Source organism: Streptomyces sp. NPDC002125, from assembly GCF_053593715.1.
Genome location: NZ_JBSFDD010000037.1, coordinates 1 through 55145, shown reverse-complemented (window position 1 = coordinate 55145; position 55145 = coordinate 1). Strand labels below are relative to the sequence as shown.

Genomic DNA, 55145 nt, shown 5'->3' with positions numbered 1-55145 from the left:
GTGCAGTCACCGGTGCGGGCGGGCGAGCGGCCACCGGCCCTTCTTCACTCGAGCACCGGGTCTTCCCGCGACGCCCTGGCCGACTCCTACGCTGAAGGCGGCGGCCAGGGCCGTTCTCACGGGCTGTCCGGACCAGCGCCAGTCACGGCGGATGCCGCACAGCACGTGAGCCTCCGCGGATCAGACGGGGCAAGGACGGTATTCGAGGCTCAGCTCGCGGTCGACGGCGTAGCTGGTGCGCATCGATGCGTCGGTGACCTTCTCCCAGGAGCCGTACTTGACGTAGAGCTGGTCGGCGGTGGGTCCGAGGGGGTTGCCGTACTTTTCGCGGTTGCGCCGCTCCAGGACCGCGACCTCTTCCGGGGTCATACCCGCGCGGGTGATCTCTTTGGCCTGGTTACGCATGTCGACGAGCTCTCCGGCGATCTCCTCTTCGGAGGCCCCGGCTTCGCGCATGGCGGCTTCGGTGCGGTGCATGTCCTCCAGAAGGGTGTGGTAACGCATCCGGGTTCGCTGGGCCTCGACCTTCTGGTCCATCGGCAGGACGCGGATACGGCAGACGACCGGGTCGGCGCTGGGGCACGGATCGTTGTCGGCCACCCGTGGGGCCAGCGGCGCGGTGATGACCGAACCGCAGGGCTCGGCTGTGGCGGCCACTGACACGGCCGCGGTCGACAACAGTGTGACGGCACTCAGGACGGGGAGCAGCGCGCGAAGCGGCCGTGAGGGAGAGAGACGCATGGCGCGCATCCTGGCGGGGTCGCCTCGAAGGCTCCTCCCGAACACACCGGTGATCACTCGATCAACTCGGGAAATGCCGTGGTGTTTCCCTCAGTGAGCGGAGCGGAGCGGAGGTGGGGCGGAGGTGGGGCGGGCGCAGGGCCGAAGGGCCGCACCGTGCGGAACCGTGCGAAGCGGCAGTCCTTCCACGGTGTTTCGACGCCGAGGTCGAAGTACTGACTCATCGCGGCACCTTTCAGCTGGTCATGACAGGCCGGCGTATCCAGCCAAATCGGTGCCGTCGTCAGAGTCGGGCCGGAGTCAGGTGGCAGATGAGAGACGCGGCTATGCCGACGAACTCCCGGGCCCTCGGTAGGGCACGCACCGAACCGAGGTGGGCCACCGCACCTCATCGGGCCGACCGCGAGCGGGCGTGCAAGGTCGGGCCGGTGTCAGCAGTCGAACACCGACCAGCAGATGTCGTTGCGCAGCCGCTGGTCGTCCCGCACGAGCTCGCGGATGGCCTCCGGGAGCTGATCGCGCTGCCACTGGCACTCGAGGCGCCCCGCCGTCTCACTCTCGTCCTGCGGCGCCGCCGCACGTGCGGCCTTGATCGCGTAGGCGGCCGCACCGAGTTCATGAGCGGCGACATGGGCGACCGCCCCCGCCTGGCCGGCTGCGTACGCCGCGTGCCGTGCCGCCCCGCGCAGGTCTCTGGCAGCACCCATCGCGTGGCCGCCCGCGGCGCGAGCCTCCATCATCCTGACCTCGCCACGCACCCATGCCCGGGCGTGTTCGATCGCCTGGCGTGGCCGCCGGTCGTCGGGTCGGACGGCCTCGAAGAGATGCAGGACGTGCTCCGCACACGAGGCGGCCCACAGGGCGAGGAGGTGGTGATCCGCGTCGGTGAGCGTCCCGCCCCGGCGGATCGTCACGAAGCGGGGGTCCCGGACCTTCGGGAGGATCATGACGTGCGGTCCTTCCTGGGCGCATGGGCGCCACTCGCTGCGATGGGATGGCCGAGCGGACTCATCGTAGGGGTGGGGAAACGCGCTCCATGGGGGCCCGCCGACCCGTGTGGAGCCGGTGAACGGCCTCGGCGGGCGTCATCTCCGGTGTCGTCGTGACTACTTCAGGCGTCTCCCATGACCAGACCCTCGATGGTGTGCTTCTGCGTCATGGGCGTCAGTTCGTCCACGACGGGGCAGTCGAGGTGCCGGCGCACCCGCGCGGGCAGCCCGTCCCAGTAGGCGCGGGTGACAGCGGTGTCGTGGCGGTCGCCGTTGTTCGCCTCCGGTCCGTCCACCCCCAGGACCAGGACGGGGCGGGTTGCGGTGGAGTGGTTCGTCGTCCCGCGATGGATCGTCAAGGCGGTCCGGGCCGAGATGTCGCCGCGCCGGGGATACTTGCGGACCGCTCGCTCCTGGTAGCGGGCGTAGTGCGACTTGGGCGGGAACATGCCGTGCTCGAACTCGGGACCGTCGTCCCACTGAGTGCCCAGCGCGATCTCGAACGGCCCCATGTCCTCGGCCGTGTCGACGGTGGTCACGTTGAAGGCGAGCGAGGTGAGGCGCCGTTCGAGACGGGTTTCGTCGGGGACGGGGAAGTCGCGGTGCCACGGCTGATTGACGGCGCCCTCCAGCGGGACGTCGAATCCGAGCTCGACGATGCGGTAGTCCGGCCCCAGTGTCGCGGCGCACAGGGAGCGTACCCAGGGGTGTTCCACCAGCTCCGTGAACCCCCTGATCTGCTCGGGGTGGATCTCGACGTAGAACCGGTTGGGGCCGCGTCCGACAGCGCCGCCGGGGCGACCCATGGCTTCCTCGAACGCCGTGTTCACGTCCTCGCCCAGCCGATCCGCCCACGCCTCGCTGAAGGCGCCCTTGCGCGCGGTGATGCCGTCCCTGTACAGGGCCTCCACGTCCGGGGACACGTCGACGTCCAGTTCGCGCACGTCGATGCCCGGGAAAGTCTGCACGTTCATGTCGCTTCTCCTCGCGCTGTGATGACTGCGACCATGCTGCAACGTGGAATGCGACGTTGCAATAGTCTCCTCCGAGATTCTGGTGCCGTTGATCGTCGCGTGGGAGGATGGGCCCGTGAGTAGCCGTCTGAAGGACGTCGCCGCCCTCGCCGGGGTATCGACACGCACTGTTTCCAACGTCGTCAGTGGCACGGGAGCCGTGGCCGAGGAGACGCGTGCGCGGGTCCAGTCGGCCCTGGACGAGCTGGGGTACCGTCCGAACGTCGCCGCCCGGAACCTGCGCGCCGGCCGTACCGGGCTGATCGGCCTGGCCATTCCTGAACTCCACTCGCCTTACTTCGGCGAGCTCGCCGGAATGATCGTCGAAGCCGCCCAGCAGCGCTCGTGGACCGTCGTCATCGATCAGACCTTCGGAGACCGGGAGGCGGAGAGAAGGCTGCTGGAGGGAACCGGCGGCCGTCTGGTCGACGGCCTCATCATCAGCCCGTGGGCCCTCGGCCCGGAGGAACTGACGGGCCGTGCCCGGGATGTGCCGGTCGTGCTGCTCGGCGAGCAGCAGGCCCATGGGGTCGCGGACCGCGTCGCCGTCGACAACGTCCTCGCCGCCGATGAAGCCACGACGCACCTGCTGTCGACCGGACGCCGGCGCGTCGCCGCGATCGGCGTGCAGCCCCACCTGCGCAACGAGACCGCGCGGCAACGGCTGTCCGGCTACCGACAAGCATTGCGGCGCGCGGGGCTGCCGCCCGAGCCCGCTCTGGAACGGTCCGTGACGACCCTGCACCGCAAGGACGGAGCGGAGGCGATGTCCGCCCTCCTGGAGAGTGACGAGCGGCCCGACGCCGTCTTCGCGTTCAGCGACGAACTCGCTCTGGGCGCGCTTCATGTCGCCGTCGAGCGAGGTGTGCGGGTCCCGGAGGACCTCGCCGTGGTGGGGTTCGACGGGATCGAGGACGGGCGGTACGCCAATCCGTCCCTGACCACCGTGGTCCCGGACAAGCAGCAGATCGCCGAGCGCGCCCTGCAATGCCTCGCGGACCGTATCTACAGCCCCGCCTCAACGGTGCCGCCCCTCGACATCGTCATCCCCCACCACCTCGACATCCGCGCCAGCAGCGGCCGGACGGGCTGACGAGGGCGGACCGGCCGCGCGCCTCCCGTCCGCGTCAGGTTGCCCTTGATCTCCGTACGGTGGTCGGGCAGGCGGCTGGGCCCGGCGGTCAGCGGCCCCGGGCCGCGATCCGGGCCGCCACCATGGAAAGCGGCACGGCGGCGGCCCAGCTGTACATCGCACCGGCGGGTGAGACTCGCGCGATCCCCACGGAGAGCAGGAACACGACGCCCTGCGCGGGCAACGGCACGCGGCGCCAGGACGTGCCGAGGGCGCGGCCGGCGCGCAGCTCCATCCCGTACAGCACGAGCGCGGTCGTGCCGATGACCGCGCCGTACAGGCCCGGGCCGAGGAAGCGGTCGCCGTAGTCCACGAGCACCTTGGTGGGAAAGGGAATCGACGACAGGAGCAGCAGGAACGTGACGTTGAGCCAGAAGAGGTACGAGTCGATCGGCCCGACGACCCGCAGCGCCGCGTGGTGGGCCCGCCAGAACAGCGCGATCACCACCGCGCTGAGCGCGAAGGCGCCCACCTGGGACTGCACGTCGTCCAGGGCCTGATGCAGTTGGGCCCCGTCCAGCCCTTCGGGCAGCTGGATGTCCAGTACGAGCAACGTCATGGCGATGGCCACCACTCCGTCGGTCAGAGCGAGCACCCTGTCCTTCGAAACCAGCTCGGCCGCAGGTGGGACGATTCGCTGCCCCGCGCTCTCGTTCATGGGAACACTTCGTAGCACCCGCCCTCCACCGGCGGAGCCAACCGGACACGTGTCGTCCCCCGGCTGCCCGTCGGCCCTCGTACGCCGTCGGAGAGCCGACGCCGGCGAGGTCGAGGGCCAGGGGCGAGGACGACGAGGCGTGGTGCCGGTCCACGCGGGCACGCCCGGGCAGGCGTGAGTTGACGTGGACCGGCACCACGCGGACGTGATGACGACGCTGACGTGTGCGGGTGAGCCCGCCGGATGACGACCCTGGCCTCCGGTGCGAGGTCGCAGCGGTGCGGCCAGTCGGAGAAGGGACGGAGGTCAGGCGGCGAGCGCCTCCTCGGCCGCGACGGGCCGGGACTCGGGGTCGTGCCGGCGCAGGGCGACCAGGACGAGTGCGCAGAGGGCGACGACCACGGCCGCGCCGATGTAGAGCTGCGTCGCGGAGGCGCCGGCGTCCTTGAGCAAGCCCGCGACGGTCGGGGACAGGATGGCGCCGATGCGGCCCATCCCGAGAGCCCAGCCCATGCCGACGCTGCGCACGTTGGCCGGGTAGAGCGGCGGACCGACGGTGTAGGCGCCGGCGATGCAGCCGTTGATCAGCGCGCCGACGACGACACCGACGGCGAACCCGAGCCACAGGGCCGAGGTGCTCACGATGAAGACGATCATCATCGCCGCCGAGAGCAGGGAGAACCCGATCAGTACCACCCGCGGTGTGCGCACCCGGGCGACGACGCCGTAGAGCACGGAGCCGACCGTACCGCCGATCGAGATCGCCATTCCGGCGGTCACCGCGGCGCTCTCGGACAGGCCCTCCTCGACCAGCAGTGTCGGTGTCCAGCTGTTGACGAAGTAGAAGCCGAACATGATCGTGATGAAGGTGAGCCAGAGCAGGATCGTCGGGGTCAGCAGCTGCTTGAGCCAGCCCGAGCCGGCCCGCTCGGCGGCGGACCCGGTGGCGGTGGCCCGGTCGAGGTCGGCGGCGGTGACGGGTTCCATGCGCATGCGGGCCAGGGTGCGGTTGATCCGCTCCAGCGCGTCGCCCGGACGGCGCTGCTCCAGGAAGGCCACCGACTCGGGCAGGACGGCGGCGATCACGACCAGGGCGAGCAGCGTCCCGATGCCACCGGCGTAGAAGACGATCCGCCAGTCGCCGCCCACCACGGTCTTCGCGACGAGGCTCGCCGCCGTGGCACCGATCCCGTAACCCGCCGTGTAGATACCGATGGCGAGACCGCGGTTCCTGGCGTTGGAGAACTCGCTGGCTATCACGTTGGTGCTGGCCAGGATGCCGCCCACACCGATGCCGGTGACGAGGCGGAAGAGGCCCATCACCGTCACCGACGGCGCCATCGCCGCGCCGAACATGCCGATCGTGCCGAGGACGAGGCTGATCAGGATCAGCGGCCGTCGGCCGATGAGGTCGGCGAAGGGCGCCAGCAGCATCGAGCCGATCGCCATTCCGATCAGGCCGACGGAGACCAGCAGCCCGAACTCCGATCCGCTGAGGCCGAACTCCTCTGTGACCGAAGGCCCGGTGAAGGCGACCGCCATGACGTCGAAGCCGTCGAGGCAGTTCATGAAGGTGCAGAGCGCGACGATCAGCCATTGGTAGCCGCTCATCGGTGCCTGCGAAATGCGTGCGGTGATGTTCATGGGTGTCCAGGTGGTGAGAGATCCGGGCGTTCGCGGGTGCCGCCGGGTCAGGTCAGGCGGAGAGAGAGAACAGCGGGGGTGTCCGAGCCGCTGTCGGCCGCAGCCGCTCGGGAGACGCAGAGGCACAGCTTGTCCGAGCGTTCCTTCTGGGCCTCGCTCAGGAAGACATCCCGGTGGTCGACGGTGCCGGTGTAGTTCAGTACCTTCGCCAGGCACAGCCCGCACTCGCCCTTGCGGCAGTCCGACAGGGTCTCGACGCCTGCCGCATCGAGGGCGTCGAGAATCGAGGTGCCGGAGGCGACGGTGACCTCGCGGCCGAGGTCGGGCAGACGCACGAGGAACTCCTCCGCCGGGTACCTGCCGCTGGAACCGAAGGTCTCGAAGCGCAGGTTGGTCGTGGGCAGGGCGTGCTCGGCCCAGCTCCGGGACACGGCGCTCATGAGCCCGATCGGGCCGCACATGTAGAGCTCGGTTCCGGCGGCGGAGGGTGCCCGGGCTATCCCGGCGACCAGGTCGTCGACCACCAGCGGGGTGCCCTCGTCGTCGACATGGAGGCGGACCCGGTCCCCGTGCTCACCGACGAGCTCGTCGACGTACGCCATCACGGCGCGGCTGCGCCCGACGAGCCGCAGCTCGTAGTCGGCCCCGCGCCGGCGGAGCGCGGATGCCATCGCGACCAGCGCGGTGACGCCGATGCCGCCTGCGACGAGCACGTACCGGGAGGCGCCGACCGCGAGCGGGAAGTTCTGCAGCGGGCCCGTGACGGTGAGTTCGTCGCCGGCCCGCAGCCGGTGCATCGTCGCCGAACCCCCGGACGAGGTGGGGGAGAGCCGCACGCTGAGCGTCAGCCGCCGGCCGCCGTCCTCCGAGCGCACCACGGAGTACGACCGCACGCGGCTCACCCCGTCTCCGGTGCCGTCCCCGGAACCGATCCGGACGTCGACGTGGGTGCCGGGAGCGGCGTGCTCGGGGTGGTCCGGAGCCAGGACGATGCGGCGTACGCCGTCGGCGACGTCGGAGACCTCGACGACCCGGGCCCGCTGCCAGCGGGTCTGTGTCTGCACCGCCATGTCACGCCACCTGACCGGCAGCCGGCGCGGAGGAGCGCCGTCCCTCGGCCGCGAGCATGCGGTCCAGGATCTGGCGCACCCACATACCGCCTGCGTCGATGTTGAGGCTGTAGAACTCGTGCCCGGGATTGGCGTCGATGGCGCGCTGCTGGGCGCGCAGCATCTCCTCGTCCTCGCCGAAGACGCCGTGCACGGCCTGGCGGAGCTGGGTGGTGATCGTCTGGCTGTCCAGGCGGTAGTTGCGCATGAACGCCCAGAAGTAGTGGGCGGTGCGGTCGGTCTCGGGGGTGATGGTGTTCATCACGTACCCGTTCACCCCCTGGCTGCGGTCGCCTTCGGGTGCCCCGGTGCCCGCCTTCGCCACGCCGACGTCGATGCAGATGGTGCCAGGTGCCTCGAACGTGATGATCTGCCAGCGGTCGACCTTGCCGGAGAAGCCGGGGAACTTGTCCCGCATGTTCTTCAGCCAGAACGGCGGGGCGTCGATGTCGCGCATCCACCGGGCCACGGTGACCGTGTCGCCCTTGTGGGTCACGTCGAACTCGGCCTCGGACAGTTCCTCCTGGCCGATGCTCGACGAGTGGACGAACTCCTCATGGGTGAGGTCCATGAGGTTGTCGAGGATGAGCTGGTAGTTGCAGTCGGCGTGGATCGTCTCTCCGTCGCCGGCCCAGTCCGGGTGGTCCATCCGGTGCATGTCGGGCACGGTGGCCGGGTCGGCGAGGTCGGGATCGCCGACCCAGACCCAGACGTAGCGGTACCGCTCGACGACGGGGAAGGACGGGACCACCGCGCTGGGGTTGATCGTCTCCTGCGCGGGCATCCCGGTGCAGCGGCCGGCCGCGTTGTAGCGCAGGCCGTGGTACGGGCACTGCAGCTCGTCACCCAGGATCCTGCCCATCGACAGGGGTGCCAGCCGGTGCCAGCAGGCGTCGGCGAGAGCGACCGGGCGGCCCTCGGTGGTGCGCCACAGCGCCAGCGGGACGCCGGCGATCGTACGGGCCAGCGGCTGCTTGCCGGAGACCTCGTGATCCCAGGCGGCCGCGTACCAGGCGTTGCGGGGGTAGTTGAAGATCTTCGCCGCCGCGGTGGAGGGCGGAGTGGTGACAGGCATGAAGACTCCCTATGAAGAGAGGTATGTGTTGCGCGGGCCACAAACTAACTATCGATATAGTGAGATGGCAAGGGTGTGTAGCTTGGTGATTTCGGAGGGGGAGGTGCCTTGTCGCTGCGTTACGCGCTCATCGCGCTGCTCACCGGTCGTCCCATGACCGGATACGACATCTCGAAGAGCTTCAGCCGCTCGGTGGCCCACGTCTGGCACGCCCCGGACTCGCAGATCTATCCCGAGCTCAACCGCTTGGAGCGCGACGGGCTTCTCAAGTCGGTCGAGGTGCGATGGGGGCAGAAGGGGACGAAGAAGGAGTACCACGTCACCGACGCGGGGCTCGCCGACTTCCGGGCCTGGATGGAGTCCCCGCTGACGCCGCAGCGGCAGCGCGACCCCGCGTATCTGAAGGCCGCCTACTTCGACTTTGCCGACCCCGCGTCGGTGCGTGAGCAGCTTCGGCAGCAAGAGGCGTACTGGCAGGAGCAGTTGAGCATGCTTGAAGTCACCCGGACGGCACTCGTCGAGCGCACCCACCCGACCTTGGCGGCCCGCCTGTCCAAGCTGACCGAGCGGGAGGCCGAGCTCGCGTTGCGGTACAAGGTGTACGCCTACGACGGGCTCATCGCCCGGGCCCGCACCGAGCTGGCATGGATCGCGGACGGCTTCGCACTCGCCGACGAGCTGCACGGCCCCTGACCCCCTGACCCTCCCTGCCCCGGGGCGCCGGGAGTCGGCAGGGGCGGGATGAGGGGGAGCGCCGAGGCGGTCGATGCCGCACTCCGGGCGCCGCCATGGACAGGGTCCGGTGACCGTCGGTGCCCCGGCCGTCAGGAATCACGGCGTGTTCAGGTCCATCGCTTATCGTCGGCGCGGACCGCAGACCACCTGTTCGCGGTACGGCCGTCGAGGAGTGCCGCACGTGAACAGCACGCCCATGTCCACGCCCGGAACGCCGGACGAACTGAAGCGCCGGCTCGGAGTTCCCGACGCGGTACTGATCGGCCTCGGGTCGATGATCGGTGCCGGGATCTTCGCCGCCCTGGCCCCGGCCGCCCGCGCCGCCGGATCCGGACTGCTCGTCGCTCTCGCGCTGGCCGCCGTCGTCGCGTACTGCAACGCCACCTCCTCCGCCCGGCTCGCGGCCCTCTACCCGGCCTCCGGTGGCACGTACGTCTACGGCCGCGAGCGGCTCGGAGCGTTCTGGGGCCACCTGGCCGGCTGGGCCTTCGTCGTCGGCAAGACCGCATCCTGCGCGGCCATGGCCCTGACCGTCGGCACCTATCTCTGGCCCGGGCAGGCCCATTGGGTCGCCGTCGCCGCCGTGGTCGCGCTGACCGCCGTCAACTACACCGGCGTGCAGAAGTCCGCTCTGCTGACCCGCGTCATCGTGTCCGTCGTCCTGGCTCTCCTCGCCGCCCTCGCGGCCGTGTCCCTCACCTCAGGCACCGTGGACGCGACCCGCCTGAGTGCGGGATCCGACCTCACGTTCGGCGGCGTCCTTCAGGCGGCGGCGCTCCTGTTCTTCGCGTTCGCCGGATACGCACGCATCGCCACCCTCGGCGAGGAGGTCCGCGACCCGGCCCGTACGATCCCCCGCGCCATCCCGATCGCCCTGGGCATCACGCTCGCCGTCTATGCCGCCGTCTCCGTCTCCGTCCTGCTGGTGCTCGGTCCCGACGGCCTCGCGGAGGCGGGCGCGCCGTTGACGGAGGCCGCCCGGGCGGCGGGCGCCGACCGGCTCGTCCCCCTCGTGCGCGTGGGTGCGGCCCTCGCCGCTCTCGGCTCGCTCCTCGCCCTGATCCTCGGTGTCTCCCGGACAACCCTGGCCATGGCACGCGACGGCCATCTGCCCCGCGCACTGGCCGCCGTCCACCCGAAGTTCAAGGTTCCCCACCGGGCCGAACTCCTCGTCGGCGCCGTCGTCGCCACGGTGGCCGCGACCGCTGACCTGCGCGCGGCGATCGGCTTCTCCTCCTTCGGCGTCCTCGCCTACTACGCCGTCGCCAACGCCTCCGCGTGGACCCTGACCCCCGCCGAGGGCCGTCCGGCCCGGATCATTCCCCTCATCGGCCTGGCCGGCTGCCTCGCGTTGGCCTTCGCCCTCCCCGCAGCCGCCGTCATCACCGGCACCGCTGTACTCCTGGCGGGCGCCACCCTCTACGGGCTGCGCCGGCGCACCACATGACCCTGTCCAGCTCGACCTGACGGCAAGCCCGATCAGCCCCGTGGCGGGCGGCGACCACGTGTCCCAGCCGCTCATCACCACCCGCACCGGAGCGGGGCCGGAGGAGCTGACCGGCCGCGGGCGCGAGGCCGTCGCCCTGGTGGCGCAGGGCCTGTCCGACGACGATCGCGGGCCGCATGGTGATCAGCCCGATGACGGCGAAGACCCACACCAACCGGGCCATGGTCAAGCCGTTCCTGGCATCTCCGAGAACTACCGGGTCGTGCTCTTCGACTACGTGGGCTCGGGCCGTTCCGCCCTCGGTGCCTGGGACGAGGAGCGCTACAGCTCCTTGGCGGGCTATGCGGCGGACGTGCTGGAAGTCTGTGAGGAGCTGGACCTGCGCGACGTGGTCTTCGTGGGGCACTCGGTCAGCGCCATGGTCGGCGTCCTCGCCGCTGCGCAGGCGCCTGCTGAACGCGGCACGGCCCCCGCACCCGGTCGCGGTCGCGGGAGGGCGGCGTGGCCTCCGGTGGTATGGTCCCGGGGCCTCCGGGTCCCACCCCGGTCACCGGTCGCACAGCGTCGAGCGATCCCGTGCCGGTCACCGTGGAAGGACTGTTCGTCGTGCGTCGCGGAGCGGCGATGCGGCGTGCCGCATGCACACCAGTCGATCCCGCTCGTCCCACGGCCGGGTGACGGCGAAGCCGAATCGTTCGTACAGGGCGATGGCCCCGGTCCGCCATTCCCATACGGAGAGCCGGACCGCGCCCATGCCGTTCTCCGCAGCATGAGCGAGCGCGGCATCGAGCAGCGCGGACGCGATGCCCCGGCCGCGGAACCCAGGATCGGTCCAGAGCCTCTTGATCTCCGACTGCCCCTGGGCCGGCACGGAGGTCACCACCAGACATCCCACGGCGACGTCTCCCAGGAGAGCCACCAGCACGACAGCGTCGGCGAACGCGGTCCGGGGTTCGGCGATCTCCGCCCGGTAGCGGGCCGGCAGTCCGGCCACATCGGAGACCGGTACGCCCTTCTCGGCCTCGGTACGCAGGTGGTAGTCCGCCAGCAAGGCGGCCAGACCGTCGTCGCTCGGAGGAGTTCGGCCTGGCCAGCGCACTACGGCCATCTCGCGGTGATCAGTCATGACGGCAGCATCGCATGACGGCGATCGCATGACGCATGAGCCCGGGAGGGGTACCGCCCACATCCGGGCGCAGCCTGTGAGTGCGGGTGGCGGCCGGGGGTGTGCCGTCCCTCCGGAGAGCGGACGGCACACCCCCGGCAGCGGACTGGCGCCGGCTCCTTGCCGGTCAGGGCCGTTTCAGGAGGGGGTGAGTTCCGTCGCCGGGGCGGTTGCGGGTGCGGAAAGTGCGGCGGTAGGTGTCCGGGGGGACGCCGAGCGTGCGGTTGAAGTGCCGGCGCAGAGTGGTGGCGGTGCCCATGCCGGTGGCGGAGGCGATGGCGTCGATGCCGTCGTCGGTCCTCTCCAGAAGTTCCTGGGCGTGGCGGATCCGTTGGGCGAGCAGCCATTGCAGAGGAGTGGTGCCGGTCGCGGCGCGGAAGTGACGGCCGAGGTGACGGGAGCTCATCCCGGCTTCGCGGGCGAGGTCTTCGACCGTCAGCGGCTGGTCGAGGCGTTCGACGGCCCACGGCAGCAGGGCGGCGAGGGGGTGATCGCCCTGCTCGGGCACGGGCGCCGTGACGAACTGCGCCTGGCCGCCGGAGCGGTGCGGAGGGACCACCAGACGGCGGGCCGCGGTGTTGGCGACGGAGGCGCCGTGGTCCAGGCGGACGAGGTGCAGGCACAGGTCGAGTGCTGCGGCTTTGCCGGCGGACGTGAGGACGCGCCCGTTGTCGACGTAGAGGACGTCCGGGTCCACCTCGACCGCGGGATGACGGGCCGCCAGGGCGTCGGTGTGCGCCCAGTGCGTGGTGGCGCGCCGCCCGTCGAGGATGCCCGCGGCGGCCAGGACGAACGCGCCGGTGCACAGGGAGACCATGCGGGCGCCCGCGCGATAAGCGGCCCGTAAGGCGTCGATGAGGTCCCCGGACGGTTCCACGTCCGTGTCGGCCCAGCCCGGGACGATCACGGTGTCGGCGTTCCGGAGATGCCCGAGACCGCGTGCGGGCTCCAGGCGAAAGGGCCCGAAGGGCACGGGTGCGGGCCCGCAGACCGTGAGCTCGTACCAGGGCACGGTCACCGCGGCCGGTGCTGAGCCGAAAACCTCGTAGGCGATGGACAGTTCGAAGTGCAGCATCCCGTCCGTGACGGCCAGTGCGACGGATCTCATGTCCGGAAGTGTATGGACAGTGTCGTTCAGGACGCTCACGGTTGACGGTTCAGCCAGGACAGGATCGTTCCAGCCGAGCAGTTCGCTCGGGCCGAGCACGGGAGAAGTCATGACAGTGGGCCAGTTGGTCACGGTGTACGGCGCGTACGGGCACACCGGAAAGTTCGTGGTGGCGCACCTTCGGGAACGTGGATTCGTCCCCGTCCTGTCCGGGCGTGACGCCCGAAAACTCAAGGTACTGGGGGAGGAGTACCCGGATCTCGAGGTCCGTCCGGCATCCGTCGCCGACCCTGCGTCGCTCGATGACGCGCTGGCCGGCGTCGCGGCCGTCGTCAACTGCGCCGGACCTTTCGCCACGACGGCCGCCCCGGTGATCGAAGCGGCGCTGCGGGCAGGCATCCCGTACGTCGATGTGGCGGCCGAGATCGAGGCCAACGCCGACACGTTCGCGCAGTTCGCGGATCGGTCCCGTGCCGCAGGCGTGGCCGTCGTGCCCGCGATGGCCTTCTACGGCGGACTCGGCGACCTGCTCGTCACCGCCGCGATGGGCGACTGGAGCGCGGCCGACGAGGCGCACATCGCTTACGGACTCGACCGCTGGGAGCCCACCGAGGGGACGCGGGTGGCGGGCAGGGTCTCCGCCGGACGGCGTGCGGGCCGGCGTGTCCGGTTCCGGAACGGAGGGCTCGAGTACCACACCGACGAACTGCCCACCGTGCAGTGGCCCTTCCCGGGACCGATGGGGCCGCGGGCCGTCGTCGGCGAGTTCACCATGGCCGACGTCGTCACCGTTCCCAGCCATCTGTCCATCCCCGAGGTCCGCACCTACATGACGACGGAGGCGGCCGCCGGCGTCACCGCTCCGGCCCCGTCGCCCCCCACCGCGGTCGACGAGCGCGGCCGCTCCGCACAGACATTCCTCGTGGACGTCGTCGTACGCTCCGGAGACAGCGAACGGCGCGCCGTGGCGGGTGGCCAGGACATCTACGCCGTCACCGCACCCCTCGTGGTCGAAGCGGTCCACCGCATCCTGACCGGCCGGACCCGCACGTACGGCGTCGCCTCCGCAGGCGAGATCTTCGAGGCCACCGACTTCCTCGGTGCGCTCAGCCCGCACATCACGTTCGAGGTGCGCTCCTGACAGGGCTGCCGCTGAGGCGTGTCCCGCCTCACGGCACAGTCGTGGAGTCGCTCGTGCCCCTCGTCGGCGTCGGGTCCGGTCCGGTGGACAGGGCGGGGCTCGGACCGCTCTCGGACCTTCGCCGAACGGCGCCGATGGGACCCGCGCCTGACACCGAAGCGGCGTCGGACGCGGGCATCGATTTCTTCGGCTCAGGTCCTCCACGGCGGGCGTGGGCGGACCCTGGCTCAGTAGATGTGTCCCATATGGGCCAGTGCCTGCTTCAGAAGCACTCCATGGCCGCCCGGCATCTCGCTCTGCACGGCGGGCGAGGCCGCCTCCTGCGGGCTGAACCAGACCAGGTCCAGTGCGTCCTGCCGGGGGCGGCAGTCCCCGGCGACGGGCACGACGTACGCGAGGGAGACCGCGTGCTGCCGCGAGTCGTGGAACGGTGTGACACCCATGGTGGGGAAGTATTCGGCCACGGTGAAGGGCTGCAGCGAAGCCGGGACACGTGGCAGGGCCACCGAACCGAGATCCTTCTCCAGATGGCGCAGCAGGGCGTCACGGACTCGCTCGTGGTGCAGGACGCGACCGGAGACGAGGGCGCGGCTGATGGTCCCGTCGGTTCCGATCCGGAGGAGCAGCCCGATGCTCGTGACCTCGCCGCTCTCATCGACCCGTACGGGGACCGCCTCGACGTACAGGACGGGCATCCGGGCCCTGGCCATGTCCAGTTCGTCTTCGCTGAGCCAGCCGGGCGTGGTTTCCGTCATGTCAGACATCGCTTGATCATACTTACCCGGCCGGATTCTGGTGCAGGTCAGGCGGATATTGCCTCGATGTTCAAGCGGGCGTCGTGAACGAGGGCCTTGACGCGGGCCGTTGTCCGCCCGGCCCCGGTGACGCCGGAGGCGGCCTCCGCCGTCGGCCTACGGGCGCCACTCGGGCTGATAGTCCGGATGGCGGGCGTAGGCCTGCGCGAGGTGCCGCACGGCCATCTCGACAGCCATGCGCTGCGTGCTCGCCACGTAGCGACCGAGTGCGTCCGTACGCCTTTCACCCGTCTCGGGCGCCGTGTACCGCTCCAGCAGGCCCCGTGTCGCCTCAACCTCACGCAACACCTGCGCCGGGTCGTGCAGCGCGATGTGTGCGGCGCGGGCGGCGTCCTCGTCGGACCCGCCGACCTCGGGGCCGATGGTGACCAGGGGCGGGACGTCGTCGTCATCCGCAGACGCCGCGGAATAGATGCCCGTCCCCCAAGCCAGCCAGCTCTCACTCGTACCGCCGGCAGCCGCAGCGGCTGCCTCCCGCTCGTCGAGGCGGGCTCGGAGGAAGGCGATCAGGGCGGCACTCATGCAGGGCTCCCGGGCTGGTCGGCGGACGTCTCGTCGTGCGGGTAGTCCCGGTGCTCGACGTAGGGCGCGGCGAGCAGCCGAAGCTGAAACTCGGCGTTCCGCCCGCCCGGCCCTGCGGTTCCCAGATACGGCACCACGGTGTCGTCCAGCAAGGCGAGGCGCGCTTCGGCGGTGGCGACGGAGAAGCGGGCGTGCTTGGCTGCGTCCTCGGGTTCGACGCCGAAGCGCGCGGGCTGTGTGAGTACCACGTCGGCGGCGAAACGGGCCTTCTCCAGCTCTTCGTCGAAACGGGCTCGGACGAAGGTCACCAGTACGTCGGTCATGCGGAACTCCTTGAAGCGCTGATCCTGGCCCGTGGCCGGCTGACCCGCTCCATGCCGACGATGACCTCGATGGTGCGTTCGGTGTAAGCGATTCCGTCCTTCAGGAGCGGGATGCTGATGTCATCCCAGGGGGTCGGCCGGACGGGCAGAGCTGTCGCTCCCGGTCGGACTGCATGCCGCCTGTTGACGCTGACACCGATGCCGAAGTCTAGCGTCGGCCGCGTGACCACTGAGCATGCGCTTCCCGCCGCTGGCCTTGGCACGATCCCCGGGTGGACCGGCACTGGCGGCTGGCGTGGAGCGTCAACGGCCGGCGTCGAGGCCGTACCGACGGAGCCGCGAGCGAACCGGCCAGGTCCCGCACAGCTGCTTCACCTGTGCCGAGGGCAACCCTGTGGGCCGCCTCCCGCGCTCTCCTGCGTTCGGTGACGGCGAGATGGCACCCGTGCCGCGTCGGGTGGCGCATCGCGCTGCACCGGACACGTCGAGGCGGCTGCGCTGAACACGTTGTGAGGGCTTGCTGTCAATCGCCCGTCAAGGGTTCGACAGCAGGGATCAAGGGTTCGCTAACGGACATGTCCGGCTCCACAAGGGCGGGCATAGCGTCACTCGTACGCCCGGCCGAGCCAGTAGTCCGGGTGCCGATCCGCCTCCACCTAGGAGTGCCATGAACGACAACCCGTGCACCGAGGAACCCGACCCCCTTGATCCGCACCGGGCCGGGACATTGCTTGTCCCGGTCCGGCAGGGGCCCGGGGGCTGCTGTGCCCGCCTCTTCCGTACGCCTCTCGGCGTGCGCACCGCGGTCGCCTTTACCGAAGAAGGGCAACTGACCCGCACGCTCGGGCAGCAGCAGCCCTGGATTCGGCTCAGTGAGCCGGCGGTACGCGCGCTCGTCGCGCCCTTGGGAGTCGTCGACCTCACTGTCGACCCGTTCCTCGCGGCCCCTGGGCCTGGCGAAGCATCCGTCGCCAGGCGCGGAGGCCGCACGGCCTGTGAGCCACGCCGCACGCATCGGCCGGCCCGGGGTTCGCGAGCGGTCGAGCCGCTCGGCGCGGGCGCCACGCCGCCGTTGTCTTCCGCAACAACCTCTTGACCTGCTGGGGGAACACCATGCGCACAACACTGCCTACGTCGACGTCCGCGCCGATCGCTCCGCACGCAGAAGCTTCCGTGCCGCCGGGCAACGCCGCGGGTCTGTCCGTCTGGCCCGCTTCCGCACGGGCCACATCCCAGGGCGATGTCGCGGTTGGAGGCGTGTCTCTCGTCGAGGCGGCCGAGCGGTTCGGAACCCCGGTGTACCTCCTGGACGAGGGCGAAGTACGGGACCGCTGTCGCTCCTACGTCCGAGCTTTCCCGGACACCGACGTCGTCTACGCGGCGAAGGCGTTCCTGTGCCGCGCCCTCCTGCACTGGGTGCAGGAGGAGGGCCTCGGCCTGGACGTCTGCTCAGCCGGTGAACTGGAGCTCGCCGTCACCAACGGGTTTCCTGCCGAGCGCATCGTGCTGCACGGCAACGCCAAGAGCCCGGACGATCTGAGCGCCGCGCTGCGTCTGGGTGTCGGACGGATCGTCATCGACAGCGCGTGGGAGATCGCCCGGCTGTCCGCGCTGGTCCCGGAGGGCACCCGTCAGAAGGTGCTGGTACGCGTGGTGCCGGGCGTCAGTGCGGGCGGGCACACCGCGATCCGCACCGGCACGGAGGACCAGAAGTTCGGGCTCTCCCTCACCGACGGGAGCGCTCAGCACGCCATCGCCAGGATTCTGGGACAGCCGCACCTGGAACTCGTCGGGCTGCACTGCCACATCGGCTCGCAGATCACCTCGGTCAAGCCCTACCTGACCGCGCTCCGGCGCATGGTCGGGCTGCTGGCCCAGGTCCGCGAGCAGCACGGAGTCGTGCTCCCCGAACTGGACATGGGAGGCGGGCACGCGGTCGCCTACCGGCCGGGGGAGACCCCGCTCGACATCCCGGCTCTCGGCGAACGCATCCGCCGTGAACTGGCCACGAGCTGCACCGCGGCCGGCATCCCCACGCCCCGGCTCGCCATCGAACCCGGCCGCGCCCTGGTGGGCCCCGCAGGCGTGGCGCTCTACCGGGTGCTCGCGGTGAAGACGACGGGCGAGCGTCGCTTCGTCGCCGTGGACGGTGGAATGAGCGACAACCCACGTCCCGCCCTGTACGGAGCCCGCTACGCACCCCGGCTCATCGGCCGCCGCTCGACGGCCGAGTCCTGCACGGCGACCGTCGTGGGCCGGCACTGCGAAGCGGGCGACGTTCTCGCTACCGACGCGGTACTGCCGGCCGATATCCATCCGGGCGACCTGGTGGCCATCCCGGTCGCGGGCGCCTACCACCTCTCCATGGCATCCAGTTACAACGCGGTCGGCCGACCGCCCGTGGCCGCCGTCCACGAAGGCCGCGCCAGGCTTCTGATACGCCGCGAATCCCTCGCCGACATCAACGGCCGCGACATCGGGATGTGAACCGACCAGGTCCGCTCCGCCCGTGCCTCCCTCCCCTTCGACTGGCTGGAGCCCGAACCGGGAGATCAGTACGGACAGGCCGATCAGCATCACACCGAGCAGCGCGTCGAGGGCGATCTCGGTTGCTGACGTGACGCACGTGCAACCCCGACGCCCGAGACAGGAACACCTCGCGGCTTGCCGCCCGCGCCGTGCGCGGGGCGCCCCGCTCGCCGGATGCGACGCCTGCCTTCAACGCCGTTGGAGGCAGGCTGACCAGGACCTGCGAGTGGCCGAGTGACGGGGCGATCCACAACCTCGGAACCGGCACCGCTCCTGCCGATGTCCCGTTGGGTAGGTCTCCGTACCGGCCCTCGAACACCGGGCGCCGGGACGGGACATACCGGTGGGACGAGCTACGGAGGAAGCGGCGTGGAGGACCTGCGGGCGGAGGACCCTCGGCGGATAGGTGCGTACCAGCTGCTGAAGCGGCTCGGCGGCGGCGGTATGGGGCAGGTGTTCCTCGGCCGCTCCCGTGGTGGCCGCCTGTTGGCGGTGAAACTGGTACGGCCCGAACTGGCCGACGCCCCGGACTTCCGGCGGCGATTCAGACGCGAGGTGGAGGCGGCCCGTCAGGTGGGCGGCTTCTACACGGCCCACGTTCTGGACGCGGACCCTGAGGGGGACCCGCCCTGGCTGGCCACGGCCTACATCCCCGGGCTCTCTCTCCAGGAAGCCGTGACCCGCCACGGCGCACTTCCGGAGCCCTCGCTGCGGCTGCTGGCCGCAGGCCTCGCCGAGGGACTCGCCGCTGTGCACGGCTGCGGGGTGGTGCACCGGGACCTCAAGCCGGGAAACGTGCTCCTTGCCACGGACGGTCCCCGGCTGATCGACTTCGGCATCGCCCGGGCGGCGGAGGATACCCAGCTGACCGGTTCCGGTGCGGTGATCGGCACGCCCGGATTCATGGCGCCGGAACACATCGTGGGCAACCGGGCAGAGCCGGCGTCCGACGTGTTCGCCCTGGGCGCGGTGCTGGCCTACGCTGCGACGGGCCGTCCGCCCTTCGGCAGTGGGGCGGCCCACGCCGTCAACTACCGGGCGGTGCACGAGCCTCCGGAGCTGTCGGGTGTCCCCAGCGCCTACACCGCACTCATCGAGGAGTGCCTCGCGAAGGACGCCGCGAAGCGGCCGACGACCGAGCAGATCATCGACCGGCTGCCCACCGGGGGAGAACCCTGGTGCCACCTGGCTGCCGCCGCGGGTCACGACGCTGATCGACGAAGCCCTGGCGACGGACTTCCGGGCCACGGACTCGGCGGGCGCGGGCTACTCCTTCTTCACATCGGACGTGGAGATCCCGACCCCGGAGGGGTGGGCGGAGGCGGGGCGCACAGAAGAGCAACAGGAAGAGAGCAGGGAGCGGGAGATTCGTCGGAGGCGTATCAAACGCTGCCATCGTCTGATCTCCGGTGCGACGACAGTGAGCGGCAGCATCGATGCCCCGCAGCTGCGCTCCCGAGCCCTGGCTGTGGTCGCCGCGGCAGCCATGCCCGTGGAGGCGGAGCGTGGGAGGTCCCTGGCCAAGAAGGCCGTGCGCCTCGCAGCCGAGGCACCGCAGGGCCTCGAACGGGTGACCGCCCTGTCGAACGTGGCCCAGGCGCTGGCGGGAGCCGATGACAAGCAGGCACGCATAGCCGCCGAGCAGAGCGTCGCCCTGGCTGAGGGTATCCGGGGCCTCTTCAGCGGAAGTGCCCGGCGGGACGCGCTCGCCGTCGCGGCCGTGGGCCTGGCAGCCGTGGCTCCAAAGCGTGCGGAGAAGATCGCCACCACGTTGGGCTGGTCCTGGACGCTGGCCGAGGTCGCCGAGGCCATGGCGGCGAAGGACCCCGCACGTGCCGAGCGCATCGCACGTGCCATCAGTACACCGGAGGCGGCCGGCCGTGCGCTGGCCGATGCCGCCGTGGCGATGGCCGGCACCGACCCAGGGCGGGCCGAGCGGATCACCCGTGAACTCGACCCGAACCAGACCGACCGCGTGCTGCGCGCCGTCGCCCGCGCCCAGACCTCCAAGGACCCCGAACGCGCCGCACGCATCGCACGCCGACTCGAAGGCAGCATCGGCACACTCCAGGCGGAAATGCTGACGGAAGCCGCCGCGGAAGCGCTGGCGCGTACCGACCCTGAGCGCGCCGTGCGCATGGCTCGCTCCGACAGCTACGGTGCACTGGAAATCGCCCAGAAGGCGGTCGCGGAAGCTGCGGCCACCGATCTCGCACGGGCTGAACATCTTGTGCGGACGTTCCCGGAATCCGTGCGCGGTTCCGCCCGGGTCCGGCTGCTCGAAAAGATGGCAGAGGTGGACGCGGACCGTGCCGAACGAATCGCCCGCGGCGTCAGCGACGACGAGGAACGCACGGAGGCGTTGGCAGCCGTCTTTTCCGGCCTCCTCCACAGCGACTTCCCGCGGGCGCAGCGTGTGGCTCGCACCATTCCCGCCGACCAGGCGGATTCCCGGCTCTACGTTCTGACGTGCATGGCGGAGAACCTGGCCCGCTACGACACCGCCAGTGCGGACGGATTGCTGAGCGAAGCCGAGGCGATCGCCGCCGGGCTGCGAGGTGGTGACTACTACGATTACGCAGCTAGGCACCTCGCCCGGTGCATGGTTCACCGCGACCCCGGCAGGGCCGCAGACCTGGCCCACACGATCGGTGACCCACAGCATCGCGCCGTCACCCTCTCCAACATGGCTGAGGAGATCGCGTCCGACCGACCCGAGAGAGCCAGGGCGCTGTTCGAACAGGCCGCGCACGCCGCTCGGGACATCAGCCAGGCGAAACTGCCCATCTACACGATGGCGAACATCATCACGTCTGCCGCCCCCCACGCGAAGCAGTGGGCGACGGCCCTCGCGGTCGAGACCGTCCGGACCGACCGCGAGGCCGCTGAGAAGATGGCGGAGGCCCTGCTCGATTTCGCCCCCGAGGAAGCAGCCCGCATCGCCGCCGACATGGTCAGCACCGCGCGCGAGGAAGACGATGACGGGGACACGTACAACTCCTACGGTCAGGACGGGCTGATCCTGCTGGCCGAGGCAGACCCGCGGCAGGCGGCGCGGCTCGCTGTGAGCCATGGTCCGGCCGACGGCCCTGACACGGCGCTGTACGAACTGGTCGAGGCGCTGGCCCTGCGGGTGCGGTGGGAGGTGGACCGGAGCCGCCCCTGACCGCTGTCCGGTGCGCAGTCTCCGGCTCGGGTGCCACCGCCTCGGCCACTCAGGCCGCGGTGCGTGCGACCATCACGCCGAATCCCGCGATGTACTCCTTGATGGGCCGGTAGAAGGAGTACGTTACGTCGTACGGGCCCGCCGCGCCGAGGGCAGCGAAGGCGGCGACCCATGTGCGCACCTCGTGCGCGGAGTTGCCCGCGTCCTTCGCCATCTGCTCCGGTGTCATGGCGTCGATGGGGGAGAGGTCGCCGGAGGAGAGCGTCGCCATCAGGGCGGTGTCCCAGTCGGGGTTGAGGTCCTGGATCGGCGCCGTGCCTGCCGCGAACGCCTTCGCGGTGTCGATGACTCGCTGCTGGCGGGCGTCGCGGGCCGCGGCCGTGGGGTGGCGGCCGTTGAGCAGTAGTGCGCGGGCGGCGTCGTCGGCGGTGGCCCACTGGGGGACCGGCGGGTCGTGGGAGAGACCGCCGGAGCCGATGATCAGGATGCGCTCGTCCTCCAGCGAGGCGAGGTATCCGCCGATGGCCTCGCCGAGCTGCCGCACCCGGCGCATCCTCACGAAGGGCTTGGCCACGCCGTTGACGAAGATCGGGATGGTCGGAACCGTATCGATGCCGCCGAGGAGGATCTCCAGCGGCTGGATCGCCCCGTGGTCGACCTCCATGCGGCGGGAGACGGCCACGTCGATGTCGTGCTCGGCCACCCACTGGGCGAGTTCCTCGGCGCGCCGGGCCGGTACGTTCAGCGGGCCCTCGGTCGTGCCGTAATCGCCGACGCCCAGAGCGTCGTAACCGATGCAGAACGGCGGCATCAGGTCGTAGAAGAAGCCGTTGTAGTGGTCGGGCGCGAAGGAGACGACCAGCGTGGGGTCGTACTCCCTGACGAACGTCCGGGCGGCGGAGAAGGCGCCCTGCACCGCGTCCTTCACCTCCGCGGGCGGGTCGGCGTACTCGAGCAGCGGGCTGTGCGACATGGTGACGAGGGCGACGGTCATGCCGAGGCTCCTTCCAGGGGCGGCGGGACCTGTACGGCGGTGGGTTCTGTGGTGAGCGATGCCGCTTCGCGTAGCGCGGCGAGGACGCGCGGCGCCTGATGGGCGAGAGAGGCGGCGGCCACGAAGTGGTCGGGGCGCAGCACGACCAGGCCGCAGGCGCGGACGTCGAACCAGTTCTTGAGGGCGCCGGTCGCGTCCCCGGCCACGGTGACGGGTGCCGGCGAGTTCGCGAACCGCTGCTCTGCCCAGAGGCGTTGGGTCTCCGGCATGAAGGACACGAGCTTCATCCGGTGACGGCGGACGAGGGCGAGGTCGGCTTCGGTGAGATAGGCGGTGGGGTCGGTGCCCCAGGTGGCGAGCGTCCACCAGTCGCCGGTGACGTCGTCCAGCAGCACGTCCGTGGCATCGGCCGTGTTGACCCGCGGCTGGATGAACTGAAGCCCCACCGGCGAGAGGGCGCCGGCCGAGTCGATGAACGGGGCCGGCGCGCCGCGCCGTTTGAAGGTTGCCCGCGCCCGGCCCGGCGTGAGCGTCGCCTGGTCGACCACGACGCCGGCGGCGTAGCGCGGCATGGGCTTGAACCGCAGCTCGGTGAAGTACGACTTCCACTTCGGTACGAGGTTGAGCGCGGACGCGGCGGCGTCACGTACGGTACCGCCGAAGCGGCCCATCTTCATGACCGTGCCTGCCGCCATGTTCACATCGATCATGTCGGAGGCGTGCGTGCGGCGTTCCTCGGTGTACGTGTCGAGCAGCGCGTCGGTGGCGTCGTCGGCGAGGACGGCGCTGAGTTTCCACGCCAGGTTCGTCGCGTCCCGGATGCCGGAGTTCCAGCCCTGACCGAGCCAGACCGGCATCAGGTGTGCGGCGTCGCCGGCGACGAAGACGCGGCCCTTGCGGAAGTCGGAGGCCACGCGGCCGTGGTGGGTGAAGGTGCGCTGGTTGATGATCTGGAGCGCCGCCGGGTCGGGCACGTGCCGGCTGAGCAGGCGGCGCATGAACGCCGGGTCGTCGCAGCGTTCGGTCGGCTCGTCGTCGTGGAGCATGAACTCCCAGCGGCGGATGCCTTGCGGCAGACCGATGGACACGTACGGGCGGCGCGGGTCGGCGCCGAGGTAGACCGAGGGGGTGCCGATCGGATCGTTCGCCACGTCGACGACCACCCAGCGGGTCGACGGCGAGTCCCCCTCGAAGCGCACGCCCATCCACTTGCGGGTGAAGGAGCTGCCTCCTTCGCAGCCGACGGCGTACCGGGCGGTGAGGGTGACCGTGCCGGTCTCCTGGCCGTCGGCGTCGAGCCGCCCGGCCGTGACGCGGACGCCGTCACCGTGGTCCTCGAGACCGACGACCTTGTGCCCGAAGCGCAGTTCGGTGCCCGGGAACCGGGCGAGTCCCTGGGCGAGTTCCTTGTCGACCAGCGGCTGCACGAAGCCGTGCTTGCGCGGATAGCCGAACTCCTGGGTGCGCGGGTTGTTGGTGGCGAGGACCCGGCCGGTGCCGTTGACCAGGCGCACCACGTGGTGCGGGACGGTGAACGGCTGGATCCGCTCCCACAGGTCCGCGGTGTGCAGGGTGCGGATCGACTCGTCGTCGAGACCGACGCCGCGGGGGTAGTCGATCAGTTCGTTGCGGGCTTCCAGGACGGTGGCCCGGTGGCCCCGTATGCCGAGGAGGTTGGCGAGGGTGAGGCCGACGGGCCCGGCTCCGATGACGACGACGTCGGTGTCGAAGGTGGTCATGGGGTGTTCCGATCGATTCGGTAACCGGTCGATGCCGGTTCAGTTGTGCGACAGGAAGTCGATGACGAGGCGGTTGAACTCGGCGGCGTGCTCGATCATCGCCCAGTGGCCGCACCGGTTGAGCAGCACGAGACGGGAGTCGGGGATGTCGGCCAGGAGCCGCAGGCTGGTCTCGTAGTGCAGTACGCGGTCGTCCTTGCCGTGGATCAGCAGGGTCGGCGTCCGGATGCCGGGGATCTTGTCCCGGTCCACCTTGACCGGGATGGGGGCGCCGTGCGCGAGGCCCTCGACGTAGTTCTTGAGGTGGTCGGGGCGGGAGAGGGCGGCTTCCGAGCGGGCCCGGGTCAGCTCCGGCGTCGCGAAGCGCGCCTTGTCGTAGGTCATGATCTCGACGAGCGCCTTCATGTTCTGCGGGCTCGCGTCCTTGTACGCCTTGACCAGGACTTTCAGGCCCTCGCTGGGGCCGTCGCCCGGGCCGAAGAGGGAGGCGGGGCCGCGGCCGAGCGAGGCGCCCATCGTCACCAGGTGGGTGATGCGCTCGGGGTGCAGGGTGGCGAAGCGGACCGCCGTGTGCGCGCCCATGGAGTTGCCGACGAGGGCGGCCTCGGCGAGGCCGAGCGCGTCGAGGAACTCCACGAGGGTGACGTCGTGGTCCATGTCCTTGGTGGCCTGGGCGTCGGAGTCGCCCCAGCCCGGCATGTCGGGGGCGATGACATGGAATCCGGCCTCGGCGATGGTGCCGATGTTGCCCGAGAAGTTCGACCATCCTGTCGCGCCGGGGCCCGAGCCGTGCAGTAGTACGACCGGCGTGGCGCCTGCCGTTCCGGCCTCGTAGTACCGCATGCGCAGACCCGACGGAAGGGTGATGTCGCGGGACGCGGCTTCCTTGGTGAGGGACATGTGACCCGACTCCTCGTTCTTTATATACACACGTGAGATCGTTATTTACACGCCGGTCATCATGATGGAACGCCCGCCCGACAGGAATGTCAAGGGGTGTTCGATCACGTCGCCCGGTACCGGACGGGGCCGGTGGCCAGAGCGGGGCCGACCTGCGGGCATGCCGAACGGGGCCGGGAGCTGATGCCCTCCCGGCCCTGTCCCGTGCGGGGTGTCAGCTTGCCTGGGCGAGCCCCAGTGCCACGTCGACGATCATGTCCTCCTGGCCGCCGACGAGGCCTCGCCTGCCGACCTCGACGAGGATGGTGCGGACGTCGATGCCGTAGCGCTCGGCCGCGGCCTCCGCGTGCCGCAGGAAGGATCCGTAGACCCCGGCGTAGCCGAGCGTGAGGGTCTCGCGGTCCACGCGCACCGGGCGGTCCTGCAGAGGCCGGACCAGGTCCTCGGCCGCGTCCTGCAGCGCGAACAGATCGCAGCCGTGCTTCCAGCCGTTGAGGTCCGCGACGGCGACGAACGGTTCGATGGGGCAGTTGCCCGCGCCCGCACCCTGGCCGGCGAGCGAGGCGTCGACGCGGGTGACACCCTCCTCGACGGCGACCATGGAGTTCGCGACGGCGAGGGAGAGGTTCTCGTGGGCGTGGATGCCGATCTCGGTGGCGGGGTCCAGTACGTCGCGGTAGGCGCGCATCCGCTCACGGACGCCGTCCATCATGAGGCGGCCGCCGGAGTCGGTGACGTAGACGCAGTGCGCGCCGTAGGACTCCATGAGCGCCGCCTGCCGGGCGAGCGTCCTGGCGTCGGCCATGTGGCTCATCATCAGGAAGCCGGAGACGTCCATTCCCAGCTCGCGTGCGGTGGCGATGTGCTGGGCGGACACGTCGGCCTCGGTGCAGTGCGTGGCCACCCGCACCGAGCGCACCCCCAGCGCGTACGCCTGCTTGAGCTCCGCGATGGTGCCGATGCCGGGCAGCAGCAGGGTGGTCAGGCGGGCGCTCTTGACGTGCGCCGCCGCCGTCTCGATCCACTCCCAGTCGGTGTGGCTGCCGGGGCCGTAGTTGAGGGAGCCGCCCGCGAGCCCGTCGCCGTGGGACACCTCGATGCCGTCGACTCCGGCCGCGTCGAGGGCGGCCACGATCCTTCCGACCTGCTGCGGCTCGATGCGGTGCCGGATGGCGTGCATCCCGTCGCGCAGGGTGACGTCCTGGATGAACAGCTTCTCGGCGGTCATGCGTCGGCTCCCTGGAGTGCGGTGGCGCGGGCGGCCATGGCCTCGGCCATCCGCAGGGCCGCGCTGGTCATGATGTCGAGGTTGCCCGCGTAGGCGGGCAGGTAGTGGGCGGCCCCCTCGACCTCGAGGAAGACGGACACCTGGTGGGTGACCGGGGCCTCGGTGAGGGTGTGCACCGGCTGGTCGGCGGGGACCGGTGTGATCTGCACCCGCTGCTTGAGGCGGTAGCCCGGCACGTACGCCGAGACCTCCTCGACGCGCTCGGCGATGGCCGCGCGGATGGCACCGTGGGCGGCCTCGTCAGGTGCGTTCACCAGCGCGAGCACCGTGTCCCGCATGATCAGCGGGGGCTCTGCGGGGTTCAGGACGATGACGGCCTTGCCACGCTCGGCGCCGCCGACCGACTCGATGGCGTGACTGGTCGTCTCGGTGAACTCGTCGATGTTCGCGCGGGTGCCGGGACCCGCGCTCTTCGACGCGATCGATGCGACGATCTCGGCGTACGGGACGGGCGACACCGAGGCGATGGCCGCGATGACCGGGATGGTGGCCTGGCCGCCGCACGTCACCATGTTGACGTTGTCCGCGCCGACGTGGGCGTCGAGGTTGACCGCCGGGACCACCATCGGGCCGATGGCGGCGGGTGTGAGGTCGACGAGCTGCTTGCCGTAGGGGGCGAGGGCGGCGGCGTTGGCGACATGGGCCTTCGCGGACGTCGCGTCGAAGACGATCCTGATGTCCTCGAAGCCGTCCATCGCGATCAGGCCCTGGACACCCTCGGCGGTCACCGGCACCCCGAGCCGCTGGGCGCGGGCGAGCCCGTCGGACGCGGGGTCGATCCCGACCATCGCGCCCATCTCCAGGGTGTCCGAGAGCCGAAGCACCTTGATCATCAGGTCGGTGCCGATGTTGCCCGAGCCGATGACGGCGACCTTGGTCTTCATGCGGAGACTCCTTCAGGGCTGGAGGCGTGGAATCGGACGGAGACGGAGCCCAGTCCGCTGATGTCGGCGACGAACGCGTCGCCGGCCGCGGCGGGCACCATCGGGCCGAGCGCACCGGACAGCACGACCTGCCCGGCGCGCAGCGGGTCACCGAACTCGCGGGCGGTCCGGGCCAGCCAGGCGAGCGCGGTCAGCGGGTCGCCGAGGCAGGCAGCGCCGTTGCCGCCGGAGACGGTCTCGTCGTGCCGCTTCAAGGTCATTTCGGCCTCGACCGGTTCGAACCCGGCGAGCGGCTCGGCCGGGGCGCCGAGCACGTAGAGGGCGGAGGAGCCGTTGTCGGCGACCGTGTCACCGAAGGTGATGTCCCATCCGGCGATCCGGCTGTCCACGATCTCCAGAGCCGGCACCGCGTAGGCCACGGCGGCCCGGATCTGCGCGTCGTCCAGGGGGCCCTCGGCCAGGTCCGCGCCGAGGACGAACGCGATCTCCGCTTCGACCTTCGGCTGGAGCAGGCCGTCGACCGGCACCGAGCCGCCGTCGTCGACGCTCATGTCGGCGAAAAGCACCCCGAAGTCCGGCTGGTCCACGCCCAGTTGCTGCTGCACGGCGGGCGAGGTGAGGCCGATCTTGCGGCCGGTGACCCGGCCGCCCGCTTCGAGGCGGCGTGCGGTGAGCAGCTCCTGGACGGCGTACGCCGCCTTGACGTCGTCGCTGCCGATCAGGTCGCGCACCGGGGGGCAGGGCACGTGATCGGCGGCGGCGTCGAGCAGCCGCTGTGCCGCCTGTGCCACGGCGGCGTCGCCGGGGGGAGTCTCGTTCATGCCCTCAGCTTGGACACGCGAAGCGCTCCGGGCCCAGCCGCGAGTTCCGTCCGGCGGAACTTTCCGCCGAATCAGTGCTTGCGCAGCTCCGCGCGGCGGCCCAGGGTCGCCGAGATGCCCGCCGCCGCCGCACGCACGCTGGTGGCGTGCCGGGCGGGCTGGAACCGGTGCACCGGGCCGGTGACACTGACCGCCGCCACGATCTCGTCCGACGGGCCGAAGATCCCGGCCGCGACGCAGACGATGCCGACCGCCGACTCCTCGTACTCGAAGGCCACACCCTTGGTGACCACGTCGGACAGCTGCCGCGTCAGGACATCGACGTTGGTGATGGTCCGCGGGGCCTTGCGCACGAGGGGCCCGCCCAGCGCGGCCTCGCGCACCTCGGGCGGGGCGTGGGCCAGCAGCACCTTGCCGATCGCCGTCGCGTGCAGCGGCATGCGCCCGCCCAGCCGCGAGGGCGAGTCGGCCTGCTGGTGGCCGCCCATCTTGGCGACGTAGACCACCTCCGTGCCCTCGCGGGTGCCGAGGTGGACCAGCTCGTGGGTGCGTACGAACAGGTCCTCCAGGAACGGGGTGGCCACTTCGAGCAGACCGCGTTCGACCGACGCCCGCATGCCCAGCTCGAAGACGAGTCCGGACAGCCGGTAGCGCCCCTCGACGCGGTCGAGGAGCCGGGCGGCCACCAGATCGCCGAGGACGCGGTGCAAGGTGCTCTTGGCGAAGTCCGTGCGCCGCTGCAGCTCGGCGAAACCGAGCGTGGTGTCCTCGACGGTGAAGGCCTGCAGCACGGTGAGGGCCTTGGCCAGGACGCCGCTCGGCGCGTCGTCGCTCAAGGGAGTCTTCCTTCCCGGGTGTCAGGGGCGTTTCCGCTGCTCTCGGGCCGTTGCCCGGCGCGCGACGCGGTCGACTGTACGGGAATGTCCCGGTGCACCAGGGGGTGACGCTGTGTCACCACCGTGCACGTAGACTGGGCGGATGAACGACGAGCAGGCGGGGGCGGACACACGCGGTGCGCCGGTTGACGGGGCCACGATCGAGGGCCAGGGGTCCGGCAGGGCGCGCGAGGTGAAGGGGCCCGCCGTCGGCTCGCAGACACTCGCGCGAGGGCTGCACGCCCTCGAACTGGTCGCCCGGCAGCCGCAGGGACTCGCTGTGCAGGATGTCGCGCAGCGCCTCGGCGTCCACCGCACCATCGCCTACCGCATCCTGGTCACCCTCGCCGAGCACCACCTGGTCGTGAAGGCCGCCGACGGCCGCTACCGGGCGGGCTCCGGCACGGTCACCCTGGCGCGCGGATACGCGGCCGGTGTCCGCGAGGCCGCCCTGCCGGTGCTGCGCCGCACGGCCGACGAGCTCGGAGCCACGCTCGCGCTCATCGCGGCGGAGGGCGAGGAGGCCGTCGCCGTCGCCGTGGTCGAACCGCTGTCCGTGGACTACCACCTCAGCTACCGGGTCGGCAGCCGCAACCCCGTCGGGACCGGCGCCGCGGGCCTGGCCCTCGCGGCACTGCGCCCACCCGCGCGGGGCGAGTCACCCGAGGTCGTGCAGGCCCGTGAGCAGGGGTACGCGCGGACCTTCGGGCAGGTCGAGCCCGGTGCGTACGGCGTCGCCGTGCCCCTGCGGCTCGCCGACGCGGCGCTCCAGATGTGCGTCAACCTCATCACCTCGCGACAGGACGTGGCCGAGGCATCCGTGCCGGCCATGCGGGCGATCGCCGAGGAGATCTCGGCGCTCGGCTGAGCCGCGCCGCGGCGCCGTCCGCGCAGACCATCGGGCCCCCACGCCGGAGTGGGGGCCCGTTCTGTGTGCGCCGAGGCGCTTTGATCGATCATTCCGCCGGCTCTTGACACCTCTTCCCGGGCCCCCGCATGGTGTTCGCTATCTACATGCGCTTGTGCGGAAAATGCACACGAGGTGAGTGGTGGCCGCGCCGATCCCGGTCGCCGCCCGGGTGCCCCGGCCTCCGCAGCGCACCGAACCCCCGGAGTGGCAGATGCCCATCAGCGACGCTGCGCGCCGCGCCGAATCACGGCGAATCGCCCTGTCCAGCTTTGTCGGGAGCGCCATCGAGTTCTACGACTTCCTGCTCTACGGCGCCGCCGCCTCGCTCGTCTTCAACGAGCTGTTCTTCACCGACCTGGACCCACTCGCCGGCACCGTCGCCGCCTTCGCCACCCTTGCCGTCGGCTACGTCGCGCGCCCTCTGGGCGGCATCGTCTTCGGCCACTTCGGCGACCGCGTCGGCCGCAAGTCCATGCTGGTCCTGACCATGACGCTGATGGCGATCGCCAGCTTCGCCATCGGCCTGCTGCCCACCTACGAGAGTGTCGGCATCTGGGCGCCGCTGCTGCTCGTCACCTGCCGCCTGGTCCAGGGCATCGCGGTCGGCGGCGAATGGGGTGGCGCCGCCCTCATGGCCATGGAGCACGCGAGTACCGAACGGCGGGGTCTGATGGCCTCGTTCGCGAACATGGGCGGCCCGGCGGGCGCCGTGCTCGCCACCGCTGTCTTCGCCGCCTTCTCGGCGTTGCCCGAAGACGAGTTCATGGCCTGGGGCTGGCGGGTGCCCTTCCTGCTCAGCCTGCTGCTCATGGCGGTCGGCCTGTTCATCCGGATGAAGGTCACCGAGAGCCCGGTCTTCGCCGAGGCGCAGCGCAGGGCAGAGGAGGAAACGGCCCGGAGCGATGCGGCCAAGCAGGAGGCACCCCTGCTCACCGTGTTGCGCCGGTACCGCAAGAACATCCTCCTCTCCTGCCTCGGAGGCTGCGCGGCACTCGTTCTCCAGTCGCTGCTCGCCACCTTCATGCTCACCTATGCCACCGGTGTCGGTTTCGAACGTTCGACCGTGCTACTTGCCCAGACCGTCTCGTCGGCGCTGCACATCTTCACGATCCCGGCGTTCGCGATCCTCTCGGACCGGGTGGGCCGCCGCCCCGTCATGATCGCCGGCGCACTCGTCACGGCTGCGGCCGCGTTCCCGCTGTTCGCACTGGTCAACAGCGGTTCCGTGACGCTCCTGTTCGTGGCGTACATCATCGGCAACCCGATCCTGCAGGCTTCGATGTACGGACCGATGGCGGCGTTCGTCAGCGAGATGTTCGGCACCCGCGCCCGCTACACCGGCGCCTCGCTCGGCTACCAGCTCGCCTCCACGCTGGGCGCGGGCACAGCGCCCCTGATCGCGAGCAGCCTGCTCGCCGGAGCGGGCGGCGGCACCCACTCGGGCCCGGTCAGCCTCTACCTGATCGCCGTCTGCCTGATCAGCGCCGCGGCGATCGCGCTGACCCGGGAGTCGCACCGCGTCGACATCACCGGCTCGGGCGAGGGGCAAGCGCCGGAAAGGCAGGAAGCGGTCCTGGGACGGTAGGTGCTGGAAGGCGGGGTCCCTGGCTGCTCGGACGCGCGCAACGAACCGAGGCCGGGCCGAGGCGAGCGCCGACCGGTGCCGTGTTGACCGCCCCGGCGGGCAGTGCTGGAGTCGGCACGTGGACAGCATCCCCGCCAACCGGCGGCTCTGGAACCGGATCAGCAGCACCTACCAGCACGAGCACGACCCGCGGATCGGCGCCGCACCCCGGCTGTGGGGCATGTACTCCATCCCCGACGAGCACCTGCGCGCCCTCGGCGACGTCACCGGCAAGCGCGTCCTCGAACTCGGCTGCGGCGCCGGCCAGTGGTCCAGGACGCTCGCCGCCGAGGGCGCCGACGTGGTCGGGCTCGACCTGTCCGAAGCCCAACTTGCCGCGGCAGCCGGTGCGATGGGGCCAGCCCTCTATCCGCTGGTGCAAGGCGCCGCCGAACAACTGCCCTTCGCCGACGGCAGCTTCGACCTGGTGTTCTGCGACTTCGGTGGGCTCAGCTGGGCGCCCCCGCACCTGGTGGTCCCGCAGGCCGCACGGGTCTTGGGCCGAGGTGGGCGCCTGGTGTTCAACGTCGCCAGCCCGTGGTTCGAAGTCTGCTACGACGAAGGCGCCGGTCGCGTGACCACGACGTTGCAGAAGGACTACTTCGGGCTGGACACCATCGCCGAAGGCGACGGCGCGACCAGTTACCAGCTCTCCTACGGTGACTGGGTGAGGGTCCTGCGCGGCGCGGGTCTCATCATCGACGACCTCATCGAGCTGAGGCCCGGACGCGGAACACCCAACGGTTACAACGAAACAGACCCACCCGACTGGGCACACCGCTGGCCGGCGGAACTGCTCTGGACAACCCACAAACCGTAAGGTCGCCCGTCACGAGGAAGCCTTCACGGAGGCACGCCGCGCCGACAGGCAGTGCCGCGCAGGTGCCGTGGAACCTGTCGTCGCCCAGGGCCTGCGCTTCCGAGCAGCAGCCCCGGTCGGCGGGAGAAGACCCCGGGCCGCAAGCGGCACATCGTGACCGACACGCTCGGCCGCTTGCCGGCCGTCGCGGTGACCGCCGCCAAGGTGGGCGACCGTGACGCGGTCGTGCCCCTGCTGCGACAACTGCGCTCACTGCAAAGGGAGATCGTCCGGTCGGGAGCAGGCTTCTCGCCCTACTCCTCGGGTACCGGCTTCGGCGCTGCGAAGTCGATCTGCGCGGAAGGCAGGACCCGAACACTGCGATCAGGAAAGTCGATGTGTCGGTAGATTTCGTTGTGATGGGCGATTGACCGGTCGGGAAGGACGAAGTCCGTCGGCTCAGGGCGGACCGACGTAGTGTGCCCGTCCGCCACCAGCACCACGTCGTAGCCGTGGCTCAGGGCCTGGCGGGCGGTGCTCTCCACGCAGTTCTCGGTGGCGAAGCCGGTGACCAGGACCTCGGTCACGCCGAGCCGGACAAGTATCTCGTCGAGGTCGGTGCCGAGGAAGGCGTCGGCGCACGTCTTCATCACGACCGGCTCTCCGTTCTCCGGGACCAGTGCGGGCAGGACATCGCCGCACCCTCGCTGCTGGACCGAGATGACGGGGACGTTCGCAGCACGCGCCCGGGAGCTGAGCCCCGCGATGGTGTCGACGGTGCGCTCGGGGCGATGCATGATCGGCTTCATGCTGTCCTGCATGTCGATGACGAGGAGCGCGGCACGGTGCGGTTTCGGTGGCATCGGCCCACCGTAGTCGTCCCCCTGTCGTGGCGACGGGCGGTACCGAGGCATCGTCCTGGCCGGAGGAGCGGGCGGTCCGGGCCGGCTGCCCGTCGCGTGGACGTTGCTCCTGTTCAGGGGCTGGAGTCGGCCGGGCCGGGTGGCGTAGGCAGGGTCTACCGATCGGCGGGGCGGGCGGTGAAGAACCCGGCCATCTGCTCCAGGCCGTTCTCGCCGAACATGGTGTCCAGGCTGGCGGCGGACTCGGCTGCGGAGGCTTCGCTGCGCGGGAAGAGGGCCACTTCGTAGGCGGCCAGAGCGGTCTCGGGGTCGCCTGGGTGAGCGGCGAGGGCGAGGGCGAGCTCCGCGCCGTCGTACATCGCCAGGTTGGCGCCCTCGCCCGCGAACGGGGACATCACGTGGGCGGCGTCGCCGAGCAGCGTGACGCCGGGGACGCGGTTCCAGCGGTGTCCGACGGGCAGGGCGTGGATGCGGCGTGGGGTGATGGTCTCCGCATCGGCGACCAAGTCGCGCAGGTCCTCGTTCCAGCCCTCGAAAAGAGAAAGCACCGCGGCCTTCGCGGCGATGTGGTCGCTGAAGTCGATGGTGTCGATCCAGCCCTCGTCGGCCTTGAGCGCGGTGTAGACGTGGAGGCTGCCGTCGGTCTCGCGGTGGGCGAGGAAGCCGCTCCCGTGTCCCAGGGCGATGAAGAATCCGCCGCCGACGACCGCGGCGCTGCGCGGGTGGCGGGTGTCGGCCTCGTGCAGGTCGGTCTCCACGAAGGAGATGCCGGTGTAGGCGGGCTTGGCGTCGGAGAGCAGCGGCCGGATGCGGGACCAGGCGCCGTCGGCGCCGATGAGGAGGTCGCTCGTGATGACGCTCCCGTCGGCGAAGGAGACCTCGTGGCGGCCGTCGCCCAGCGGACGGGCGCCGGTGACCTTACTGCCCCAGTGGACGGTGCCTTCGGGCAGCGAGCTCAGCAGCAGGTCGCGCAGGTCGCCGCGGTCGACCTCGGGGCGGTCGCCGTCCCCCTCGTCCTCGGTGGATACATGGACGGTGCCGTCGGGGCCGAGCAGGCGCATGGCCTGGCCGCCTTCGTGGACGATCTTGAGGAAGTCGTCGTGCAGACCTGCGGCGCGCAACGCCTTCTGCCCGTTCTCCTCGTGGATGTCGAGCATGCCGCCCTGCGTGCGCGCCTCCGGGCCCGACTCCAGGTCGAAGATGACGGACTCGATGCCGTTGACGTGCAGGACGCGGGCGGCGGTCAGACCGCCGAGGCCGCCGCCGACGATCGCGACGGGGAAGTGCGTGGTGCTCATGGTGGACCTCTTCGCGGGAGTGGGGAAGCTGGTGCGCACCGGGGAGGCGGCTGCCGCCCTCGGTGCCGGCGCCGGGGTGGGACGGTCTCGCGCGGCGGTGCCGCAGCAGTCCTTCCGGCCGCCTCCAGCGTAACGAACATGTTCGTAGCGAACAAGTTCGTCGAAGCTTGCCCAGGGTCGCGCCCTCTCCGGACCGGCGTGCGCCGCACGCCGGTCCGGGCGGGACTCAGTCGGCCTGGAGCGGCACCGCAGTGCCGGTGATGCCGTTGACGAGGACGTCGAAACTCCAGCGGAGGCGGTCCCTGGCAGTGCCCCCGATCAGCTCCGGCATGTGCGCGGTGATCGCCGGGTGTGTGGCCTCGTCCACAGCGTGCAGCGCGCGCACGGTGGCGTTCCAGTCATCCTCGGAGGTCGGGTCGTGCTCGTGTGTGGACTGTTCCGCGGCGGTGGCCGTGGCGTCCTGCAGCAGCTTGTCCACCCCCCACGCGACCTGGGCGCGCGGGGCGCCACTGCGCGCGAGCAGACCGAGGACGCGTTCCACCAGCCGCAGGTAGTTCTCGCCGCTCGGCCTGGCCACGAGGGCGGACCGGGCGAGCTGCGGGTGCTCGAACAGCACCAGGGTGTACGACGTCATGACGGAGCGCAGCTGATCGCGCCAGTCGCCACCACCGTCCCGGCCGCTCAGATCCACCTCGCCGAGCAGTGCGTCCAGCACGGCGGCATGCAGTTCGGCGGTGTTGGCGACGTAGACGTACAAGGAGGCCGGGCCGGTGTCCAGCTCCTGTGCCAGGCGGCGCATGGTGAGCTTCTCCAGCCCTTCGGCCCGCATGATCCGTATGGCCGCTTCCACGATCCAGCGCCGGGACAGGGCGGGCTTGGCCGGACGCTCGCGCCGGCTGACCGGCTCTTTTCTCCCGTTCATACCCCGATCGTAACGAACGCGTTCGTGATGGCGTGGTCGGCGCGGAGGGCGGAGGTACAGGGTGTGCCCGGTTTCGGGAGCGGCTGCGGCGGCGATTGCCACGGGGTGGCGGTTGCTTGGGCCGCCTGCCTTGATCGTTGTACATCACCATGGCCTGCCGGGTGGGAACAGAAACCGGTGGCCCGTGGTCGGTAGGAGTGGTGAGGGTGGGGTCCGTGGATCGGAACGAAGATCAGATCTTGGCTGAGGAGCTCGCTGCTCTCGGTGCGGTGGGTGGGGGCAGTGGTCGCTTGGTCCGGGTGGTAGGTCTGGCTTCGTGGCGGGGTGCAGGCTTCAAGTCATGTCGCCAGGGGGTGACTTCAGTCATTCCTTCCATGACAGGACGACAGGAACCGTCGGCTCAGGACACGAAGAAGACCGCGCAGCGGTGTCGGACCCAGCGAACGCTGGCGAACTGTCAAGGAGTCGTTACGCGTTGTTCCTGGTGAGTAAAGAAATCCTCCGGACCTCACGATTCTCCTGGCGGAGATTGCTCCGATCACGAAATGGTCACTAAAGTTTGCGATCGAACCTTCGCGCGATCGATCACCCATCCGGGTGGCAGCGAAGACGCCGTCGTGTCCGTGACGTGCTTGGAGCCAGTGATTGGGCTCCTCCGCGACCCGGGTGGGCGGCTCGATGAGAAGGAGTTCGCCTCCGTGGCGTCCCACCGCCGTCCCAAAGCGCCGAGCCGTGCCCGCGTGACCGTGATCACCGCCTCCGCCGCCGCTGCTGTCGCCCTGAGCGCCCAGGCAGCCCACGCCGACCCCAAGCCGACCAAGAGCGAGGTCAAGGCGAAGGTCGACAAGCTGTACTCGGAGGCCGAGAAGGCCAGCGAAAAGTACAACGGAGCGAAGGAACAGCAGGACAGGCTCACGAAGGAAGTCGGCGAGGTACAGGACAAGGTCGCACGCGGGCAGGACGAGCTGAACGAGCTGCGCGGCGAACTCGGTTCCATCGCCACCGCGCAGTACCGCTCCGGAGGCATCAGCCCCTCCGTACAGCTCTTCTTCTCCTCGGACCCGGACCACTTCCTCGACCAGGCGTCGGCGCTGGACGGCCTGACTGTCCGGCAGACCGAGTCGCTGCAGAAGATCCAGGCCAAGCAGCGCTCCCTGGCGCAGGAGCGCAAGGAGGCCCAGGGCAAGCTCGCCGAACTCGCCGAGGTGCGTGAGGAACTCGGCAAGAACAAGAAGGCGTCCCAGGCCAAGCTCGCCGCCGCCCAGAAACTGCTGAACACCCTGACCGTGGCCGAGCGCGCCGAGCTCGCCGAGAAGGAGCAGCGGGCCAGTCGCGATGCAGGTGGTCGGCTCGACCTCGGCAACGAGGTCGCCGCGTCCGGCCTCGGAGCCGCCGCGCTCCAGGCGGCCAGCACGCGGATCGGAATGCCGTACTCGCACTCCGTCACTACGGGCCCCAACTCGTTCGACTGTTCGGGCCTGACCCAGTGGGCGTACCACCAGGCCGGTGTCGAGATCACCCGCACCACGTACACCCAGATCAACCAGGGCACCCGCATCGGGCAGAGCCAGCTGAAGCCTGGCGACCTCGTCTTCTTCAGTGGTAACTCGCACGTCGGGCTGTACGCCGGCGGTGGCAACGTCCTGCACGCCCCTTACCCGGGGGCCTACGTCCGCATCGAATCGATGAGTACCATCGGCAGTTTCTACGGTGCGGTCCGCATCTGATCACACCGCGACACCTGCACCCTGCGAGCGCGGGTAGCACTCCGGCCGGGGTGCCGGTGGTCCTGTCCTGGTGACCGCGGGCGTCCATGGCGAGGGGGCGGGCCCTTCCAGATGCCGCTGCGGGTGCGCGGCACCGGGTGCGCCGGCCTGGCCGGCCACCCCGAGGAGTGCCGCCGCTGATGCCTGTTCAGCGGGCCGGCGGTCTCGTACGAGGAGGCCGCCGCCCTCACTTGCCGGCGTCTGGCCGTACGGAGGCGGTGGCTCTCCCGGGCCCGGTCGCCTGCCGCCCCGTGATGCCGTTCATGTGGCGGAGGCGGCCGGCCCGCCTGCTCATCACCGTCCCCGGCTCATCGCGTTCTCCGGTCGAGACTCCCGGCCCTGTTCCTCGCGATGTTTCGGATTTTCCTGGTGCTGCCCGACTCGGCGAGCAGGGCGAGGGCGGCCGGCGACGTCGCCTCCTCGGCGAGGAGGCGCTGCATCCAGTCCGTGACCTTCGCCCAATCGGTCGGCGCCGGCACGTGACCTTCCCTGACGGACAGACAGAACAGCCAGTCGTGGATGCGGCGACGGATGAAGTCACGGTGCCCCTCCGCGCTGAGCCGGTCGATCTCCGGCAGCAGCTGTGCCGACCACTGCAGGAAGTCGGCAGGGTCGGTCATCTTCATCGCGATGCTGTCCACCAGGGCGACCACGGCCGTCTTGGAGACCAGCTCGACGGGGTCGCGCAGGATCGTGGCCACGATCGCGCGGTCTTGGTCACGGTTTGCCGACGAGGCGGTCACCGACACGACGCGTCGGTACGCGGACGATCGCACGTGCTCGTCCGCGACGGCCTTGTCGACGTCCACGTCGAGGATTCCGGCCCCGGTCAGCAACTCGGTCACGCTCGCATGCAAGGTCATGGCCCTGTCCCTTCGCGCCGGGCTGGGCTTCTCCACATCACCGGCATCCTTCCTCCGGCCCGCGCGCTGATCCTGAGCTCGCGGTCGGCGTAGGTTCGCGCGGCTGGTCCTGGTCGTGGTCAGCGCCAAGCCGGCGGGCCACGAGATGCCTGTACGTTACCTCCGGAGTGCCTGGCCGTCTGCGGACCGATGTCCGCCGTGACTCCCTTGCCGTCACCACCCCCACGTCTCCGTCCTGTCTCCGGTGACGCTGGCGTTGTCGAATCTCGTAGCCACCGACGTCGAGCACCGGGACCAGCCGCCGGAGACCTTGCGGGACCGCAACGCGCGCGAACTGCGCCGGACGGTGGAAGCCCTGGCCGCGGAGCGCGGTGACACCCCCCGGTCGCTGAGCCGGGACGACAAGAAGGCGCTCGTGCGGCAGGTGCAGGGCGAGGGCTACTTCGACGGGCGGGACGCCGCGCAGACCATCGCGGACCTGCTGGGCGTGTCCAGGGCCACCGTCTACAACTACGCCAAGCACGAGGCCGGTTCATGACCGGCACCGGGCCGGCCGCCCTCTCCGCATCTGCCTCGCCGCCCGGGCCCGCTGCGCGGCAGGACACGGCCGGGCGGCCCGCTGTTCATCGCCGACGTGATGCGGCCGGGGGAGTGCAGGTCGTCACCGAGAGACGGTTCGGTGCCTGCACCAGGGCGTCGGTGCTCAGGGAACGGTCAGCACGATCTTGCCGGTGGTACGGCCCGTCTCGCCCAGAGCATGGGCCTTGGCCGCATCGGCGAGGGGGAAGACGGCCTCGATGTGGGCACGCAGGGAGCCGGAGGCCACCAGGCCGGCGACGGCGTTCATGCCGGCGTGATCGGCTTCGACGAGGAGGGTCTCGACCCGGACCTCGCGGGCCGCTGCCTTCGCGGCCTCGTCGGGGTCGGCGCCCGGAAGGAGCGAGACGAGGATGCCGCCGGGGCGCAGGACGTCGAGGGAGCGGGCGCGGGTGTCACCGGAGAGCGGGTCGAGGGCCATGTCGACGTCCTGGACGGCGTCGCGGAAGTCGGTGCTGCGGTAGTCGATGACCTCGTCGGCGCCGAGGGAGCGGACGAAGTCGTGTTTGGGGGCACTGGCGGTGCCGATGACGTACGCGCTGCGGGACTTGGCGATCTGGACGGCGAGGTGGCCCACCCCGCCGGCGGCCGCGTGGATCAGGACGCGCTGTCCGGCGTGGACCGCGGCGGTGTCGACGATCGCCTGGTACGCGGTCAGGGCGGCGAGCGGCAGGGCGCCGGCCTGGACGTGGTCGACGCCGGCGGGCTTGTGCGCGAAGGCGCGGGCGGGGCCCGTCACGTACTCGGCGTGGGAGCCGACGCCGTGCGGGTAGGGCAGCATCCCGAAGACCTCGTCGCCAGGCTTGAACAGGGTGACGCCGAAGCCGACGGCCTCGACGACGCCGGACACGTCCCAGCCGAGGACCAGCGGCAGACGGCCGAGGAAGAGGCCGGCGGCGCGGTGCTTCCAGTCGGTCGGGTTCACCCCCGCTGCGCGGACGGCGACGAGGATCTGGCCCGGGGCGGGCGTGGGCCGGGGCAGGACGACCCGCGTGAGGACCTCGGGTGAGCCGTGGGACTCCTGTTGGATGGCGTGCATGGTGCTGGGGTTCGTCATGTGCACCAGCCTCGCCGGAGGTGCTGCCGCGTACCATGGCATGAATGCCAACTTACGACGGGATCGTGCCATGACGGCTGTTCATCGTGTCGCTGTCCTCGCCCTGGACGGGGTGTACCCCTTCGAGCTCGGCATTCCGAGCCGGGTCTTCGGTGCGCTCCAGGACCGCTACGAGGTCGTGACGTGCTCCGTGGACGGCGGGCCCGTCGCCACGAACGCCGACTTCTCGGTGACGGTGGGGCACGGCCCCGACGTCCTGGCCACCGCGGACACGGTACTGCTGCCGCCCTTCGACATCTCCCGCCTCTCGCGTGAGCTGCCCCCGGGAGCGGCCGAGGCTCTCGCGGCGGTGCGGCCCGGGACGCGGATCGTGTCGATCTGCACGGGGGCGTTCACGCTGGCGGCGGCCGGGCTCCTCGACGGGCGGCCCGCCACCACCCATTGGGCCGTCGCCGACGTCTTCCGGGCCTGGTACCCGACGGTCGCGCTCGACCCGGACGTGCTGTTCGTGGACGACGGCGACGTGCTCACCTCGGCCGGCGCCGCCTCCGGCGTAGACGTCTGTCTCCACCTCGTACGGCGGGATCACGGTACGGCTGTCGCCAACCACGTGGCACGGGTCTGCGTCGTGCCGCCGTGGCGGGACGGCGGGCAGGCCCAGTACATCGAGCACCCGGTGCTGCCGCCGTCCGTGGCCGGCACGTCGGCCACCCGCCAGTGGGCGCTGGAGAACCTGCACGAACCGCTGACGCTGATCCAGCTCGCCGGGCATGCCCGGATGAGCCGGCGTACCTTCGTGCGCCGGTTCAACGAGGAGGTCGGGACGAGCCCGGGGCGCTGGCTGATCCAGCAGCGGGTGTCCCGGGCCCAGCACCTGCTGGAGACCACCGACCTGGCCGTCGAAGACATCGCCGGCCAGGTCGGTTTCGCCACCGGGACGTCGTTGCGTGAGCACCTGCACGCCGCGATCGGCGTCTCGCCGATGGCGTACCGCCGCACCTTCCGGGGCGCCGTCGCTCCGGCGGGGTGAGCCCCGCCCGGCCCACCGGCCACAGCTGCGGACAGTACGGGCCGAGCGTTCGCCGGGCGGCTACTGCCAGGGCCGCCGCCCCGGACCGGTCGGGTGCGTGCCGGTGACGCCCATGACCACCGAGTACAGGCTGGTCTCCGCGGTGATGAAGAGGCGGTTGCGCTTTGCGCCGCCCCAGGCGATGTTGGCGACCGCCTCGGGGACCTCGAGGCGGCCGATCAGGGTTCCGTCCGGGTCGTAGCAGTGCACGCCGTCGTCCATGGCGGCGGCCCAGAGCCTGCCGCCGTCGTCGAAGCGGAGATTGTCGAATCGTGCCTTCTCGCGGGCCCCCGCTTCGGCGAAGACCGTGCCGTCGGAGAGCGTGCCGTCGTCGCGTACGTCGAAGACCCGGATGAAGCCCGCCCGGGTGTCGGAGACGTACAACTGCTGCTCGTCGGCGGAGAAGACCAGCCCGTTCGGGGCGCCGAAGCAGTCGGCGACCAGCCGCACCTCGCCGGTGGACGGATCGAGGCGATAGACGTTGTTGGCGCCGATCTCGCTCTCCGCGCGGTACCCCTCGTAGTCACTGGTGATGCCGAAGTCGGGGTCGGAGAACCAGATCGAGCCGTCGGACTTCACGGCGGCGTCGTTGGGGCTGTTCAGCCGCTTGCCCTGCCACCGGTCTGCCAGCACGGTGATCGTGCCGTCGTGCTCGGTGCGGGTCACGCGGCGGTTGCCCTGCTCACAGGTGATCAGGCGCCCTTCGTGGTCAAGGGTGTTGCCGTTGGTGTGCCCGGCAGAGCGGCGGAAGACGCCGACCGAGCCGGTCTCCTCGTCCCAGCGCAGCATGCGGTCGTTGGGGATGTCACTCCAGACCAGCTGGCGCCCGGCGGGGAGGTAGATCGGTCCCTCGGCCCAACGGCACCCGGTGAACAGGACCTCCAGCGCGTCGTCACCGTTCATGCACCTGCCGGTACGGAACCGGTCGTCGAGCATCTCGTACAGCCCGGGGCGGTCGCTGCTCATAGGTCCACTCCTCGCGAAAGGTTCAAATGCCGAATCTGAGTCGGCTCGATATGATTAATACAAGATGAGATACGGTCTCAGCCAGGAGTTTCCGAATGGAGAGTTGTGGATCACATCGATCGTGCACTGCTGGCCCAGCTCCAGCAGGACGCCACCCAGTCCTACGCCGCGCTCGGCCAGGCCGTAGGTCTGTCCGCCGGAGCCGCCCATGAACGGGTGCGCAAGCTGCGCGAGCGCGGAGTCATCCGGCGTACCACGGCCGAGGTGGACCCGGCAGCCGTGGGCAGTGCCGTCCTGGCTTACGTGATGGTCGACTCGACGTCCTGGATGGGAGATTCGGCGCAGGACTTCGCCGCGGTCCCGGAGATCCTGGAGGCGCACGTCATCGCGGGCACAGCCTCGTTGCTGGTAAAGGTCAGGACAGCGACCACCGAGCAACTGCAGCATGTGCTGCGCCGGATCTACGCCATCGACGGGGTCAGTGGAACGCAGGCCACGGTGGTCCTGGAGACCTTCTTCGAACGGCCCCTCTCGCCGCTGGCCGGTCAGCAGGCGTGATCCCCTCGCGCCCTGGCGCCCGCCCGCGCGGGCGCCGACCCCGAAGCGTGCGCGGTGGTCGAGGAGAGCGGCCCCGTCCTCCTGGCCGCGCGTGCGGCGGGAACGGGGGTCCACGGTCACGCCGGCGGCCCGATGCCTGCCGCACGCCTCGAAGGCGGCTTCGACGACATGTGCGACCTGCCCGGATCTGCTCGCCGGTGACGCGCGGTCGGGGCGCCCGTCCGCGCAGGTGCGGGCCTTCGCGCGAAAGCCCCCGTCTGCGCCGTCAGTTCACCTGGGCAAGGCCCAGGATCGCGTGCATCCCGCACAGTGCCCACTTCTCCGCGCCGTCGTCGCCGTGAAGGAGCCGGCCGGGGTGATGCCGCCGGCCAGGGACTCCCGCCCCTGTCACCCGGTCACAGACCAGCGACGTCCTCGGCCCTCTTCAGTACGGAGCCGAGCGCCCCCACCACGGAGTCGCGCCTCCTGTCGCGCGCCGCCCGGTCCGCCGGCACCAGCCGGGCTGCGGTCTGCACCGCACAGGCGTCCGGGTCACCGAAGGCAGCCCGTGGGTGCTCTCCCGTCTCCGCGCAGTGTGCCGTGACATCCTTGACCGCCTCGAGCACGACTGCCCGGTCCACGCCCGGCTGCATGGCCAGCCGTACCTGGAAACGCGCCATCCACTTCTCGCGGTCCTTCTCCGTCGCTGCGTCCGTCATCCGGCCCTTCTTCGCCACGTGCCCTCCCAGGTCATCGGTAGCCGTCCGTCGTTGAGTCGGACGCCGGGGCACGGAATCGGGTTGCGCAGAGCGGAGTCGGGCTTCCCCGTTGCCGCCGGCCGCTCCTCACGAGTTCGCGAGAGCCCGAGAACCGGTGCCGCGCCCGTCAGGAGGCGGCGGCCTGCGCTCTGCCGGTGTCAGCAACAGCACCTCCAGCGCGTGCGCACACGAGCGGGCCTGTTCGAGGAACCAGTCGGTGCGTTCGGCCGTGATCACGGACGGAGTGGCGCGGACGGCGAGCGCGAACCGCGCATGGCCGGCGCCGTCCAGCACGGGCACGGCCAGGGTGCGCACCCCCAGGGCCGACTCTCCGTCGTTGAGCGCGTAGGCATCGGCACGTACGCGCTTCAACTCGGCTGCCAGCAAAGCTGGTTCCACGATCGTGCGGTCGGTGAAGGCATGCAGCGTGAGCCCAGCGGGGCCGCTGTCGCCCGGCCGGGCCCAGGCGAGCAGCACCTTGCCCAGAGCGGTCGAGTGCAGTGGCCGGCGCAGCCCCATCCGTGGCGTCACCGAACCGCCCGCGACGATCACGGCATGCGGGCCGCTGCGCAGAGCCAGGTCCGCCGTCGCGCCGGTGCGCTCGGCGAGGTCGGCCAGCTCCGGTGCGGCCAGATGGAGTCCGCGCTGGTGGTACGAGAGCCGCCCGAGCTCCGTCACCGCAGGACCCAGTCGGTAGCGCGCCGTCCGTGCGTCCTGTTCCAGGAAGCCCGCCCCCAGGAGGGTGCGGGCCAGCCGGTGTGCCGTGGAGGCCGAGAGTCCGAGGCGCCGGGCGAGGTCGGCGGCGCTCAGGTCAGGGCCGTTGTCGTGGAAGCAGTGCAGGACGTCCAGCGCGCGCTGGACCGCCTGTGCCCCGCCCGGAGCGCGTGCCGCCGCTGCCTCGCTCATGCCGGTCTCGCTCTCCGCTCGGGAGGTGAAAGGGACCATGCTCTCCACATTACGGGAGTGCGGAGTCCTCGAACCAGGCTGTGCAACGCTCCGTTCACAGCCGATCCCACATGATGGGAGGCCAGTTGTGAGTGGGCGTGAGCCCGTGGCAGTCTGCAGTCCTCACCACCGAGTGCGGAAAGGAGCAGTGCCATGGCAGCCCTCAGCGCCACGTCCCTCGGCAGCCCTGTTCCGGTCACGCTCGCTCTCACGCTGCGCCGTCACATCGACCTGGCGCGCGTCTCCAGTGCGGCCTGTCGCTGAAGCTCCGTAACTGACCGCCCGTCGCAGTACCTCGCTTGCCGCCGAAGCCGCGTACCGCTGAAGCCGCGTCCCGCTCAGGCTCGCCCATCCCGCTGACGCGCCCGGCCGTCCCCGCGGGGCCCTCCGCCGCACGCGGACCGCGCCCCCGCGCTTCGACCCGGGCCCGCTCCGACCCCTGCCCTGTCCACCCTCTTCGGGAAGAGACCATGTCGCCTACCGCCGCGCTGCCCGACACCCTCTGGTTCACCCGCTGTCCCGTACCCACCGCGACGGGCATCGCCGCCGACCGGCACTGGCTCGGCGAGGAGTTCGCCCCGGACGGCATCGCGGTGCGTTCCCTTCAGGACGCCGCAGCCGACGCGGACCGAGCCACCCACTACACCCACGCCCTGCCGGGCCTGTTCCGCGAAGGGGGCAACGTGCCCGCCCTCTGGGCCCGCTCACGAGGCGAGGCGACCCGGCTGATCGGCCTCACCTGGATCGAGGAACGCCAGGTCGTGCTGGTCGCACCCGGAGCCGGGATCAGGGGCGCCCACGCCCTGCGCGGCCGACGGCTCGCCGTGCCCTCCCACGCCATCGCCATCGACTTCTGGCGGGCCATGGCGCTGCGCGGATTCGAGGGCGCGCTCGGCTCTGCCGGCCTGGAGCTGGGGGACGCCGTACTCGTCGACGTACCCGCCGACGCGCACGGGGGCCAGTGGGCCGCCGAACTCGACGCACTGCGGCGCGGTGACGTGGACGCCGTGTATGTGAAGGGCGCCGTCGCCGTCGAGGCGGCCCGCCGGGCAGGAGCCGAGGTCGCCCTCGAACTCGACGAACTCCCCGACCGCCGGTTCCGCGTCAACAACGGAACGCCCCGCCCCATCACCGTCCACCAGCGGCTGCTGGACGACCACCCCGACCTCGTCGACCGGTTCCTCGCCGTCCTGCTCAGGGCGGCCGACTGGGCCACCAGGCATCCCGCCGACGTCGATCGCATCCTGGGTGCCGAGACCGGGGCGGGCGCCGACGGGGTGGCCGGCGCCTATCGCCCCGGCACCCACCTCACCCTGCGCCCCACCCTGTCGGCCGAGCGCCTCGCCTTGCTGGCCGAGCAGGAGGCCGCGCTGCGCGCCCACAGCTTCCTGCCGGAGCGCGTCGATGTCGACGCGTGGGCCGACCCCGAGCCCTTGAGGAGGGCTGCCGCCCGCGCAGGCCTTCACCCAGCCCTCTCACCCGCCCGCGAACCCGAAGGACCGCTGTCAGCATGAACCTGCACCGATCAGTCCGTACGACGATCGCCCCCGCCCTCCTCACGGTCACCGCCGTCCTCGCCCTCAGTGCCTGCGGTAGCTCCGACGCGGACAGCGGATCCGGCGCTACGAGCACCGTCACCGTACGCATCCCCGACCCCGGCAACTCCGGAGTCCTGGCCGTCGGGAAGAAGGACGGCAGCCTCGACAAGGCCCTGGGCAAGGTCGGTGCCGAGGTGGAGTGGACCGGAAGCGCAGGGCCCTTCGCCCCCGCCGCCCAGGCGATGAACGCCGACCAGCTCGACTTCGCCACGGGCTCCATCACCTCCGGCATCACCTCGCTCGCCCAGCGTCCCGGATTCAAGTTCTTCACCGCCGTCGACCCCGACGCGGCGGGCGAGGGCATCCTCGTCCGAGACGGCTCGGGCATCGACTCGGTCGCCGACCTGGTGGGGAAGAAGGTCGCGGTCAACCAGGGCGGCACCGGTGAGTACCTGTTGCTGAAGGCGCTGGCAAAGGAGGGGATCTCGGCGGACAAGGTCCAGCGGGTCTATCTGCGCCCCGACCAGACCGCCGCCGTCTTCAACGCGGGCAAGGTGGATGCCTGGGCCGTCTGGGCCACCTACGCCGTGGCGGAGATCGGCAGCGGCAAGGCGCACTTCGTCGCCGACGGCGCGGCCATCGGCTCCGACAACTACAGCCTGAACGCCGTGCGGACCGGCTTCGCCGAGAAGCACCCCGAGGTCGTCAAGGCGCTCTACACGTACCTCCACACGTCCAGCGTCAAGGAGAAGAAGGACCCCGCCGCCTACCTGAACGTCTTCACCGATGTCGGGCCCACCGCCGTCACCGGCAAGGCCGAAGAGGTGCAGACCGGATTCATCGCCCAGGGCGGCACGGTCGATCCGATCGGCCCCGAGGACATCACCCGCTTCGAGGCCGTCGCCGCGTTCTACGCGGAACAGAAGGTCACCAAGAGCAAGGTGGACGTCGCGGCCCACCTCCTGGACGTGGAGAAGCTGACATGAGCGCCGTCTCCGGGGCAACAGCCGCAGAGGGCCTGATCACGCCCCGCCCCGCGCTCCGTACGACGCGCAGCCGGCCCTTCGCCGTGACCGTCCGCGCACTGGGCCCCGCCGCTCTGCTCGCCCTGTGGTGGGTGGCTTCGGCGACAGGGGTGCTCACGGCCGACGTGCTGGCTTCGCCCGCCGAAGTGTTGCGTGCTGTAGGTGAGTTGTGGGGGAACGGACAGTTGCCTGACGCGCTCACCACCTCGCTGACCCGCTCCGGCATCGGTCTGCTGATCGGCCTCGCCGTCGGGCTCACCCTCGGCGTCATCACCGGATTCACCAGGATCGGGGACGAGCTTCTCGACTCCTCGCTCCAGACCCTGCGCACCATCCCCTTCCTCGCCCTCGTACCGCTCTTCATGGTCTGGTTCGGGATCAACGAGACGGCGAAGATCCTGCTGATCGCCGTCGCCACCACGTTCCCCATGTACGTGTCCACGTCGAGCGGGGTACGCAACACCGATCCCAAGCTCGTCGAGGCCATGCGCAGCTTCGGGATGGGCCGGCTCGCCGTCGTCCGCGAGGTGGTCATCCCCGGCGCACTGCCGTCCCTTCTGGCCGGACTGCGACTGTCCATGACGCTCAGCGTGATCGCCCTCATCGCCGCCGAGGAGATCAACTCCACCGAGGGCATCGGATATCTGATGTCGCAGGCGCAGAGCTACGCCCGTACCGACATCCTCGCCGTCTGCATCCTGATCTACGGCCTGCTCGGCCTGGCAGCCGACATCGTCGTACGGCTGCTCGAGCGCGTCCTGATGCCGTGGCGGAGCCCGCAAGGAGGTACACGATGACCGCCGCAGCGGAACGCGCCGCCGTACGGGTACGGGGCCTGCGCCGGGTCTTCGGCACCAGGGTCGTGCTCGACGACCTGCAACTCGACATCGCACGGGGCGAGTTCGTGGCTCTGCTCGGCGCGAGCGGAAGCGGCAAGACCACCTTGCTCCGCATCCTGGGTGCGCTGGACGGCGCCGACGGGGGAGAGGTGCTGGTCCCCGAGGCCCGCACCATCGTCTTCCAGGAACCCCGCCTCGTACCGTCCAAGAAGGTGCTGGCCAACGTGACGGTCGCCCTTCCGCGCAGCCGCGCCCCGCACGGGCTCAGGGCCCTGGCGGAGGTCGGCCTGGAACGGCACGCAGAGGCATGGCCCGGCACCCTCTCCGGCGGTGAGGCCCAGCGCGTCGCCCTCGCCAGGGCGCTGGTACGGGAGCCCGAACTGCTGCTGCTGGACGAGCCGTTCGCCGCGCTGGACGCCCTGACCCGGCTGAAGATGCAGGATTTGGTGGGGGAGCTGTGCCGCAAGCACCGCCCCGCAGTCCTGCTGGTCACCCATGACGTCGACGAGGCAGTACGGCTCGCCGACCGCGTCGCCGTCCTCCGCGACGGGAAGCTCGTCACTGACGAGGCCGTCGACGTCACCAGGCCACGCGACCCAGGCGATCCCGCGTTTGCCGCACTCCGTCGCCGGCTGCTCGACGACCTGGGGGTCGACGCCGGCCACGGTCCGCACCGACCCGACGCGGACCCCGGTCCGCGACCCGGCCCCTCCTCCCCGCCCTCGCAACTCCTCACGTCTTCCGAAGCCGGAGTGATCTGAATGACCGTCACCATCGGGGTACACAGCAGCAACCCCACCCTCTACCACCTGTACCACCTCTCCCGTCTCGGGTTCGCGCAGGAGGAACTGGCCGCGCTCGACGAGACGGTCGCCTTCTTCCCGTATACCAACGGGGTCCGCACCGGCGACCTGCTCACCCAGGGCGTCATCGACTTCGGCGGTACCGGCTCGACCCCGCCGGTCACCGCGCAGGCCGCGGGCCACGACCTCGTCTACACCGCGGTCTCCGCACCGCGTCCCGATCACGGCGCCCTCCTGGTGCCCGAGGACAGCCCCGTCCGCACGGTCGCCGACCTCAAGGGGACGACCGTCCACCTGGCGATCGGGTCCTGGCAGACCCACCTGATCGCCAAGGCGCTGGACGACGCCGGGCTCTCGTACGCCGACGACATCACCCCGGTCCGCAGCGGCGGTGACAGCGAGCGGCTGCTGCGCTCCGGCGAGATCGGCGCCTGGATCGCCCAGGGACCCGAGCTCGCGGCCGCCCGGAGGGCCGGGGGACTGCGCACGCTCATCGCCACGGGCGACGTGATCTCGGACCGCTCCGTCTTCTTCACCCGGCGCGACTTCGCCGAGAACCGTCCCGAGGTCGTCGAGGCGCTCACCCGAGCACTCCGGCGAGCCGACGACTGGGCGGCCGCCAACCCCCGCGCCGCCGCCGAGATCGCCGCGGCGGACCTGGGCGGAAGCGCCGACGACTGGGAGACCGCTCTGCGGGCCCTGCCGTGGAAGATCGAAGCCGTCAGTGACGAGTTCATCGCCGAGCAGCAGCAGGCCGCGGACATCTTCCACCGCACCGGCTTCATCGACCGGCCGGTCGAGGTCGCCGCGGCCCGGGCGCGCGTCACCGGTTCTGCCGGCCCGAAGGCGGTCTGAGCGCCGTGGCGGCAGAAGTCCTCTGGTACATCATCCCGCGCGAAGGCGCCTACCCGTGGGAGCCCGAGGGCCGGCGGACCGCCGACCTCGGCTACTTGAGCCGGCTCGCCGGCTCCGTCGAACAGCTCGGATACAGCGGCGCCCTGCTCGCCACCGACCTGTACGACGTCTGGCCGCTGGGCAGCGCCCTCGCGGCGTCCACCAGCACCCGGTTCAAACCGCTGCTCGCCGTCCACCCCGGACTCGTCTCGCCGACCCTGCTGGCGAAGATGGCGCTGAGTTTCGACCAGCTCTTCGGGGGCCGGCTGCGCTTCAACGTGGTCAACGGTTCCACGAAGGCACTGCGGGAGTACGGACTCCATGTGGAGCACGACGAACGGTACGCCCTCAGCGCCGAGTACTGGTCGATCGTGAAGCGGCTGACGGCCGGGGAGGTCTTCGACCACAAGGGCCGTTTCTACGACCTGAAGGACGCGGGCGCCTCGTTCCGGGAGCTGAAACCGGTGCAGGCCCCGCACATCCCGCTGTGGTTCGGCGGCTCGTCGGACCCGGGGATCGAGATGGCGGCCGAGCACGTCGACGTCTTCCTCACCTGGGGTGAACCGCCGCACCTGCTGAAGGAGAAGCTGGAGAAGGTCCGGGCACGGGCCCGCGCCTATGGCCGCACCCTCCGCATCGGGCTGCGGCTCCACCTCATCGTCCGCGACACGGAGGACGCGGCCTGGGCCGCGGCCGACCGGCTGCTGGACGTCACCAGCGAGGCCACGTACGCACGCATGCTCGGGGACCGGGCCGGTGAGGAGGGCGTGGGCTGGCAGCGTCAGTTCCGCCAGCACGGCGGACGGGTCCCCGCCCGGGCCCGTGAGCTGGAGACGTACCCCAACATGTGGCCGGGGATGAGCCTGTTCCGGCCGGGCCCCGGCACAGCGGTCGTCGGCTCGACGGCCCAGGTCGTCGAGCGTCTCAAGGAGTTCGAGGAGCTGGGCGTCGACACCTTCATCCTGTCCGGGAACCCCTTGCTGGAGGAGGCCTACAGGGTCGCGGAAACGGTGCTTCCGGCGCTGGGCGTCACTCGCTGACCCGCCGGCCGGCCGGGGGTCGTGCAGCCCCGGCCCGGCAGGCGCGCCCGGGCGGGCGTGACGGCCGGCCGGGCGCGGGCGGGCGGGGCGCCTGAGCAGGTCCAGTCCCGTCAGGGCAGCCGTCAGCACGCCCGGGCGCGCCGCCGCGGTGCGGCCTCACCTCTCCGTCCCCGTGCCCAGCGCCTCGTGGACCGCGCGCAGGCAGGCCGCGGTGGCAGGGTCCTCCCGGGTGGTGGTCCGGGTCAGGGCGAGGAGGGTGCGCCGCATCGGGGGAGACAGCGGCAGGGCGGTGACGCCGGGCCGGTCGCGGACGACACCTTCGGGCAGCAGCGCGGCTCCGGCCCCCTCGGCGACCAGGGCGGCGAGGATGTGCAGGCCCTCGAACTCCCAGCGGCGTACGGGGGCGGCGCCGGCGGCGGTCAGCCTGCGGTCGCCCGCCTCCCGCGAGAGCTGTCCTGGAGGCGCGCACAACCAGGTGCGGTTCCGGGCGACTTCACGCAGCCGTGCGTCGGTGACCGTGTCGGGGCCCCCGGCCGGCGGGTCGTCGGACGGTACCGCCAGCACGACCGCCTCGCGCCGCAGCCGGTGGACGGAGAGGCCGGACCCGTGGGCCGGGGGGCGCGGGGACCAGTCGTCGATGACCGCGAGGTCGTAGCGCCGGTCGAGAACGCCCGCCGCGGCGGTGGTGGAGCCGGTCTCGTGGGCCACCACGGTGAGTTCGGGATGCTCGCCCTGCAGCGCTGCCAGCCGGGCCGCGAGCGTCGGCGCCAGGGCGGGGATGCAGCTGACGGTCACCCGGCCGCTGACCGTTCCGGCACGGGAGCGCATGCGGCTGTGTGCCGTTTCCACGGCCGCGAGGATGCCGGCCGCGTGCTCCGCCAGCTCGCGTCCCGCGTCGGTGAGGCTCGCCCGCTGGGCCGTGCGCTCGATCAGCGCGACGCCGGCCTCGCTCTCCAGCGCGGCCAGTTGCTGCGAGATGGCGGACGGCGAGTATCCCAGGTCGGCGGCGGTGGCCGTGATGGTGCCCAGCACCGAGAAACGGTGCAGGACATGCAGCCGCCGAAGGTCCAGCATCAGTTCTCCTTAATCTCCGCCTTGCAAATCCGCGCTGTCGCCGACGCTACCTCAGGAGGCAGGCTGGCTCGGGGCGCCTGCACGGCCCCACCGACCACGCCCGCACATTCACCACGACCAGGACGGCGACCATGACCAGCCACTCCGCCACCCTCTTCGTCAACGAGGCCGTCGAGGCCCGCCGCGCCGCCGGACAGGAGGTGCTGCACCTGGGCTTCGGAGAGGCCGGACTCCCCGTCCCGCCCGGGCTGGACGCGGCGCTCGCCGACGCCCGGCTCCGCAACGCCTACGGCCCCGTCGCGGGATCGCCGGAGGCCCGTGCCGCCGCAGCCGGCTGGTTCGGGCGGCGCGGCCTGCCCACGGGACCCGAGCAGATTCTCTTCGCCCCGGGCAGCAAGCCCCTGCTTTTCGCACTCCTCGCCGCGATACCCGGTGATGTGGTGCTGCCCTGCCCCTCGTGGGTCTCGTACGCGGCCCAGGCCGCCTTGCTCGGCCGGCAGGTCGTGCCGGTGCCCATCCCGGCCCAGGCCGGCGGCATCCCCGACCCCGGCCTGCTGGAGGAGGCCTTGCGCCGGGCGAGGGCGGACGGCGCCCGGCCCGGCGTGCTGATCCTCACCGTGCCGGACAACCCGACCGGCACCATCGCGCCGCAGGAGCAGGTCGAGGCCGTTCTCGCCATCGCCGAGCGCCATGGCCTGGCCGTCGTCAGCGACGAGATCTACGCGGAGTTGAGTCACGGCGGCCCGGTTCCCGCCCCGGCGCTGCACCTGCCCGAGCGCACCGTCGTCACCACGGGCCTGAGCAAGTCGCTTTCCCTCGGCGGCTGGCGGATCGGTTTCGCCCGAACCCCGTCCGGCCCATGGGGCCGGCGGCTGCACCAGGAGCTGACCGGCGTGGCCAGCGAGACCTGGTCCAGCCTGGCCGCGCCGATGCAGGCGGTAGCGGCGGTCGCGCTGGAGGATCCGCCGGAGGTCACCGCGCATGTCGCCGCCTCGCGGCGACTGCACGCACGCGTCGCGGGAGCGGTGCACGACCGGCTGCGGGCGGCGGGAGCGGAGTGCCGTCCGCCGCAGGGAGGCTTCTACCTCTACCCCGACTTCTCCCCGCTGCGCGACACCCTCCGCTCGCGGGGTGTCACGACCGGAGCGGAACTGGCCGCCGTGCTGCTCGACCGGTTCGGCGTCGCCACGCTGCCGGGCAGCGCGTTCGGCGACACCGAGACCAGGCTCTCCTTGCGGGTCGCCACCAGCCTCCTGTACGGCACCGGCGAGCAGCAGCGCCGCGCCGCGCTGCACGCCGCGCAGCCGGAGGCCCTGCCCTGGATCGCGGCGGCACTGGAGCACCTCGAGGCCGCGCTGACGGCGCTCAGGGGGGAAGGCTCCGGGCGCTGCTGAGCGTCGTCAGTTGCCCGCGGCGTGACGGATGTGGGGCTCGACGCACCGAGCTCGATGCAGGCATTGGTCGACGTCCTCTGGTTCATCGAGGGCGCTGAGGACGACCGGCTGGATCCGGACGATGCCGTCAAGGTGTTGGAGGGAGTCGCCCACCTGGTCAGTACGCTACCGAGCGACCAGCGGAGCGACTTGGTCGGTCTTCTCGCGGCGATGGCCCAGGCGGAGCCCGACCCCGGGCGACGGGCGTTCCTGGATGAGTTCCCGGAGTCCTTCGGGCTCGTCGAGGATACGGCCCGACCGACCTGCGTCTCATAAGATGCCGTCGATCTCCGTTTCCGTGCGCGGCCCTTGAGCGGAAAGCTGATTGCGGCGCTGCGGTTCGGGGCCCAGACTGTGCAGGTGCTTATTCGACGCGAAACGCCCGCTGATGTCCCCGCCGTAAGCAACGTCACCGCGGCGGCGTTCGCCAAACCGGAGACCCCGCTTCCGGTGGAGGTAGCCCTCCTCGACGAGTTGCGCACGTGCGGCGCCTGGCTGCCGGAACTGTCGCTCGTGGCACTCAGCGACAAGGACGAGGTAGTAGGCCACGTGGTCTGTACGCGAGGCCACGTCGGGACTGCCCCCGCCGTGGGCCTCGGCCCGCTCAGCGTGCACCCCGACCACCAGAACAGCGGTGTCGGCCTCGCCCTCGTCCACACCGTGCTCGGTGCGGCGGATGCCCTGGGCGAGCCGTTCGTCGCCCTCCTCGGCAGCGCCGCGTACTACAGCCGCTACGGGTTTTGCACCAGCACGGACTACGGCATCACCGCACCGGACCCCTCGTGGGGCGAGTACTTCCAGGTCCGGACCCTGAGCGCCTACGATCCTGCGCTGCGGGGCGTTTTCAGGTACGCGGAGCCGTTCGAGAGGGTCTGACAGAGAGGATGTCCCTGGCGCCGTCCGGGGGTCCGACTCTGGGCCTGACTGACGTTTCGGCTGTCCGTCTGTTGAATTGTCGGGCAACCCCACCGCATGTGCTCGCGGGTGTCCGTGACCTCATAGGAGCTTGGCCACCAGCCTCATCACTGCCTTGCCCGTCGGCCCGGGCAGCACGCGCGTGCTGCTCCGGTACCCATACGGAAGGGCGAGTCCCTTCAGTCCCTCAGCCCTCGTACCGTCCTACCTGACCAGGTAAAACGTCTGGGACTCAGCTCATGAATCAGGCCTGGCCACACAAGAGGAACGGATCGACGAACAGTGCAGCCCCCCGCCGACACCGCCTCGTCCGGAGTCGCGCGGCAGCCACGACCCGCGGACGCGGCCCGCCGGCTTGCAGGCCGTCAGTGGCCGGTTCATCCGCTGGCCCCGGGACGCAAGACGCCGGCGGCCAACTGCGAACAGTGCCGCGGGCGTAGCCACGAGCGTTCCGACTGTCCTTGCCATGCCCGGGGCTTGTGGTGTTCACAGGGGAAGCTGCGAAGCGAGATAGTGCCCTCCTGACGCCCCTGTCCGTCGGGGTCCGGCCATGTGGAGAGATACGCCCACTGACCACATGGGACGTGCTCGATGAGGTCCTTCACGATTTTCCTCAGCGACCGCCGCACGGGTCGTCGTCCGCAGCCACCGGTTCGGTGTCCGCCGCCAGGCAGGAGGAGTACACCCCCGGCGGGGTGGGCCGCGGCTCCAGTGCCGACCTGTCGCCTCCGGCCAGGGCCGTCCAGGCGCCGATGAGGGCAAGCCCGGATCACCGCGGAAGTGGTGGCGGAGTTCGTCACCGCAGTCGCTTTCCCCACCGACCTGGACTCGCGAGAAGGTCAACACGGTGTCGTTGCCTTCCTCCTCGGATTGCGCCAACTGCGTCTCGATGTCCGCGATGCGCTCGGCGCACTCAGCGCTGACGGGCTCTTCGGTCTGCGGGTCCGGTGACGAGGAGACGTTCAGACCGGCGGTGGCGGCGAGGCCCGCCGCGCACAGCACCGCCCATGTGGCCACCCACGCGCGGCGGCTCATCCGTATCGGCTCAGGCATTCAGGCATCCTACGAGCGCCGTCGCGGGCCGGCGAGATCACCGGCTGTTGTCGGCCACGGTGCTCCAGCCTGGATCGGCGCGATCCGGCAGCACGTGCTGGAGATGCCCGCCAGAAGACACTGAGCTCGCCTCCTTGGGTTCGAGTGCCGGTGATCTGCGAACAGCCGTGTCATCGACCTTCGAGTTCGATTACCTCATTACAGGACACGTGAAAATCTATGCTGCCCAGAGTAGACATTGAGTGGTGGTCCGGTTATGGTTTCTCTCGTAGGCAAGAGATTCGGCAGGTCGGTAGAGACGAACTACCGGCAGCAGTACCGCAGTTGCGGTTGGCAGGACGGTGCGGTGGCGGAGTTTCGAAGCCAGGGTTGTTGCAGGACGGCGACGGGACTGGCGATCGGACCGGGTGGCCCGCAGTGATCAGGGGCCGCCATAAGCAGTACCGCAGTTGACGCAGTACCCAGCAGCGAAGGTCAGTGAGCAGTACCTCGGTGAAGGCGTCGGCTGCGGGCGCGCGCACCGGGAGGTTCGGCAGTGGGGTTCCAAGCCGGAGCAGTTGCAGAAAGGGCGATGGGACCGGCTGCCGATGGGCGGTGCTGTCACAGGCCGCTGAGCAGTTCGCAGTACCAGGAGTACGTAGTTGATCAGCGAGGGAAGAACGGAGGAGCCAGGCGCCATCAGGATCGCCCGGGCGGAAGGCTGGAGCCCGGGTACCGCAGGACATCGATAGTGAGGTGGTCTCC

Annotated in this window: 52 protein-coding genes and 3 pseudogenes; 27 read left to right on the top strand and 28 right to left on the bottom strand. The window is 70.8% G+C overall.

The features are described from left to right. Positions 1-180 precede the first annotated feature (180 nt). The 3 genes from ACWCQM_RS37580 to ACWCQM_RS37570 all read right to left on the bottom strand — a co-directional run bounded on the left by ACWCQM_RS37580 (position 181) and on the right by ACWCQM_RS37570 (position 2704). On the bottom strand, positions 181-741 hold the full coding sequence (locus tag ACWCQM_RS37580) for a hypothetical protein (protein WP_450919570.1): 561 nt from the start codon (positions 739-741) through the stop codon (positions 181-183). A 431-nt stretch (positions 742-1172) separates the two neighbouring features. Then, positions 1173-1688 (bottom strand): putative immunity protein, encoded by a 516-nt coding sequence (locus tag ACWCQM_RS37575; RefSeq protein ID WP_450919569.1) that lies wholly within the window; start codon positions 1686-1688, stop codon positions 1173-1175. 164 nt (positions 1689-1852) lie between these two features. Further along, positions 1853-2704, bottom strand: coding sequence for a phytanoyl-CoA dioxygenase family protein (locus ACWCQM_RS37570; protein ID WP_450919568.1), 852 nt, complete (start codon positions 2702-2704; stop codon positions 1853-1855). A gap of 115 nt (positions 2705-2819) precedes the next feature. On the opposite strand from ACWCQM_RS37570, the gene ACWCQM_RS37565 reads away from it, so the two are divergent. After that, positions 2820-3836, top strand: coding sequence for a LacI family DNA-binding transcriptional regulator (locus ACWCQM_RS37565; protein ID WP_450919567.1), 1017 nt, complete (start codon positions 2820-2822; stop codon positions 3834-3836). A gap of 88 nt (positions 3837-3924) precedes the next feature. Here ACWCQM_RS37565 and ACWCQM_RS37560 read toward each other — a convergent pair whose 3' ends face one another. The 4 genes from ACWCQM_RS37560 to ACWCQM_RS37545 all read right to left on the bottom strand — a co-directional run bounded on the left by ACWCQM_RS37560 (position 3925) and on the right by ACWCQM_RS37545 (position 8361). After that, on the bottom strand, positions 3925-4533 hold the full coding sequence (locus ACWCQM_RS37560; protein ID WP_450919566.1) for a TMEM175 family protein: 609 nt from the start codon (positions 4531-4533) through the stop codon (positions 3925-3927). Between the two features lie 306 nt (positions 4534-4839). Next, positions 4840-6177 (bottom strand): MFS transporter, encoded by a 1338-nt coding sequence (locus ACWCQM_RS37555; protein WP_450919565.1) that lies wholly within the window; start codon positions 6175-6177, stop codon positions 4840-4842. Between the two features lie 47 nt (positions 6178-6224). Continuing rightward, positions 6225-7247: a PDR/VanB family oxidoreductase gene (locus tag ACWCQM_RS37550; RefSeq protein ID WP_450919564.1), complete on the bottom strand. Its 1023-nt coding sequence runs from the start codon at positions 7245-7247 to the stop codon at positions 6225-6227. 1 nt (position 7248) lies between these two features. Then, positions 7249-8361, bottom strand: coding sequence for an aromatic ring-hydroxylating dioxygenase subunit alpha (locus ACWCQM_RS37545; protein WP_450919563.1), 1113 nt, complete (start codon positions 8359-8361; stop codon positions 7249-7251). Positions 8362-8469: 108 nt separating this feature from the next. On the opposite strand from ACWCQM_RS37545, the gene ACWCQM_RS37540 reads away from it, so the two are divergent. The 3 genes and pseudogenes from ACWCQM_RS37540 to ACWCQM_RS37530 all read left to right on the top strand — a co-directional run. Then, on the top strand, positions 8470-9054 hold the full coding sequence (locus tag ACWCQM_RS37540) for a PadR family transcriptional regulator (protein WP_450919562.1): 585 nt from the start codon (positions 8470-8472) through the stop codon (positions 9052-9054). A gap of 238 nt (positions 9055-9292) precedes the next feature. Then, positions 9293-10543 (top strand): APC family permease, encoded by a 1251-nt coding sequence (locus tag ACWCQM_RS37535; protein ID WP_450919581.1) that lies wholly within the window; start codon positions 9293-9295, stop codon positions 10541-10543. A gap of 232 nt (positions 10544-10775) precedes the next feature. After that, a pseudogene (locus tag ACWCQM_RS37530) lies at positions 10776-11021 on the top strand (alpha/beta fold hydrolase); the annotation flags it as partial. A 105-nt stretch (positions 11022-11126) separates the two neighbouring features. Here ACWCQM_RS37530 and ACWCQM_RS37525 read toward each other — a convergent pair. After that, a complete protein-coding gene (locus ACWCQM_RS37525) occupies positions 11127-11669 on the bottom strand; it encodes a GNAT family N-acetyltransferase (protein WP_450919561.1) in 543 nt (180 codons plus the stop codon). A gap of 166 nt (positions 11670-11835) precedes the next feature. Then, on the bottom strand, positions 11836-12816 hold the full coding sequence (locus tag ACWCQM_RS37520; RefSeq protein WP_450919560.1) for a GlxA family transcriptional regulator: 981 nt from the start codon (positions 12814-12816) through the stop codon (positions 11836-11838). Positions 12817-12925: 109 nt separating this feature from the next. On the opposite strand from ACWCQM_RS37520, the gene ACWCQM_RS37515 reads away from it, so the two are divergent. Next, complete coding sequence (locus ACWCQM_RS37515; RefSeq protein WP_450919559.1) at positions 12926-13957, top strand: saccharopine dehydrogenase family protein; 1032 nt, start codon at positions 12926-12928, stop codon at positions 13955-13957. A gap of 227 nt (positions 13958-14184) precedes the next feature. On the opposite strand, the gene ACWCQM_RS37510 is transcribed toward ACWCQM_RS37515, so the two are convergent. The 3 genes from ACWCQM_RS37510 to ACWCQM_RS37500 form a co-directional block, all read right to left on the bottom strand. Then, the gene (locus ACWCQM_RS37510) at positions 14185-14712 is read right to left on the bottom strand and encodes an NUDIX hydrolase family protein (protein WP_267078070.1); all 528 of its coding nucleotides are present in this window, start codon (positions 14710-14712) and stop codon (positions 14185-14187) included. A 156-nt stretch (positions 14713-14868) separates the two neighbouring features. Then, complete coding sequence (locus ACWCQM_RS37505) at positions 14869-15294, bottom strand: DUF6221 family protein (protein WP_450919558.1); 426 nt, start codon at positions 15292-15294, stop codon at positions 14869-14871. Further along, entirely contained in the window at positions 15291-15617 is a 327-nt protein-coding gene (locus ACWCQM_RS37500) for a DUF6221 family protein (RefSeq protein WP_450919557.1), read from the bottom strand. The genes ACWCQM_RS37505 and ACWCQM_RS37500 overlap by 4 nt, the downstream gene beginning before the upstream one ends. Before the next feature lie 667 nt (positions 15618-16284). Here ACWCQM_RS37500 and ACWCQM_RS37495 point away from each other — a divergent pair. The 4 genes and pseudogenes from ACWCQM_RS37495 to ACWCQM_RS37480 all read left to right on the top strand — a co-directional run bounded on the left by ACWCQM_RS37495 (position 16285) and on the right by ACWCQM_RS37480 (position 21312). After that, complete coding sequence (locus ACWCQM_RS37495; protein ID WP_450919556.1) at positions 16285-16713, top strand: SAV_915 family protein; 429 nt, start codon at positions 16285-16287, stop codon at positions 16711-16713. Between the two features lie 17 nt (positions 16714-16730). Then, positions 16731-18104: a diaminopimelate decarboxylase gene (lysA, locus tag ACWCQM_RS37490; RefSeq protein WP_450919555.1), complete on the top strand. Its 1374-nt coding sequence runs from the start codon at positions 16731-16733 to the stop codon at positions 18102-18104. 321 nt (positions 18105-18425) lie between these two features. Then, positions 18426-19292, top strand: a pseudogene (locus ACWCQM_RS37485) (serine/threonine-protein kinase); the annotation flags it as partial. Positions 19293-19434: 142 nt separating this feature from the next. After that, positions 19435-21312: a hypothetical protein gene (locus ACWCQM_RS37480; protein WP_450919582.1), complete on the top strand. Its 1878-nt coding sequence runs from the start codon at positions 19435-19437 to the stop codon at positions 21310-21312. A 49-nt stretch (positions 21313-21361) separates the two neighbouring features. Here ACWCQM_RS37480 and ACWCQM_RS37475 read toward each other — a convergent pair whose 3' ends face one another. The 7 genes from ACWCQM_RS37475 to ACWCQM_RS37445 all read right to left on the bottom strand — a co-directional run bounded on the left by ACWCQM_RS37475 (position 21362) and on the right by ACWCQM_RS37445 (position 28774). Continuing rightward, positions 21362-22306: a 3-carboxyethylcatechol 2,3-dioxygenase gene (locus tag ACWCQM_RS37475; protein WP_450919554.1), complete on the bottom strand. Its 945-nt coding sequence runs from the start codon at positions 22304-22306 to the stop codon at positions 21362-21364. Further along, the gene (mhpA, locus tag ACWCQM_RS37470) at positions 22303-24045 is read right to left on the bottom strand and encodes a bifunctional 3-(3-hydroxy-phenyl)propionate/3-hydroxycinnamic acid hydroxylase MhpA (RefSeq protein ID WP_450919553.1); all 1743 of its coding nucleotides are present in this window, start codon (positions 24043-24045) and stop codon (positions 22303-22305) included. Before mhpA ends, ACWCQM_RS37475 begins: the two co-directional genes overlap by 4 nt. 39 nt (positions 24046-24084) lie before the next feature. After that, positions 24085-24945 carry an alpha/beta fold hydrolase gene (locus ACWCQM_RS37465; RefSeq protein WP_450919552.1) on the bottom strand — a complete coding sequence of 287 codons (861 nt, stop codon included), beginning with the start codon at positions 24943-24945 and terminating at the stop codon, positions 24085-24087. A 214-nt stretch (positions 24946-25159) separates the two neighbouring features. Then, positions 25160-26173, bottom strand: a complete 1014-nt coding sequence (gene dmpG, locus ACWCQM_RS37460) for a 4-hydroxy-2-oxovalerate aldolase (protein WP_450919551.1) — start codon at positions 26171-26173, stop codon at positions 25160-25162. Next, positions 26170-27117 (bottom strand): acetaldehyde dehydrogenase (acetylating), encoded by a 948-nt coding sequence (locus ACWCQM_RS37455; protein ID WP_450919550.1) that lies wholly within the window; start codon positions 27115-27117, stop codon positions 26170-26172. Before ACWCQM_RS37455 ends, dmpG begins: the two co-directional genes overlap by 4 nt. After that, the gene (locus ACWCQM_RS37450) at positions 27114-27938 is read right to left on the bottom strand and encodes a 2-keto-4-pentenoate hydratase (protein ID WP_450919549.1); all 825 of its coding nucleotides are present in this window, start codon (positions 27936-27938) and stop codon (positions 27114-27116) included. The genes ACWCQM_RS37455 and ACWCQM_RS37450 overlap by 4 nt, the downstream gene beginning before the upstream one ends. Before the next feature lie 71 nt (positions 27939-28009). Then, on the bottom strand, positions 28010-28774 hold the full coding sequence (locus tag ACWCQM_RS37445) for an IclR family transcriptional regulator (protein WP_450919548.1): 765 nt from the start codon (positions 28772-28774) through the stop codon (positions 28010-28012). Between the two features lie 142 nt (positions 28775-28916). Between ACWCQM_RS37445 and ACWCQM_RS37440 the strand changes: the two genes are divergently transcribed. The 4 genes from ACWCQM_RS37440 to ACWCQM_RS37425 all read left to right on the top strand — a co-directional run bounded on the left by ACWCQM_RS37440 (position 28917) and on the right by ACWCQM_RS37425 (position 32554). Continuing rightward, positions 28917-29681: a helix-turn-helix domain-containing protein gene (locus tag ACWCQM_RS37440; protein ID WP_450919547.1), complete on the top strand. Its 765-nt coding sequence runs from the start codon at positions 28917-28919 to the stop codon at positions 29679-29681. Positions 29682-29862: 181 nt separating this feature from the next. Next, positions 29863-31308, top strand: a complete 1446-nt coding sequence (locus ACWCQM_RS37435; protein WP_450919546.1) for an MFS transporter — start codon at positions 29863-29865, stop codon at positions 31306-31308. A gap of 118 nt (positions 31309-31426) precedes the next feature. Further along, positions 31427-32167, top strand: coding sequence for a class I SAM-dependent methyltransferase (locus ACWCQM_RS37430; RefSeq protein ID WP_450919545.1), 741 nt, complete (start codon positions 31427-31429; stop codon positions 32165-32167). Between the two features lie 51 nt (positions 32168-32218). Next, entirely contained in the window at positions 32219-32554 is a 336-nt protein-coding gene (locus ACWCQM_RS37425; protein WP_450919544.1) for a transposase, read from the top strand. Here ACWCQM_RS37425 and ACWCQM_RS37420 read toward each other — a convergent pair. The 3 genes from ACWCQM_RS37420 to ACWCQM_RS37410 form a co-directional block, all read right to left on the bottom strand. After that, positions 32461-33009 (bottom strand): isochorismatase family protein, encoded by a 549-nt coding sequence (locus ACWCQM_RS37420; protein ID WP_450919543.1) that lies wholly within the window; start codon positions 33007-33009, stop codon positions 32461-32463. The genes ACWCQM_RS37425 and ACWCQM_RS37420 overlap by 94 nt on opposite strands. A 155-nt stretch (positions 33010-33164) precedes the next feature. Next, entirely contained in the window at positions 33165-34307 is a 1143-nt protein-coding gene (locus ACWCQM_RS37415) for an FAD-dependent oxidoreductase (RefSeq protein ID WP_450919542.1), read from the bottom strand. A 226-nt stretch (positions 34308-34533) separates the two neighbouring features. Next, the gene (locus ACWCQM_RS37410; RefSeq protein WP_450919541.1) at positions 34534-35229 is read right to left on the bottom strand and encodes a TetR/AcrR family transcriptional regulator; all 696 of its coding nucleotides are present in this window, start codon (positions 35227-35229) and stop codon (positions 34534-34536) included. 698 nt (positions 35230-35927) lie between these two features. Here ACWCQM_RS37410 and ACWCQM_RS37405 point away from each other — a divergent pair. Then, positions 35928-36956 carry an NlpC/P60 family protein gene (locus tag ACWCQM_RS37405; RefSeq protein WP_450919540.1) on the top strand — a complete coding sequence of 343 codons (1029 nt, stop codon included), beginning with the start codon at positions 35928-35930 and terminating at the stop codon, positions 36954-36956. Between the two features lie 347 nt (positions 36957-37303). Here the strand turns inward: ACWCQM_RS37405 and ACWCQM_RS37400 are convergent, their stop codons facing one another. Beyond that, positions 37304-37858 (bottom strand): hypothetical protein, encoded by a 555-nt coding sequence (locus tag ACWCQM_RS37400; RefSeq protein WP_450919539.1) that lies wholly within the window; start codon positions 37856-37858, stop codon positions 37304-37306. A 226-nt stretch (positions 37859-38084) separates the two neighbouring features. Here ACWCQM_RS37400 and ACWCQM_RS37395 point away from each other — a divergent pair. Further along, positions 38085-38396, top strand: a pseudogene (locus ACWCQM_RS37395) (helix-turn-helix domain-containing protein); the annotation flags it as partial. Between the two features lie 165 nt (positions 38397-38561). Here ACWCQM_RS37395 and ACWCQM_RS37390 read toward each other — a convergent pair. Then, positions 38562-39494, bottom strand: a complete 933-nt coding sequence (locus tag ACWCQM_RS37390) for an NADP-dependent oxidoreductase (protein WP_450919580.1) — start codon at positions 39492-39494, stop codon at positions 38562-38564. Between the two features lie 88 nt (positions 39495-39582). On the opposite strand from ACWCQM_RS37390, the gene ACWCQM_RS37385 reads away from it, so the two are divergent. Beyond that, positions 39583-40542, top strand: a complete 960-nt coding sequence (locus ACWCQM_RS37385) for a GlxA family transcriptional regulator (RefSeq protein WP_450919538.1) — start codon at positions 39583-39585, stop codon at positions 40540-40542. 60 nt (positions 40543-40602) lie between these two features. Here the strand turns inward: ACWCQM_RS37385 and ACWCQM_RS37380 are convergent, their stop codons facing one another. Next, entirely contained in the window at positions 40603-41547 is a 945-nt protein-coding gene (locus ACWCQM_RS37380) for an SMP-30/gluconolactonase/LRE family protein (protein WP_450919537.1), read from the bottom strand. Positions 41548-41652: 105 nt separating this feature from the next. Here ACWCQM_RS37380 and ACWCQM_RS37375 point away from each other — a divergent pair, with 105 nt between their 5' ends. After that, entirely contained in the window at positions 41653-42105 is a 453-nt protein-coding gene (locus ACWCQM_RS37375) for an Lrp/AsnC family transcriptional regulator (RefSeq protein ID WP_450919536.1), read from the top strand. Between the two features lie 395 nt (positions 42106-42500). On the opposite strand, the gene ACWCQM_RS37370 is transcribed toward ACWCQM_RS37375, so the two are convergent. Then, complete coding sequence (locus ACWCQM_RS37370) at positions 42501-42803, bottom strand: hypothetical protein (RefSeq protein ID WP_450919535.1); 303 nt, start codon at positions 42801-42803, stop codon at positions 42501-42503. A gap of 126 nt (positions 42804-42929) precedes the next feature. Further along, the gene (locus ACWCQM_RS37365) at positions 42930-43748 is read right to left on the bottom strand and encodes an IclR family transcriptional regulator (protein WP_450919579.1); all 819 of its coding nucleotides are present in this window, start codon (positions 43746-43748) and stop codon (positions 42930-42932) included. Between the two features lie 192 nt (positions 43749-43940). On the opposite strand from ACWCQM_RS37365, the gene ACWCQM_RS37360 reads away from it, so the two are divergent. From ACWCQM_RS37360 to ACWCQM_RS37330, 7 genes are all read left to right on the top strand, one after another. Further along, entirely contained in the window at positions 43941-44051 is a 111-nt protein-coding gene (locus tag ACWCQM_RS37360) for a putative leader peptide (protein WP_450919534.1), read from the top strand. A gap of 206 nt (positions 44052-44257) precedes the next feature. After that, positions 44258-45301: an ABC transporter substrate-binding protein gene (locus ACWCQM_RS37355; RefSeq protein ID WP_450919533.1), complete on the top strand. Its 1044-nt coding sequence runs from the start codon at positions 44258-44260 to the stop codon at positions 45299-45301. Continuing rightward, positions 45298-46311 (top strand): NrtA/SsuA/CpmA family ABC transporter substrate-binding protein, encoded by a 1014-nt coding sequence (locus ACWCQM_RS37350; RefSeq protein ID WP_450919532.1) that lies wholly within the window; start codon positions 45298-45300, stop codon positions 46309-46311. Before ACWCQM_RS37355 ends, ACWCQM_RS37350 begins: the two co-directional genes overlap by 4 nt. After that, positions 46308-47147, top strand: a complete 840-nt coding sequence (locus ACWCQM_RS37345) for an ABC transporter permease (RefSeq protein ID WP_450919531.1) — start codon at positions 46308-46310, stop codon at positions 47145-47147. The genes ACWCQM_RS37350 and ACWCQM_RS37345 overlap by 4 nt, the downstream gene beginning before the upstream one ends. Further along, a complete protein-coding gene (locus tag ACWCQM_RS37340) occupies positions 47144-47950 on the top strand; it encodes an ABC transporter ATP-binding protein (RefSeq protein WP_450919530.1) in 807 nt (268 codons plus the stop codon). The genes ACWCQM_RS37345 and ACWCQM_RS37340 overlap by 4 nt, the downstream gene beginning before the upstream one ends. Then, the gene (locus ACWCQM_RS37335; RefSeq protein WP_450919529.1) at positions 47951-48847 is read left to right on the top strand and encodes an ABC transporter substrate-binding protein; all 897 of its coding nucleotides are present in this window, start codon (positions 47951-47953) and stop codon (positions 48845-48847) included. 5 nt (positions 48848-48852) lie between these two features. Beyond that, positions 48853-49926, top strand: a complete 1074-nt coding sequence (locus ACWCQM_RS37330) for an LLM class flavin-dependent oxidoreductase (RefSeq protein WP_450919528.1) — start codon at positions 48853-48855, stop codon at positions 49924-49926. A 156-nt stretch (positions 49927-50082) separates the two neighbouring features. Here the strand turns inward: ACWCQM_RS37330 and ACWCQM_RS37325 are convergent, their stop codons facing one another. After that, the gene (locus ACWCQM_RS37325; RefSeq protein WP_450919527.1) at positions 50083-51000 is read right to left on the bottom strand and encodes a LysR family transcriptional regulator; all 918 of its coding nucleotides are present in this window, start codon (positions 50998-51000) and stop codon (positions 50083-50085) included. A gap of 131 nt (positions 51001-51131) precedes the next feature. On the opposite strand from ACWCQM_RS37325, the gene ACWCQM_RS37320 reads away from it, so the two are divergent. From ACWCQM_RS37320 to ACWCQM_RS37310, 3 genes are all read left to right on the top strand, one after another. Further along, positions 51132-52394, top strand: coding sequence for a pyridoxal phosphate-dependent aminotransferase (locus ACWCQM_RS37320; protein ID WP_450919526.1), 1263 nt, complete (start codon positions 51132-51134; stop codon positions 52392-52394). A gap of 54 nt (positions 52395-52448) precedes the next feature. Next, positions 52449-52709 (top strand): hypothetical protein, encoded by a 261-nt coding sequence (locus ACWCQM_RS37315; protein ID WP_450919578.1) that lies wholly within the window; start codon positions 52449-52451, stop codon positions 52707-52709. A gap of 84 nt (positions 52710-52793) precedes the next feature. Continuing rightward, on the top strand, positions 52794-53309 hold the full coding sequence (locus tag ACWCQM_RS37310) for a GNAT family N-acetyltransferase (protein WP_450919525.1): 516 nt from the start codon (positions 52794-52796) through the stop codon (positions 53307-53309). The last annotated feature ends 1836 nt before the right edge of the window (positions 53310-55145 follow it).

Excerpts from the sequence above, each read along its gene's own strand:
- ACWCQM_RS37580 (WP_450919570.1), bottom strand. The coding sequence starts at position 741 with ATGCGTCTCTCTCCCTCACGGCCGCTTCGCGCGCTGCTCCCCGTCCTG.
- ACWCQM_RS37575 (WP_450919569.1), bottom strand. The coding sequence starts at position 1,688 with ATGATCCTCCCGAAGGTCCGGGACCCCCGCTTCGTGACGATCCGCCGG.
- ACWCQM_RS37570 (WP_450919568.1), bottom strand. The coding sequence starts at position 2,704 with ATGAACGTGCAGACTTTCCCGGGCATCGACGTGCGCGAACTGGACGTC.
- ACWCQM_RS37560 (WP_450919566.1), bottom strand. The coding sequence starts at position 4,533 with ATGAACGAGAGCGCGGGGCAGCGAATCGTCCCACCTGCGGCCGAGCTG.
- ACWCQM_RS37555 (WP_450919565.1), bottom strand. The coding sequence starts at position 6,177 with ATGAACATCACCGCACGCATTTCGCAGGCACCGATGAGCGGCTACCAA.
- ACWCQM_RS37550 (WP_450919564.1), bottom strand. The coding sequence starts at position 7,247 with ATGGCGGTGCAGACACAGACCCGCTGGCAGCGGGCCCGGGTCGTCGAG.
- ACWCQM_RS37545 (WP_450919563.1), bottom strand. The coding sequence starts at position 8,361 with ATGCCTGTCACCACTCCGCCCTCCACCGCGGCGGCGAAGATCTTCAAC.
- ACWCQM_RS37535 (WP_450919581.1), top strand. The coding sequence starts at position 9,293 with ATGTCCACGCCCGGAACGCCGGACGAACTGAAGCGCCGGCTCGGAGTT.
- ACWCQM_RS37525 (WP_450919561.1), bottom strand. The coding sequence starts at position 11,669 with ATGACTGATCACCGCGAGATGGCCGTAGTGCGCTGGCCAGGCCGAACT.
- ACWCQM_RS37520 (WP_450919560.1), bottom strand. The coding sequence starts at position 12,816 with ATGAGATCCGTCGCACTGGCCGTCACGGACGGGATGCTGCACTTCGAA.
- ACWCQM_RS37515 (WP_450919559.1), top strand. The coding sequence starts at position 12,926 with ATGACAGTGGGCCAGTTGGTCACGGTGTACGGCGCGTACGGGCACACC.
- ACWCQM_RS37510 (WP_267078070.1), bottom strand. The coding sequence starts at position 14,712 with ATGACGGAAACCACGCCCGGCTGGCTCAGCGAAGACGAACTGGACATG.
- ACWCQM_RS37505 (WP_450919558.1), bottom strand. The coding sequence starts at position 15,294 with ATGAGTGCCGCCCTGATCGCCTTCCTCCGAGCCCGCCTCGACGAGCGG.
- ACWCQM_RS37500 (WP_450919557.1), bottom strand. The coding sequence starts at position 15,617 with ATGACCGACGTACTGGTGACCTTCGTCCGAGCCCGTTTCGACGAAGAG.
- ACWCQM_RS37495 (WP_450919556.1), top strand. The coding sequence starts at position 16,285 with ATGAACGACAACCCGTGCACCGAGGAACCCGACCCCCTTGATCCGCAC.
- lysA (WP_450919555.1), top strand. The coding sequence starts at position 16,731 with ATGCGCACAACACTGCCTACGTCGACGTCCGCGCCGATCGCTCCGCAC.
- ACWCQM_RS37475 (WP_450919554.1), bottom strand. The coding sequence starts at position 22,306 with ATGACCGTCGCCCTCGTCACCATGTCGCACAGCCCGCTGCTCGAGTAC.
- mhpA (WP_450919553.1), bottom strand. The coding sequence starts at position 24,045 with ATGACCACCTTCGACACCGACGTCGTCGTCATCGGAGCCGGGCCCGTC.
- ACWCQM_RS37465 (WP_450919552.1), bottom strand. The coding sequence starts at position 24,945 with ATGTCCCTCACCAAGGAAGCCGCGTCCCGCGACATCACCCTTCCGTCG.
- dmpG (WP_450919551.1), bottom strand. The coding sequence starts at position 26,173 with ATGACCGCCGAGAAGCTGTTCATCCAGGACGTCACCCTGCGCGACGGG.
- ACWCQM_RS37455 (WP_450919550.1), bottom strand. The coding sequence starts at position 27,117 with ATGAAGACCAAGGTCGCCGTCATCGGCTCGGGCAACATCGGCACCGAC.
- ACWCQM_RS37450 (WP_450919549.1), bottom strand. The coding sequence starts at position 27,938 with ATGAACGAGACTCCCCCCGGCGACGCCGCCGTGGCACAGGCGGCACAG.
- ACWCQM_RS37440 (WP_450919547.1), top strand. The coding sequence starts at position 28,917 with ATGAACGACGAGCAGGCGGGGGCGGACACACGCGGTGCGCCGGTTGAC.
- ACWCQM_RS37420 (WP_450919543.1), bottom strand. The coding sequence starts at position 33,009 with ATGCCACCGAAACCGCACCGTGCCGCGCTCCTCGTCATCGACATGCAG.
- ACWCQM_RS37415 (WP_450919542.1), bottom strand. The coding sequence starts at position 34,307 with ATGAGCACCACGCACTTCCCCGTCGCGATCGTCGGCGGCGGCCTCGGC.
- ACWCQM_RS37410 (WP_450919541.1), bottom strand. The coding sequence starts at position 35,229 with ATGAACGGGAGAAAAGAGCCGGTCAGCCGGCGCGAGCGTCCGGCCAAG.
- ACWCQM_RS37400 (WP_450919539.1), bottom strand. The coding sequence starts at position 37,858 with ATGACCTTGCATGCGAGCGTGACCGAGTTGCTGACCGGGGCCGGAATC.
- ACWCQM_RS37390 (WP_450919580.1), bottom strand. The coding sequence starts at position 39,494 with ATGCACGCCATCCAACAGGAGTCCCACGGCTCACCCGAGGTCCTCACG.
- ACWCQM_RS37385 (WP_450919538.1), top strand. The coding sequence starts at position 39,583 with ATGACGGCTGTTCATCGTGTCGCTGTCCTCGCCCTGGACGGGGTGTAC.
- ACWCQM_RS37380 (WP_450919537.1), bottom strand. The coding sequence starts at position 41,547 with ATGAGCAGCGACCGCCCCGGGCTGTACGAGATGCTCGACGACCGGTTC.
- ACWCQM_RS37370 (WP_450919535.1), bottom strand. The coding sequence starts at position 42,803 with ATGACGGACGCAGCGACGGAGAAGGACCGCGAGAAGTGGATGGCGCGT.
- ACWCQM_RS37365 (WP_450919579.1), bottom strand. The coding sequence starts at position 43,748 with ATGAGCGAGGCAGCGGCGGCACGCGCTCCGGGCGGGGCACAGGCGGTC.
- ACWCQM_RS37360 (WP_450919534.1), top strand. The coding sequence starts at position 43,941 with ATGGCAGCCCTCAGCGCCACGTCCCTCGGCAGCCCTGTTCCGGTCACG.
- ACWCQM_RS37355 (WP_450919533.1), top strand. The coding sequence starts at position 44,258 with ATGTCGCCTACCGCCGCGCTGCCCGACACCCTCTGGTTCACCCGCTGT.
- ACWCQM_RS37350 (WP_450919532.1), top strand. The coding sequence starts at position 45,298 with ATGAACCTGCACCGATCAGTCCGTACGACGATCGCCCCCGCCCTCCTC.
- ACWCQM_RS37345 (WP_450919531.1), top strand. The coding sequence starts at position 46,308 with ATGAGCGCCGTCTCCGGGGCAACAGCCGCAGAGGGCCTGATCACGCCC.
- ACWCQM_RS37340 (WP_450919530.1), top strand. The coding sequence starts at position 47,144 with ATGACCGCCGCAGCGGAACGCGCCGCCGTACGGGTACGGGGCCTGCGC.
- ACWCQM_RS37335 (WP_450919529.1), top strand. The coding sequence starts at position 47,951 with ATGACCGTCACCATCGGGGTACACAGCAGCAACCCCACCCTCTACCAC.
- ACWCQM_RS37325 (WP_450919527.1), bottom strand. The coding sequence starts at position 51,000 with ATGCTGGACCTTCGGCGGCTGCATGTCCTGCACCGTTTCTCGGTGCTG.
- ACWCQM_RS37320 (WP_450919526.1), top strand. The coding sequence starts at position 51,132 with ATGACCAGCCACTCCGCCACCCTCTTCGTCAACGAGGCCGTCGAGGCC.
- ACWCQM_RS37315 (WP_450919578.1), top strand. The coding sequence starts at position 52,449 with ATGCAGGCATTGGTCGACGTCCTCTGGTTCATCGAGGGCGCTGAGGAC.